The sequence below is a fragment of the Streptomyces sp. NBC_01481 genome (genome assembly GCF_026339995.1).
Classification (GTDB): Bacteria; Actinomycetota; Actinomycetes; order Streptomycetales; family Streptomycetaceae; genus Streptomyces.
The window spans coordinates 1,855,001-1,912,414 of record NZ_JAPEPT010000001.1 but is presented as its reverse complement, the minus strand read 5'-3'; the positions used below and the strand labels follow the sequence as shown (position 1 = coordinate 1,912,414).

Genomic DNA, 57,414 nt, shown 5'->3' with positions numbered 1-57,414 from the left:
GGTGCGCAGCAGACAGGTCTTCTCGTCGACCGCCTCCAGGACGCCGTCGGACGGTCCGACGACCTGGGCGGCCAGTTCGGCGGAGGTGTGCAGCCGGATGACCGCCTGGGCGGCGTAGGCATGCGTGGAGACTCCCTTCGAGACATACGCGGCCAGATCCTCGGCCGGCGGGGTGCGCGGGGCGAAGCGCGGGCCGTGCGGCGGCTTCGGGGTGATCCGGTCCGCCCGGAACGTCCGCCAGTCACCACGGTCCAGGTCCCAGGCGACCAGATACCAGCGGCGCTCGGTGCACACCAGACGGTGCGGCTCGACGCTGCGGCGGGTGGCGGAGCCGCCGTGGTCGCGGTACTCGAAGCGCAGCCGCTCGCTGTCGCGGCAGGCGTTGGCCAGCTCGGTGAGGACGGAGGGGTCGATCTGCGCCTGCGGGGCCCGCATCATCGGCACGGTGAACGCGTTGAGCGCGCCCACGCGGCGGCGCAGCCGGCTCGGCAGCACCTGCTCCAGCTTGGCCAGGGCGCGTACGGAGGTCTCGCCGATGCCCTCGATGCCCTGTCCCGCGGCGGTACGCAGGCCGACGGCGACGGCCACCGCCTCCTCGTCGTCGAGCAGCAACGGCGGCAACTCGGCCCCCGCGCCGAGCTGATAGCCGCCTCCGGTGCCGGGGCTGGCGTTCACCGGATAGCCGAGCTCGCGCAGCCGGTCGACGTCGCGCCGCACGGTGCGCGGGGTGACGCCGAGCCGGTCGGCGAGATCGGCGCCGGACCATTCGCGGTGGGCCTGGAGGAGGGAGAGCAGGCGGAGGAGTCTTGCGGAGGTCTCCAACATGGGGTCGAGTGTGGCAGGGGTTGCGGACGGTTTCTGTCCGCGATGTGGGGCGGGGGCGGGGGGCGCCTGCGGCGGGCCTGTTCCCCGCCCCGCCCTCCCCCTACGGCCTGGCGGCCGTGGGAGGTACCCCCATCCCGAACTGGGGCTCCGCCCCAGACCCCGGTACGCGCTTCGCGCGTGTCCTCAAACGCCGGACGGGCTGAATGTGCGGCCCTGCCGCACATTCCAGCCCCGTGGGGGTCCCCCCGGACGAAGTCTGGGGGAGTTTGAGGCGCGGGGTCCGGGGCGGAGCCCCGGTTAAGGGAACGGGCGGGGTGGGGATCAAGCCCCGCGCAGCGGCCCCCGCTCAGCGCGCCGCAGTGAGACGCACGCACAAGTCGTTGTCGACCGTGTAGCACGGCTCCGCGAACTGCCCCGTCTCCGTCCGCTGCTTCGGGTACACGAAGACATTCCTCCTGTCCCAGACGTCGTCGAGGACGCGGGACACCCGCACCGCCGCGGCCCCTGCCGCCGGGATCAGCCACAGGTCCCACCACTGGTCCTTGCCGCCCGACGCCTCGGCCAGCGGAGCGAACGGCAGTGTGAAGCCGAAGGCCCCGTCCTCACCCGTCGCCGGGACCCGGTGCACCAGGTCGCCGCCGCGCAGGCGAGCCTCTGCGGCGGCTCCCTCGCCCACTTCGGTTCCGTACAGCCGGCCATCGACCGTCATCGCGCAGTGCTCCGGCACCAGGCCGATGTCCCCGGCCTCGGCGTGCGGGGCGCGCACCCAGCAGCGCAGGGCGAGGCTGCCTCTCGCCGTGGGATACGGGACGCGTGCGGCGATCCGGTCGGTGTCCGGCGTGCGGCCGAGGAGTGCCCGGACGTCCCGGATGCCGGACTCGACAGGCCGGTCCCCGGCATACGCGTCCCAGTGGCCTTCGGCCAGTTCGGCCGTCCCGGGCAGTACGGCACGCGAAGTCCCGTCACCCGACGGCGTGAGCGGCAGCCGCGTCTCGTCCTGCTCCCCCTCGCCGCCACGCCGCTTCAGGACGAGTTCACCGTCGGTCGCTCCGACGCCCGCCAGGTCGAAGGTGACGGCGCCCGCCGCGTCGGCGAGACAGTCGGCGCGCGGCGTGCGCCGCTCGGTGTCCGTGGTCATCAGGACTTCTTCCCCTTACGGATCGCGTCGGCTGCCCGGTAGCGCGCGGAGTAGATCCCGTCGTACAGCGCGCTCCTGCTGCGGCGCAGCGTGTCGCGTACCGCGCCGCGCCAGAATCCGCGCTCTCCCTTTCCGACGAGCTCGGTGAACAGGGCTTCGTGGCGCTCGGCGATCCGCGCCGGGTCGAAGCGGGCGGAGGCGGCGAGCGCCGCCTGTCCGGTGCGGCGGCGCAGTTCGTCGTCCTCGATCAGCGCGATGAGGGCGTCGGCGATCGCGTCCACGTCGCCGACCGGCACGAGACGGCCGTCGACGCCGTCCTCGATGATCTCGCCGGGCCCGTGCGGGCAGTCGGTCGAGACGACGGGGACACCGCAGCGCATCGCCTCGACGATGGTCATGCCGAAGGACTCCAGGCTGGAGGTGACCGCGGCGATCGAGCCCTTGACCCACTCCGGCTCCAGCGGGTTGGCGGGCCCCATCAGGTAGACGTGGTTGTGCAGTTGGCGCTCTTCGACGAGGGCGAGCAGCGCGTTTTTCTCGTTGCCCGTCGCGTCTGGGCCCCCGTAGATCCGCAGCCGCCAGTCGGGATGCGCGGCGACCACCTTGGAGACGGCCTTGACCAGCAGGTCGTACCCCTTGACCTTGGTCAGCCGCCCGGCCGCGACGATCCACTTGCTCTTGTGGTCCGCGGGCGCGACGGTCGGCGCGGGCACGCTGTTGGGCACGGACACGATCCGTACGCCGGGCAGCTTCAACTGGGCGCGGTAGGCCCGCGCGTCCGCCTCGGTGACGGTGGTGACCGCGTCCAGGAGCGGGTAGCGGTGCCCGATCTCGCGGCGCAGCCGGTGGCCGTGGCTGTCCAGCGTGAGATGTTCCTGGGCGATGCGGACCGGGCCGCGGCGGGTCTGGCGGGCGATGTGCACATTGAGCCCGGGGCGGGTGCCGACGACGACATCGGCCCGCAGGGAGCCGAGATGGGCGGCGATGCGGGCGTCGGTGAGGCGGCTGTACTGCTTGTAGCGGCCCTCGCCGCGCGGGAAGACCTGGGCGGGTCGTTGGTAGTCCGGGTGGTCGCCGTCGTAGCCGGGACTCTTTGCGCGCAGATCCACGAGGTGCTTCATGGTGACACCGGAGGGCGCGCCCATCATGGGTTCGTCACGGTGACGGAACACGGAGACGATCTCGACGTCATGACGCTCGGCCAGGACCCGGGCAAGGTTGAACGTCGTGCGGATCGTTCCGCCGATTCCGTACGCGTTGTGGAGCAGAAAAGAGATGTGCATGCGCCGTAGCGACCCCCGTTATTCGTCTGTGCAGTTACGGACTGTACTTGTCGGCTAGGGCCGATACGGGAGCTGGGGCACGGTGTAGCAGTTCTTGGTCATGTCGCCCTCGGTGACCCAGCCCTTGCCGTCCCGCCAGCGTGCGACGGACAGACAGGTGTGGCGGGTCTTCGGCGGCTCGGCCAGTTTCTCGAAGACCACGGGCAGCAGCAGGCCGCGAGCGGTGTACGGCTCGGGCCGGTTGACGAAGCGTTCGACGCAGTCGCGGGTGAGATCGGCCCCGCAGGAGCGGGCCGCGTCGGTGAACCACATGGCGGCGGCCCAGCCCTCCAGCTGCCACTGGGAGAGCTGACGGCCCTTCATCGCCTCACGGAATTCACGTACGGCGGGCTGATCGACGTCCTCGTAGTTGCGGCTCGATCCGGTCACCCACAGGGCGTTGCGGCAGCTCGGCGCGTTTTTGAAGTCCTTCGGTACCGAGGAGTCCCAGTTCTGCACGTTCGTGACCTTGGCGGTGACATGCACGCCGACGGCGTCCATCGCCTCGCACAGCTGGGCGTTGCCGTGGGTGTCCATCGCGTCGAAGACCAGGTCGGCGCCCTGCTGTTGGAGGTCTGCGGCGACGGCACGGAAGTTCGGCAGCGCGAAGTCGACCTGTTCGGTGACCACGCGATAGCCCTCGGCCTTCAGGCCCTGGGTGATCAGCCGGGCGTAGGCGGCGGACGAGGCCTGGTTGTAGGAGACGACGGCTGCGGTTCGGGCGCCCTGGGTGCTCTTGAAGTAGCGGTAGACCTCGGTGCCGCCGTACAGCGTGCCGTGCCAGCCGGGGGCGTCGCCGGTGCGCGGGGCGAGGCTGCCGTAGATCCCGTACAGATGCGGATAGGTGTCGTACGCGGGGCCGATCGGCTGACCGCCGATGTCGGGAACCCCCGCCTTGGCGACGAGTGGTGCGCCCGCGTAGTCGAGTGCGGTTGTCGCGACGAGCGCGAAGACCTTCTTCTCGTCGACCAGCTTGTGCACGCATTCGTTGTTGCCGACGCCGCTGCCGCCGTCGTCGCAGGTGATCACCTCGATCCGGCGGCCGCCGATGCCGCCCTTCGCGTTCAGCGCGTCGAAGTATGCCTTGGCCCCCTCCCCCGGGCCGGAGAAGGCGGCGCCGCCGACCGGGCTGGTGGCGCTGCTGATGATCCCGATACGGATCGGCTGGGCAGCGCTACTGCGTACGGGTGGCGCCGAGCTCTCGAAGGCGCTCTCGGGCAAGCGGCTGCCGCAGGCGGCGCTCCCGGTCAGGAGAGCCGCGAGCAGCAGGCTTTCAGCAGCCCGGCGCGGCAGCATTGCCGCTGAGCTTGACCAGGGCGCACAGGGTCTTCACGGAGACCTTCCAGGTCTGGTCCTGGTAGACCGCCGTGCCCTTGGTGCCGGGCAGGGCGGGCGCGCCGGCGACCAGCAGGTCATAGGTGACCGTGGCGTCGGTGGGCGAGGTGAACTGCACGTCCGTGACCTTCACCGAGGTCTGCGCGGCGTTCTTGTCGCCGCTGAACGCGGCGAGCAGCGGACGCAGCAGCGCACCGTTCTCCAGCACCTTGACCTTGGCGTCCGTGGCCGCCTTGGGGTCGAAGAACGTCGTCCAGTTCTTCTCGATCTCCGCCTTCGCGGCCGCGGGGTCGGCCGGGCCGTTGGCGGCCGGTGCGCTGCTGGAGGGCAGGGCCGTCGCGGACGGGGTCGGCGTGGCCTTGGAGCCGCCGCCGTTGTCGTCCGAGCATCCTGCCGCGGCCGGTACGAGTATCAGGACCGCGGCGGCCGCCCATGCCGCGGTTCTCTGGTGCCTGACATGGACCATCTGGCTCACCACCGGTTGTCGGCTTCCAGCGTCTGTCGGTTCAGGGCATAGTGCAAGGAATCGCCGTACATCACCAGACCATCACCAGACCGGGAGGGCAGCGCGATGCCGACGTCCCGACTGCTGTGGTGGGGCGGGCTCGCGGCGGCCGCCGCAGGCGCCGTGCTGTCCGTGATCGGCTGGTACGGAGTGTCCGGCGAGCGCTTCGCCGAGCGGCAGATCCCCTATCTGGCCTCCTGCACGGTGCCGGGTGCGGCCCTGCTGGTGGCCGGGGCGGTGCTGCTCGCGGCGGCGGGGCGCATGGCCGGGGCGGGTGGCCGGGAGGAGGCCGGGGCCCCGGCGGCCGTTCCGTCCGCGGATGTGCCGCCCTTCGAACCTCCCTCGTCGGACGGGCCGGTGGTGTGCGTACCGGGCGGGACGCTGGCACACCGGCCCGACTGCCCGCTTGTCGCGGGCAAGCCGGAGGCGGAGCCGGTCGGCGACAGAGTTCTGGACCCGTGCCCCGTGTGCGAGCCCCAGGTCTGAACACGTGAGCTCGCTGACGTACGACCTCACCCTCGCGGGGCTCGCGGTCGGCAGTGCGGCCGCACTCACGGGGATCGGGCTGATCGTCACCTACCGGGCCACAGGTGTGCTGAATCTGGCGCAGGGCGCGATCGCGATGGTCTGCGCGTATGTGCTGCGGGAGTTCGCGGTGGAGTGGGGCTGGCCGCTGCCGCTCGCCGCCGCGGTGACACTGCTGGTCGTCGCCCCGGCGATCGGACTTGTCCTGGACCGGCTGGTCTTCCGCCCGATCGCGGTTCTGGAGGTGGACCCGGCGCGCGCTCTGGTGGCATCCATCGGTGTGTTCGTCCTGCTCGTCGGGGGCGCGGCACTGCTGTGGGGCAACGGGGCGCGGTCGGATGCGCCGGAGCTGCTGCCGGACGATCCGTGGGTGCAGCTCAGTGCCGTGCTGCTGCTCGCCGTGCTGGTCACGGCGGTCACCCGGTGGACCCGTTTCGGCCGTGAGCTGCGCGCGGTCGTCGACAACCGCGCGCTCGCTGCGCTCGGCGGGATCGACGCCGACCGGGTGTCGGCGGTGGGCTGGGCGTTCGGCTCGTTCACGGCCGGTCTTACGGGTGTGCTGCTCGCGCCGTACGTACGCCTCGATCCCTACGGGCTGCCGCTGCTGGTCGTCGAGGTGATCGCGGTCGCGGTGGTGGCCCGGATGCGGAGTCTCGCGGTGGCCGTGGCGGCCGCCCTCGCTATCGGCGTGGCGCAGGCCCAGCTGACTCGGCTGCATCCCTCGGGGTGGGGCGAGCAGTTGCTCCAGGCGGTGGGGGCGAACCTCTTCGTAGTGGCACTGCTGATTGCGGCGCTGATGCTGCCGGGGGTGGGGGCGCAGAGCACGGTGGCGCGGGCCGCGGCGCCCGCGGTACGCGTCCCCGGCGTCGTCTGGCTGGTGGCCGGGATCCTGTTCCTGCTCCCGCTCGGCTTCGCGGGCACCGACCTGCACACCTCGATCCAGGTCCCGGCGCTGGCGGTCATTCTGCTGTCGCTGGTGGTCGTGACGGGGCGGGGCGGACAGATCTCACTGGGCCAGGCGGCGTACGCGGGCCTCGGCGCGCTCTTCACGGCACTGCTGGCGGCCGGACGCTTCCCGGGCCTGCCCGCGATGCCCGAACTGCTCGCGCTGGTCGTCGCGGTCCTGCTGGTAGCGCCCCTGGGACTGCTGACGGGGTGGCCCGCGATCGGCCGCCACGGTCTGGCGCTGGCGCTCGCGACGCTGGCCGTGGGGGTGGGGGTGAGCCGCTTCGTCTTCGCGCAGCCGTACGCGACGGCCGGGCTCTCCCTGTCCCGCCCGACCGGCCTGACGTCCGACCGCGCGTACTACGTGGTCGAACTGGCCGTCCTCGCCTGCGCGCTGCTCGCCGTCTCGGCACTGCGGCGGGGCCGCACGGGCCGCGCGCTGGCGGCCCTGCGCGACCACGAACCCGGCGCGTCGGCGGCGGGCGTGCGCGTCGCGTCCCTCAAACTCCTGGCCTTCGTCCTCGGCGCGGCTCTCGCGGCCCTGGGCGGCGGCCTGCTGGGCATGGGCGTGCGCGCCTTCGACCCCGAGGCGTACGACCCGGTACGCGGCCTGCTCTGGTTCGCCGCGGTGGTGGTCCTGGGCGCGGACAACCTCGTGGGCCCCCTGGTGGCGGCAGCACTCCTGGTGGGCCTGGACGCGGGCACCCGCGGCGGCGTGGCAGCGGCGGTCATCGGCATCCTGGCCGTCCTGATCGGCCGCTTCCCGGACGCCCCGAACCGGGCCTTCAAGCGCCTGGGTCTGACGGCTTCCCGCCACGGCCAGGCGCGACCGGCGACAGAGGTGGCCCGGGCGGGGGCCGCGTCGACCGGAGGACGGGGACGCGGCGCGGCCGCACGGCCCGCCGGCTCGGGCGAAGCCCGGCCCACCCCGCCCGGCGGCGAAGCCCTGCCCCCGACGGACGGTCCGGCACCAACCCCCGGGCCCTGGCCCGTCCCTGACACCCGCGACGCCGGGAGCCGAGCGCCCAGCAGCGGCGCCGGACAGCCCGGCCGCCCGGCCCGTGGAGCCACGCGTCCGCCTCCCGCGCACACCCTCGTCGCCCGTGGCGTGCGGCTGCGGTACCGCGACTTCACCGCCCTCGACGGCGTCGATCTCGTCCTTCCCTCCGGCCAGGTCACCGCCCTCATCGGGTCCAACGGCGCCGGAAAGACCACCCTGTTCAACTGTCTCTGCGGGACTCTGCGGCCCGATCGCGGGAGGGTCGAGCTCGACGGGGTCGACATCACCCGGCTGGCCGAGCACGCGCGCACGCGGCTCGGGATTGCCCGGACCTTTCAGCAGCTCGCCGTCTTTGCTTCGCTGACCGTCGAGGAGAACGTACGCATCGGCGCCGAGCAGGGGCACCGGCGGGATCCCTCCGCCGTCGGGCCCGTACTGCGGCTGCTCGGGCTCGACGGGCCCGTGCGGGATCTGCCCGCCGCCGGGCTGTCCACCGGGGCCCTGCGGCGCGTCGAGTTGGGGCGCGCGCTCGCCGGAGGGCCGCACACGCTGCTGCTCGACGAGCCCGCCGCCGGGCTCGACGCCGTCGAGGCGGAGGCCCTCGCGCGGATTCTCGGCGCGCTCGCCGCGGACGGGATGGCCGTGCTCGTCGTCGAGCACGATCTCGATCTCGTCGCGCGCATCGCGCAGACGGTGCATGTCATGGAGGCGGGGCGGATCGTGCAATGACCGTCGAGATCGAACTGCGCGCCGCCCGCGTACGCTACGGCCCCCTGGAGGCCCTGCACGGCGTCGATCTCCCCGTGCCCGCGGCCGCTCTCACCGTGCTGATCGGGCGCAACGGCTCGGGCCGTACCACCGCGCTGCGCGCCCTGGCGGGGACGGTGCCGCTGTCCGCCGGGCGGGTGGTGTGGCGCGGCACCGACGTGAGCGGCCTGCACGCCCACGAACGGGCCCGCCGCGGGCTGTGCTTCGTACCGGATCTGCGTGCCGTGTACGACACCCTCACCGTCGCCGAGAACCTCGAACTCGCCGCGCCGGACGGGGACTTCGTCCGTGCCGTTGACGGCTATCCCGCCCTGCGCCCGCTCCTCGCCCGACGCGCGGGCACCCTCTCCGGCGGGGAGCAGCGCATGCTCGCCGTCTCGCGCGCCCTGCTGATGCCCGCCCGCGTCGTCCTCCTCGACGAGCCGACCCAGGGCATGTCACCGCCCGTCGCGGCCCGTACGTACGAACTGCTGCGCGCCCTCGACGCGGCCGTCGTCGTCGCGGAACAGCGTCTTCCGCCCGGAATCGGCGACGGCGGGAGGCCGGTCCTCGTCCATGAACTGCGCCGCGGCACGGTCGCGTTCAGCGGAGAACCCGCCGAACTCACCCCCCGATAGCCAGCATCATGCCCACCTGCAGCCGGTCCGGCGAGCTCCCGACGACGGCCTTGTTGGCCGCGTAGAGAGCCGGCCAGCCGCCCTTGATCCCGAAGCGCACCGCGATCGAGGAGAGCGTGTCGCCCGGCTGGACAGTGTGGAAGCGGCCGTGGAGGCCGTATCTCGCGGAGCAGACGGGCCAGGCTGCCCAGCCCTGTGTACGCAGCACGTCCTCCGCGACCGTGATCTGCTGCCGCCGGGTCGCGAGGTCGGCGCGCGGCGCGTACCGGAGACCGCCGTACTCGATCCAGGTCGGCTGCCAGAACTGCAGCCCGCCGTAGTAGCCGTTGCCCGTGTTGGCGTCCCACCGGCCGCTGCTCTCGCACTCGGCGACACAGCTCCAGGGCCACCCGGACGAGGCACAGTCGGTCGTCGCGGCGTACGCACCGCTGTGTGGTACGAGGGCCAGAAGTACGGCCACCAGCGCCGCGGGCCACCATCTGATCTTCGACATCGGGCCACGCTAGGCAGCGCGGCCGGGCGAGAAGCGGTGCCGCGCCCGGGCTGCGGGCAGCCCCACCCGGTCGGACCCGGGCAGGGCTGCCGGAGCACACCTCAGAGCGCGAGCTTCTGCCCGGGCACGATGAGGTTCGGATCGCCGCCGATGACGGCCCTATTGGCGGCATACAGGGAGCGCCAGTCCGTGCCGTGCGCCGCCGCGATCCCGCTGAGGGTGTCGCCGCGCCGGACGGTGTAGTCGCCGCGGGAGCTGCCGCGGTCGGTGTGGCCCGATGCCCGCTCCGGCGCCTTTGCCGCAACGGACGACTTACCGGCCGAGGACCTGGGGGTGGAGGACTTCGGGGTCGAGGACGTGCGCGAGGCGGACTCGGGCGCGGCCGGCGCCTTTCCGTACGCCCCCGCCTGCGCGGCGCAGGTGGGCCACGCGCCCCACCCCTGCGCCCGCTGGACCTTCGCCGCCACCGCGATCTGCTGGCCCTTGCTCGCCCGGTCCGCGGTGGACGCGAACGCCCCACCGCCGTAGGCACGCCAGGTCCCGGCGGAGAACTGCAGCCCGCCGTAGTAGCCGTTGCCCGTGTTGATGTGCCAGTTTCCGCCGCTCTCGCACGCCGCGATGCGGTCCCATACTCCGGTGTCCGCCGCCCGGGCCTCGCCCGTGGTCGCGGCGAGCAGTACCAGCGGTGCCACCAGTGCGGCGCCGACCAGCGCCGCCGTGTCACGCCCGCGTAGGGAACGGGAACTCGTGAACATCAAATTCCTCTCGAAGGACCCGGGGTCCCTCCGGGCGGTGCGGTCCTCGGCGCATCCGGCGCCTGTGTCCGCTCCGCCCAGCCCGTCTGAGGTGGTGGTGCCTGGTGCTGTCGTGGCCGCACTGGCTGTGCGGCCGGGCGGGCTGTCCCGGGCGGTGCTCTCTGCACACGGCGGAGGAATCTAGGCAGCGCAGCACTCCGGTATCAACCAATCCCCTGTCATTCCAGGCCAGTTGCCCGTTACCTGAAGTAGCGGCGAAATCAGGCCACCCACTTGATTCGCTGATTTCATGATTTGTCGACCTGCGGGCGAGCCGATGTGTGAGCCGCTTCACGGCCCCAACTTCCGTGCACACAGCAGCCGTTGACGGTGAGTAGTCGATTCCGCCCGCTGTCTCACTGCTTGCGTCGGATGGTTCGATTCCATTCCTCTCCGTGCGTGACTCCGGCCACAGATCGCCCGTTGAGCTCTTTATGAGCCGGGACCCGCCCGGCGCACATCGATCAAGTCCGAGGAGTCACCCGTGCCGCGCATGCTCGACGTCAGCCAGGACGTCCGCGCCGAGATCGGCGACGAAGAAGCCGACCGGTTGCTCGTCGGCGAGAACGCCCCGGGCAGCTACGACTGCACCTCCTGCCGCACCCCCGGCGACTCCGAGCAGGAACGCACGAGCACCGTCCTGTTCGTCGGCGAGGAGACCGCCGTTCTCGCCTTCGCCCACGCCACCTGCATCCCCTCACAGGTCGTCCAGGTCGCCGAGGACCAGCTGCAGGGTGCCGTCAGGTCCATCACCGGCGAGGAGCCACCGCACCCCGGCGCCTCCCGGCAGGCCGGCGGTCCGGAGCAGGCCGTGCTCGGGATCACCAGCGGTCTCGTACTGATCGACGGCGAACTGCACCCCGCCCTGGTCGTCGAACCGACCGCGCCGATCGCCCGGCCCGGCACGACCGGCAACGGCGGTGACGACTTCCTCCCGCTGCTCATCGAGCAGGGCTTCGTGCCGATCTCCGAGGTCAGCCACCGGCCCACCACCCAGTTGCACGGCTGGTCCGTCCTGGTCGCCATGGGCCAGCTGCACGCCGTGCTCCAGCCCGGCACCGGCGGCGGCAGCCCGGTCGCCTGGTGGCAGGCCCATCAGCCCCTCCAGGTGACCGACGGCTGGCGTGCGGCCGCCAACAAGTCGCACACGGTGCTGGTGTTCGCCGCCCCGGTCGGCTCGATCGGCCAGCAGCCGCGCGAGGATCTGCTGCGCGACGCGCTGGAGAGGGCCGCGGCGCGCGGCCGTCTGGTGGCGGCGACGATGCCGCTCGCGGGCACCTGACCGACGTTTGACGAGAGCATGAAGACCCGGGGGGTGCGGAAACGCACCCCCGGCGCACGTTGCGCCTCCCCCGGAAGAATGCAGCTCCACGCAGCCCGCATCCGTCCGACGGCCGGGTCGTTGCAGGTACGTGCACTCCTCATACGACGCCTCCCGCCAGCCGTATCAGAGTCAGATCCCCGCCATGCGCCCCTCGTACGACGCGACGTCCGGCCACTCGCCGACGCCGATCTACGACGCGCTGTACTCCGAGTACCGCAGGGCCTTCAAGGCCCTGCCGGGCGACCGGAGCGGGGAGGAGGATCTCGACTTCAAGGCCTTCGGCGCCGGACTGCACAGCAGCCACCCTGTGCACCAGACCCACGTCGGCAGCTGGCAGCCGTACCAGGGAAGCCGTGCGCACCACGGGACGCATGTGCCGGCCGCCCTGCCGCCGGGCCCCCGCCGGGGGACGTGACGTACAAGCCGTACACGAAGGCGCTGCCCCGGACCGTTCACCCGGTCCGGGGCAGCGCCTTCGTTCATGTCACTGCTCGTACGTCACTTCCCGTACGTCACTTCTTGCGGCCGCGCTTCTCGCGCACCCGCACCGAGATGTGGATCGGGGTCCCCTCGAAGCCGAACTCCTCGCGCAGCCGTCGTTCGACGAAGCGCCGGTAGCCGTGCTCCAGGAAGCCGGAAGCGAAGAGCACGAACCTCGGCGGCTTGGTGCCCGCCTGGGTGCCGAAGAGAATGCGGGGCTGCTTGCCGCCACGGATCGGGTGCGGGTGGGAGGCGACGATCTCGCCGAGGAAGGCATTCAGCCTGCCCGTCGGGATACGCGTCTCCCAGCCGTCGATCGCGGTCTCGATCGCCGGGACCAGCTTCTCCATGTGGCGGCCGGTGATGGCCGAGACATTGACCCGGGGCGCCCAGGCGATCTGTGCGAGTTCGGTCTCGATCTCGCGCTCGAGGTAGTAGCGGCGCTCCTCGTCGAGGGTGTCCCACTTGTTGTACGCGATGACCAGGGCGCGGCCCGCCTCGACGGCCATCGTGATGATCCGCTGGTCCTGGACGCTGATGGACTCGCTGGCGTCGATCAGCACGACCGCGACCTCCGCCTTCTCGACGGCGGCCGCGGTGCGCAGCGAGGCGTAGTAGTCCGCGCCCTCCTGGAGGTGGACCCGGCGGCGGATACCGGCCGTGTCGATGAACTTCCAGGTGATGCCGCCGAGTTCGATGAGCTCGTCGACCGGGTCGCGGGTGGTGCCGGCGATTTCGTTGACGACGACGCGGTCCTCGTTGGCGACCTTGTTCAGGAGGGAGGACTTGCCGACGTTCGGGCGGCCGATCAGGGCGATACGGCGCGGGCCGCCGACAGCGTTGCCGAAGGTCTGGGCCGGGGCCTCGGGCAGCGCCTCCAGGACGGCGTCGAGCATGTCGCCCGTACCGCGGCCGTGCAGCGAGGAAACGGGGTGCGGCTGGCCGAGGCCCAGCGACCACAGGGCTGTGGCGTCCGCCTCGCCGCTGGGTCCGTCGACCTTGTTGGCGCAGAGCACGACGGGCTTTCCGGCCCGGCGCAGCAGCTTGACGACGGCCTCGTCGGTGTCGGTCGCGCCGACCGTGGAGTCGACGACGAAGACGACCGCGTCGGCCGCCTCGATGGCGTACTCGGCCTGGGCGGCGACGGAGGCGTCGATGCCCAGCACGTCCTGCTCCCAGCCGCCGGTGTCGACGAGCTTGAAGCGGCGGCCCGCCCACTCGGCCTCGTAGGTGACACGGTCGCGGGTGACGCCGGGCTTGTCCTCGACGACGGCCTCACGGCGGCCGATGATGCGGTTCACCAGGGTCGACTTGCCGACATTGGGGCGGCCGACGACGGCGAGGACGGGCAGCGGGCCGTGACCGGCCTCGCCGATCGCGTTCTCGACGTCCTCGACGTCGAAGCCCTCTTCCGCGGCGAGCTCCATGAACTCCGCGTACTCGGCGTCGCCAAGCGCTCCGTGCTCGTGCTCGTCGCCGGAGTGGATCTGGTCGTTCATGAAGTGCTTACCTCGTTACGTTGCATCATCGATGGACCGCTTGTCGTGCGATCCACTACTCAAGTCTTACCTAGCGCCCGGTGAGACGCTTGGCGTTTTCCAGGTGGGCGGTCAGCTGCTCCTGGATGCGTACGGTCGCCTCGTCCATCGCCTTGCGCGTACGGCGGCCGCTGCCGTCGCCCGCCGCGAAGGCGTCGCCGAAGACGACGTCGACCCGGCTGCGCAGCGGAGGCAGTGCCCGTATCAACCGTCCGCGGCGCTCAGTGCTTCCCAGCACCGCGACCGGAACGATCGGGGCGCCGGAGCGCACGGCGAAGTAGGCGAGCCCCGCGCGCAGCGAGGCGAAGTCTCCCTCGCCCCGGGTGCCCTCGGGAAATATCCCGAGGACGCCGCCACCCGCCAGCACGCCGAGCGCGTTGGTGATGGCGGTCCGGTCGGCGGTCGTACGGTCCACCTTCAGCTGACCGATTCCCAGCAGGAACGGGTCCAGGGGGCCGACGAACGCCTCCTTCTTGATCAGGAAGTGCACGGGCCGGGGCGCGGTGCCCATCAGCATCGGCCCGTCGATCATGTGCGAGTGGTTCACGGCCAGGATCACCGGGCCGCTCGCCGGGACCCGCCAGGCGCCGAGCACGCGCGGCCGCCACAGCCCGTACATGAGCCCGACGCCCATGCCACGCCCGACTGCCGCGCCCCTCTGGGACGGTACGCCCTTCCCGGACGATTCGGTCACTGTGCGGCCCGCTTCTCCTCGACAAGCGTGACGACACACTCGATGACCTGCTGAAGGGTGAGGTCGGTGGTGTCCACCTCGACCGCGTCGTCCGCCTTGGCGAGCGGGGAGGTCTTACGGCTGGAGTCGGCCGCGTCCCGCTTGATCAGGGCCTCCCTGGTGGCCGCGACGTCGGAGCCCTTGAGCTCCCCGCTGCGGCGGGCGGCGCGGGCCTCGGGCGAGGCGGTCAGGAAGATCTTCAGGTCCGCGTCGGGCAGGACGGTGGTGCCGATGTCGCGCCCCTCGACGACGATGCCCTTCTCGGCGGCCGCGGCGATGGAACGCTGCAGCTCGGTGATCCTGGCGCGCACCTCGGGCACGGCGCTGACCGCGCTCACCTTGGAGGTCACGTCCTGGGTACGGATCGGCCCCGAGGCGTCGTCGCCGTCGACCGTGATGGTGGGCACGGCCGGGTCGGTGCCGGAGACGATGACGGGCTTGCCGGCGGCGGTCGCGATCGCCGTGGGGTCCTGGGTGTCGACGCCGTTGCTGATCATCCACCAGGTGATCGCCCGGTACTGGGCGCCGGTGTCCAGGTAGCTGAGCCCCAGGGCGGCGGCGACAGCCTTGGAGGTGCTCGACTTGCCCGTGCCGGAGGGGCCGTCAATGGCGACGATCACGGATTCCACGGTGTCGGACACCTTCCTGGTACGCGGAGAGGGCAGGCGGAATTGCCGGTGGGCCCTGAACAAGGTTACCGAGTACTTGGGGCCCGCCTTTACACACGTACGGCGGCACCGCTTCACCCGGACGCCGGGCTCGCACCACTCGGCTCCATGGGCCTGCCCGGGTGCGGACGGGTGGGGCCGCTGCGCGGGCAGCCCGTCCGCCGGAAACCCAGCCCCTCCGGCTACTGCCGGATCGACCAGCCCCGTTCCCGCAGTGCCGTCTTCAGGACCGTCGCCGCCGCCGGTTCCACCATCAGTTGCACCAGGCCGGCCTGCTGGCCCGTCGCGTGTTCGATGCGGACGTCCTCGATGTTCACGCCCGCGCGGCCTGCGTCCGCGAAGATCCGGGCCAGTTCGCCGGGCTGGTCGCTGATCAGGACCGCCACGATCTCGTACGACGCCGGGGCCTGGCCGTGCTTGCCCGGGACCCGGACGCGGCCCGCGTTGCCGCGGCGCAGGACGTCCTCGATGCCCTCGGCGCCGCCCTGGCGCTTGGACTCGTCCGAGGACTGCAAGGCCCGCAGCGCCTGGACCGTCTCGTCCAGGTCGGCCGCGACACCGGCGAGTACGTCGGCCACCGGGCCCGGGTTCGCGGAGAGGATCTCGACCCACATGCGGGGGTCGGACGCCGCGATCCGGGTGACGTCGCGGATGCCCTGGCCACACAGCCGTACCGCGGTGTCGTCCGCATCCTCCAGCCGCGCCGCGACCATCGAGGAGATCAGCTGCGGGGTGTGCGAGACGAGGGCGACGGCCCGGTCGTGGGCGTCGGCGTCCATGACCACGGGGACCGCGCGGCACAGCGCGACCAGTTCGAGGGCGAGGTTGAGGACCTCGGTGTCCGTGTCGCGGGTGGGCGTGAGCACCCACGGGCGGCCCTCGAAGAGGTCCGCGGTCGCGGCGAGCGGACCGGATCGTTCCTTGCCCGACATCGGATGCGTGCCGATGTAGGCGCTGAGGTCGAGGCCCAGGGCCTCCAGCTCGCGGCGCGGGCCGCCCTTGACGCTCGCCACGTCGAGGTAGCCGCGCGCGACCCCGGCGCGCATCGCTTCGGCGAGCGCGGTGGCGACATGCGCCGGCGGTACGGCGACGATCGCGAGGTCGACCCGCCCCTCCGGCGGCTCGTCGGTCCCCGCGCCGAGCGCGGCCGCGGTACGGGCCCGCTCCGGGTCGTGGTCCACGAGGTGGACGGCGACCCCGCGGCCCGCGAGGGCCTGGGCCGCCGAGGTGCCGATCAGGCCGGTTCCGATGACGACGGCGGTTCTCACTGGGCGATGTCCTTGCGCAGGGCGGCCGCGGCACCGAGGTAGACGTGCGCGATCTCCGATTTGGGCAGGTCGGACTCGACATGCGCGAGTATCCGTACGACACGGGGCATGGCCCCGACGATGTCCAGCTCCTGCGCGCAGATCAGCGGTACGTCGACGATGCCGAGCTTGCGCGCGGCGGCCGCCGGGAAGTCGCTGTGCAGATCGGGCGTGGCCGTGAACCAGACGCTGATCAGGTCGTCCGCGACGAGTCCGTTCCGCTCGAGCACGGCGGTGAGCAGATCGCTGACCTGCTCGTCCATGTGTCCGGCGTCGTCCCGTTCCAGCTGGACGGCTCCACGGACCGCTCGTACCGCCACGTCGTGCTCCTTACTGTGCGAGTGCTTCATTCAGCGTAGTCAGGCGCGACGGAACAGGGCCGCCTCGACCGCCCTCCGAGACGAAGCACCGGGGCGACCCTGCGCGGCCCGGCCGTGCGCTACAACTGGCTGCATGCTCTTTCACGTCGTGCCCGTGGACGAATGGACGGCGGACATGGACCGTCCGTACGCCCCGGCCTCCCTCGCAACCGAAGGCTTCGTGCACTGCTCGCCGGACGGGCCCGCCGCCCTTGCCATCGCCGACGGCCCCTACCGCGACGTGCCGGACCTGCTCGTCCTCCAGATCGACGAGGCCGGGCTGAGCGCCGAGGTCCGCTGGGAGGGTTCCGAGGACATGCTCTTCCCGCATGTGTACGGGCCGATCGAACGGGCGGCCGTCACCGCCGTGTTCACCGTGTGCCGGGACGCGGACGGGCACGCACGGGAGCTCACTCCCTGGGCGTGAGGAGCGTAACGCTGGACGCGCCGCCGCGGGTGCAGTTGCATGGGAGTCTGCGCACGCCCCACCACTTCGGGGAGGCCGTCCGTGAAGCCCTCAGGACCACTGTTCACCTTGCTGGCCGGGCTGTTGCTGGGCATTTTCATGCTGTCGCTCAATGCCACGACCGGGCCGCGCGCCACATCCTCGTCCAATGACGTCACGGCGACGCCGACCCCGACCCCGGCCGCCCCCTCGGCGAGTACGGCACCGCCCACGTCCCCCTCCCCCACGGCGGCCCTGCCCGCCGATTCCGACTACGCGGGCCGTACCGCCGACGACAGCGCGTCCGTCGCCGTATCCGTACGCGACGGAAAGGCGATCGGATACTTCTGCGACGGCCGCAGCCGGGAGTCCTGGCTGAAGGGTGACGTCAAGGACGACGGCAGCATGGCGCTGAGCGGCACGGACGGCGCCCGGCTCGACGGCGTCCTGCGGGCCGGGAGGATCGACGGCACGGTGAAAGTCGGCGACCGGACCCGGCAGTTCACCGCCGCGCCGGCCGTCAAGCCGTCCGGCCTGTACCGCGCCACCGCCGAGGTGCGCGGCGCGAAGATCGTCGGCGGCTGGATCGTCCTCCAGAACGGCCGCCAGGTCGGCATCCTCAACCGCGACGGCAAGCCCGCCGCCGCACCCCGGATCGACCCCGCGTCCGGCGCCGTCACGGTGGACGGCACCCGGCTCACCGCCCGCCCCGTCGTCCCCTGAGCCCGACAACTGAGGTGCGTCATGAGCTTCGGTCCCCCCGTCGATCCCAACGCCCGCACCACCTCGTTCCCCGCGGGCCCGAGCGGCCACGCCCGCTCCGGCGCCACCCGCTTCATCGTCCCGGCGCTCGCGGCCGCCGCGGTCGCGGTCGGGCTCGGGGCGTACGGAAAAGTGCACGACCCGGCGGGCACGGCGTTCAACCTCGCCGGCTTCAGCAGCACCGGAGCCGTGAAGTCCTGGCTCGGCACGGCGGCCTTCGCCTTCGCCCTCGTACAGATCGTCTCGGCGCTCGCGATGTACGGACGGCTGCCGGGCGTCCGGACGGCCCCCTGGACGCCCGCACTGCACCGCTGGTCGGGGCGGATCGCGTTCCTGCTGGCCGTGCCCGTCGCCGTCCACTGCCTGTACGCGTTGGGCTATCAGACGTACAGCACGCGCGCGATGTGGCACTCGCTGCTCGGTTGCTTCTTCTTCGGCGCTTTCACCGCCAAGATGCTCCTGCTGCGAGCGGAACGGCTGCCCGGCTGGCTGCTGCCGATCGTCGGCGGAGCGGTCTTCACGGCCCTCACGGTGATCTGGCTGACCTCGGCGCTGTGGTTCTTCCGCACGGTCGGGGTCACGACATAGGGGGACATGGCCATGGACGCGCGACGACGGACGGTACTGGCAGCGGGGGCGGCAGGCGCGGCCGCGCTGGTGGCGGGCTGCAGTGAGTACGGGGACGACGGCGGTGCCCCTGCGTCCGAAAAGCCGACGCCGACCGCGCCGGGCACAGACACGGGCACGGGCACGAGCGCTCCGTCCGAGAGCTCGGCCGCACCGGCGGGCGAGGAACTCGCCAAGACCTCCGAGATCCCGGTGGGCGGCGGCAAGGTCTTCGCCGGGCAGAAGGTCGTGGTGACCCAGCCGACGGCGGGCGACTTCAAAGCCTTCTCCGCGATCTGCACGCACGCGGGCTGCACGGTCAACAAGGTCGCCGACGGCACCATCGACTGCCCCTGCCACGGCAGCAAATACGCCATCGCGGACGCCGCGGTCGCCGGCGGCCCGGCGCCCAGACCACTGCCGCCGAAGCAGATCACCGTCGCCGGGGACACCATCCGGCTGACCTGAAGGTCCTCGCCCCCACGCCGCTCTTCTGGCGTTTCGACAAGCCGTGGGGGCACCTCCCGGACGGAGTCTGGGGGAGCATCTTGAGGGCCCGGCCGACGAGCAGTTCGGCTGGGAGCTGGAGCGGTTCTGCGAATTGGCTCTGCGCGCCAACCCCAATGTGCTGGAGTACCTGCACTCCCCGCTCGTCGAGCACATAGACGACACCGGGCGCGAACTGCTCGCCCTGCGCGGGGCGTTCCATTCGCGCCGGGCCCACCAGACCTTCCTGCGCTACGCGATCGGCCAGCGGAGGAAGCTGGAGGCGGATGCCCGGCAACACGGCGCGCCGCGCGGGAAGCACGCGATGCATCTGCTGCGGCTGCTGGGCTCCTGCCGCGATCTTCTGCGAACGGGCGAGCTGGTGATCGACGTGGGCGACGAGCGGGACGGCCTGCTCGCGGTCAAGCGGGGCGAGGTGCCGTGGCCGCGGGTCGAGTCCTGGCTGACGCGCCTCGCTGACGAGGCCGCGGCGGCGGCCCCGACGTCCCCACTCCCACCGGAACCGGACCGGGCGAGGGTGGAGGACTTCATCATCCGCGTGCGTCGGGCTTCAGCGCTCAGCGCGGATCGTCCTCGCGCATCCTGAGCAACTCCTCGGTAGCCGAGCCCTCGCGTCGCACAACCTGCAGCATCTCCATCAGAACGTCAGGGTCGTACCGCAGTCGCGTGCTCACCACGAATCGGTCCAGGGCGACGAACGCCGAGGCCTCGCCGGGCAGCTCCGTGCAGGCCTGGCTGTCGTCCAGGGTTGCGTGCAGCTCATCGGCGTCGCCGCGCACGCGCTCCAGGTCGAGACCGGCGGCGCAGCCGTGCTCGGCCTCAGCCTTGGCAGCGATCAGCTCAGGCAAGTACCCGGGTGCCCGCACCTCGTTGAGCAGCGTTGGCAGATGCGCCTGCACCTCGCCGCTGCGCATCAGGTGGATACCGGTGAGCAGCGCACGGAAGGTGTACAGCAGCGGCTTGAGCTCGCCCGTCTTCTCGAAGAGCCGCCACTGCGTGTTCGCGAACCCCCGGTAGTGGTGCGCGTGGTGGCTGGTGAGCACACCAGGGGCGAGCGACACCAGTTCGGCGTGCGCGTCCGATGTGTGCACCACCAGTGGCGACAGCAGTTGCTCCAGCACATAGCCGTTGCGCCGCAGCATCAACTGTACGAACTTCCGCAGGTCATGGGTGACGAGATCCATCTCGACACCGTCCCGGTCCCACATCCGGGACCGGGTCTCCTCGGGCTCGCGCAGCCCTACCAGGTCCGCGATCGGCAGCAGATGGACGCCCCGTAGGTCCACGTCCGAATCCCGGGACGGGAATCCGTACAGGTGCGCCCCTGAGACGGCGGCGAAGAGCACTCGTCCGGGCTGTGCGACGACAACGGAGTCGAGCTCCATGTCCAGCGGATCAATCATGGATCAAGCATCCCAGAGCGCCCCGAGCGACATCAGATCGCTCCGGTACTCGATCCGCTCCGACCACTCCTTGGGCCACGCCCCCGCCCCCAGATGCGCCCCCGCGAACGCCCCCGCCAGGCACGCGATCGAGTCCGAGTCGCCTCTCGTGCACGCCGCCCGGCGCAGCGCCATCACCGGCTGTTCCGGAAAGAGCAGGAAGCACAGCAGGGCCGTGGCCAGTGCCTCCTCCGCGATCCAGCCGTCTCCCGTGGCCAGGCACGGATCCGTCTCCGGATTCGCCGTGCGCACCGCGGTCGCGAGCCGTTCCAGGACCTGCAGGCACTCGTCCCAGCCGCGGGCGATGAACGCCTCGGGCGTGGGGTCGTGGGAGTAGGTCCACAGATTGCCGAGCCACTGGTGGTAGTAGCGGCCGCGCATCTCGTACGCGTACGAGCGCAGCTGGCCCACGAGCCCCATCGGCTCCGCCCCCTGCGCCAGGAGGAACACCGCGCGTGCCGTCAGGTCGCTCGCCGCCAGCGCCGTGGGGTGGCCGTGGGTGAGCGCGGACTGCAACTGCGCCGCTCCCGCCCGCTGTTCCCCGCTCAGGCCGGGTACGAGTCCCACCGGCGCGACCCGCATGTTCGCGCCGCAGCCCTTGGATCCGATCTGGCTGGCCTCCTGCCAGGGCCGGTCGCTGTCGAGCTTCTGGCAGGCGACCATGCAGGTGCGGCCCGGCGCCCGGTTGTTCTCCGGGGAGTGGTACCAGTCGACGAACTCCTCGCGCACCGGCGGGATCAGCCGCGGCGCCACGAGCAGCCCGCGGTCCATCGCCGTGCGGATGCCGCGCGCCAGGGCGAGCGTCATCTGGGTGTCGTCCGAGACGATCGCGGGCCTGACGAGTTCCATCTCCCGCCACGACCCGCACTTGGCGAGGATCTGCGGCACATCGTTGAACTCGGTCGGGAAGCCCAGCGCGTCCCCGAGCGCGAGCCCGATCAGCGTCCCGGTGGCCGCTTGTTTGGTGATGGTCCTCGTGGTCCTGATGGCGGTCATGCCTGCCGTCCTTCCGGTCGCAGGAGTGGTGGGTGCAGTGCCGATGCGGCACCCGCCCGGTACAGCGCGGCCGGTTTTCCGCGGCCGCCGGTGCGGCGCGGCGGGCCCTCGACCTGCTCGACGAAGCCGGGCGTGGTGAGGACTTTCCGCCGGAAGTTGGGGCGGTCGAGTTCGACGCCCCAGACCGTCTCGTACACCTGCTGCAGCTCGCCGAGAGTGAACTCGCGCGGGCAGAAGCTGGTGGCGAGGCAGGTGTATTCGAGCTTGGCGCCGATGCGTTCGTGCGCATCGGCGAGGATGCGGTCGTGGTCGAAGGCGAGGCGGTCGGCGGCCGGCAGGTCCACCCACTGGGCGTGGGCCGCGTCTCCGCCGCCGCGCGGCTCGGGCAGGTCCGGTACGAGCGCGGTGTACGCGACGGACACGACCCGCATCCGGGGATCGCGGTCGGGGTCGCTGTAGGTCCGCAGCTGTTCCAGATGAAGGTCGGCGACTGTCTCGTGCGACAGGCTGGTCTCCTCCGCGAGTTCACGGCGGGCTGCCTGCCCCGCCGACTCCCTGGGGCGTACGAAGCCGCCAGGGAGGGCCCAGGCGCCCTTGTACGGGTCCTCTCCGCGCTGGACGAGCAGGACATGCAGCCGTCCCTCGCGGACCGTGAAGACGGCGAGGTCGACGGTGACCGCGAAGGGCGGGAAGGCGCCCGGGTCGTAGCCCTCCATCAGCTGCTCCTCCCGAGGACCAGCCCATGCCGGTAGCGCTTCATGCCCGTACCACCGCCAGGCCCCGCTGCCCGGTTGTCGGACCGAGGGTCCCCACCACCCCCGCCGCGAGCAGCCAGGTCCACTCGGTGCGGCTGGTGCGCCGTACCGGGAGGCCGTCGGGACCTGGTCCACCCCCGTGGGTCCAGGTCCACCGGCCGTACACGGCGAGGGTGATGACATGTCGGCGGGCGACGAGCCGGACGCAGAGCGCGCCGCTGCCGAGGCCGAGGACCTTGGTCCAGCTCACCGGGGTGTCGAGCGCGGTGAACAGCGGCTGCCGCAGGGGTTCGACGATGCCCGCGAGACTCACGCCCGCCTCCTTTATGGTCATGTTGACTATAAAGGCCAACCGGCCCGTCCCACAAGACGCGAGAAGCCCGCGGCCTGAGATGACCGCGGGCTTCGTGCGAGAACTGGTGCGAGAACTGCTGGGACTACAGGCCGACTTCCTTCATCAGCATGCCGACCTCGGTGTTGGTCAGGCGGCGCAGCCAGCCGGACTTCTGGTCACCCAGGCCGATGGGCCCGAAGGCCGTCCGCACGAGCCGGTCGACCGGGAAACCGGCCTCGGAGAGCATGCGGCGGACGATGTGCTTGCGGCCCTCGTGGAGCGTGACCTCGACCAGGTAGTTCTTGCCGGTGTTCTCGACGACCCGGAAGTGGTCCGCGCGGGCGTAGCCGTCCTCGAGCTGGATGCCGTCCTTGAGCCGCTTGCCCAGCTCGCGCGGGAGCGGACCCTGGATCGCGGCGAGGTAGGTCTTCTTCACGCCGTACTTGGGGTGGGTCAGCCGGTGGGCCAGCTCGCCGTGGTTGGTGAGCAGGATGATGCCCTCGGTCTCGGTGTCGAGCCGGCCGACGTGAAAGAGACGCGTCTCACGGTTGGTGACGTAGTCACCGAGGCACTGGCGGCCGTCCGGGTCCTCCATCGTCGACACGACACCGGCGGGCTTGTTCAGCGCGAAGAAGAGGTGCGACTGGGTGGCGACGGTCAGCCCGTCGACCTTGATCTCGTCCTTGTCGGGGTCCACGCGCATGCCCTGCTCGACGACGATCTTGCCGTTGACCTCGACGCGTGCCTGGTCGATCAGCTCCTCGCAGGCGCGGCGCGAGCCCATTCCGGCGCGGGCGAGAATCTTCTGCAGCCGCTCGCCCTCCTGCTCGGCGCCCGGGAAGGTCTTCGGGGTCTTGACCTGCGGCTTGTCGGCGTACCTGTCCCGGTTGCGCTGCTCGATCTTGGCGTCGAGCTCACGGGGGCGGGACGGGGCGCTGCCGCGCCGGGTGCCCTGGGGCTTCTGCGCGGGCTTCGGGCCGCCCTTGGCGCCGCCGCGCGCGGCCGCGCCACGGCCCTTGCGGGGGCCGGCTTCCTCGGCGGAACCACCCACGTCGTAGCGGCGCTCCTCGGGCCGGGGGCGGCGGGGGCGCTGCCCCTGCTTGTCGTCGCGCCCCTTGGCTCCGGCGCCCCGGGAGTCCCGGTTCCCGCCTGCGCCCCGGGAGTCCCGGTTGCCGCTTCCGCTGTTCCTGCCGCTGCTTCGCATCAAAATTCCGTCTTGTCGTCTGCGTCGGTGTCCGGTGCGTCCGGATCGAACGACGGCACACCCTCTTGTGTCTCGGCCTCGATCGCTTCCGCCTCGGGGAGGAAGGGCGCGAGCTCCGGGAGCTCGTCCAGGCCTCGCAGGCCCATCCGCTCCAGAAAGTAGTTCGTCGTCCTGTACAGGATCGCACCTGTTTCAGGTTCCGCGCCCGCCTCCTCGACCAGACCGCGCTGAAGGAGGGTGCGCATGACGCCGTCGCAGTTGACTCCGCGTACGGCCGAGACGCGAGAACGGCTGACCGGCTGACGGTACGAGACGACCGCGAGGGTCTCGAGAGCAGCCTGCGTGAGCCGGGCCTGCTGCCCGTCGAGGACGAAGCGCTCGACGGCGTCGGCGTGCTCGGCGCGGGAGTAGAACCGCCAGCCGCCCGCGACGAGCCGCAGCTCGAATCCGCGGCCCTGGACGGTGTACTCGTCCGCGAGTTCGCGCAGAGCGTCGGCGACGGCCCGGCGCGGCTGCTCCAGCACCTTGGCGAGGTGCTCCTCGGTGGCCGGCTCGTCGACGACCATGAGGACCGCTTCGAGCGCGGGCTTGAGATCACTCACGCGTTCTCGTCCTCCTCCTGGTTCTCGCGAACCTCTTGATCGAATTCGTCGGTCACGGTGGGCTGATCGGCGCCCTCGCCACCGGTCCAGCGCACCATGAGCTCCCCGAGGGCGTCCTCCTGCTCCAGGACGACGGCCTTCTCGCGGTAGAGCTCCAGCAGGGCGAGGAAGCGGGCTACGACGGTGAGGGTGTCGGGAGCGTCGGCGGCGAGCTCCCGGAAGCTCACCTGCCCGGCCTCCCGCAGCCGCGCGACGACAATCTCGGCCTGCTCGCGCACGGACACGAGGGGAGCGTGGATGTGGTCGACGTACACCTGCGGCTTGGGCCGGGGCTGCATGGCTTTGACGGCGAGTTTGGCGAAGCCCTCGGCGCCGATGCTGATGACCACCTCGGGCAGCAGCTCGGCGTGATGGGGTTCGAGCCCGACGGTACGCGGATACCGCCTGCTCTCGTCCTCCAGCCGCCCGCTGAAGATCTCGGCGATCTGCTTGTACGCGCGGTACTGCAGCAGCCGGGCGAAGAGCAGGTCACGCGCTTCGAGCAGCGCGAGATCGGCCTCGTCCTCCACCTCGGCGGTGGGGAGCAGCCGGGCGGCCTTGAGGTCGAGCAGGGTGGCGGCGACGACGAGGAACTCGGTGGTCTGGTCGAGATCCCAGTCGTTGCCCATGGCGCGGATGTGCACCATGAACTCGTCGGTGACCTTGGAGAGGGCGACCTCGGTCACGTCCATCTTGTGCTTGGAGATGAGCTGCAGCAGCAGATCGAAGGGCCCCTCGAAGTTCGCGAGCCGCACCTTGAACCGCCCGTCGTCGACGACGGGGGCATGGGAGACGCCGGCCTGGGCGGGCTCCGGCTCACCGGCGGGCCGGGCCTGCGCGGCCGCGTCGCCGCCGGACCCGGGAGCTTCCTCCGCAGCCACGGGCCCGGCCTCAGCGCTCAGCTGCGCACGGGGCTCGGCCGGGGCCTCATCGACCGCCTCCGGCGCGTCGGACGGACCGCCATCCGCGGGCTCGCCCGCGTCCAGATCAGCCTCAGCGGGGCCGGCGTCGGCGTGAAGCGGGCGGCGGGGGGCCGGGGGCTCGCCCCCCGTTTCGGGAAGGGTCGGGGTGGGGGAAACCACCACCACCTCCCCAGGCGCACGCCCCCCGCCCCGGTCCGCGCCAGGGCCGCGGCCCAGCGAGCGGCGGGGCGGCGGCGGGGCGGAGTCGTCGGTCGTGGGCATCGTGGTCCAGGGGCAAAAGGAGCAGGCGGGGCAGCGCGCAGGCTACCCTCAGCGCCCGCGCAGGCGTCGTACGAGAATGCTCGCGTCGCCGCGCTGCTCAAGATCCGCCAGCACCACGGCAACCGCCTCGCGGACGATACGCCCCCGGTCGACGGCCAGCCCGTGCTCGCCGCGCAGCACCAGCCGCGCGTGTTCGAGGTCCATCAGTTCCTCGGCCGAGACATAGACCGTGATCTTCTCGTCGTGCCGTTCGCGCCCGCTGGGGCGGCGGTTCGCGCCACGACCGCCGCCGCGGCGCCGCGCCTGCCCGGCCGGAGCGGCGCCGGCGGACGCCTCCTGCGGCCGCCGCGGCGCCCCGCCGGAAGGCTCGGCCTCAGCCGTCCGGCTGCGCCCCTCCGCTCCGGAGTCAGCCTCGGCCGCGGAGTGCTCCTCCGAGGAAGCGGACGCGGACGCCGAGGAGGACGGCTCGGCCGCACCATCCCCGACCGGATCGCTCTCCCCCGCCGGCGCCGGCACCCTCGGCTCGCCGTTGGCCTGCCTGCGCGGGGACGAGGACTGGAGCGCCATGCCCCCGGTCGTACGGAACAGCTCGTCGGCCCCCGGCAGACTCACTCGGCGTGACACCGGGCGAGCACCTCCCTGGCGAGCTGACGGTACGCGGCGGCGCCCACGGAGTTCGATGCGTACGTGGTGATGGGCTCACCGGCGACCGTCGTCTCGGGGAAGCGCACCGTCCGGCCGATCACCGTGTGGTAGACGTGATCGTCGAAGGCCTCGACGACCCGCGCCAGGACCTCACGGCTGTGCACCGTACGGGAGTCGTACATCGTGGCGAGGATGCCGTCGAGCTCCAGGTCGGGGTTGAGCCGCTCCTGGACCTTCTCGATCGTCTCCGTCAGCAGAGCCACACCACGCAGCGCGAAGAACTCGCACTCGAGCGGCACGATCACCTTGTGCGCCGCGGTCAGCGCGTTCACCGTGAGCAGGCCGAGCGAGGGCTGACAGTCGATCACGATGTAGTCGTAGTCGGACATCAGCGGCTTGAGCGCGCGCTGCAGCGTCGACTCGCGCGCGACCTCGCTCACCAACTGCACTTCCGCGGCCGAGAGATCGATATTGCTCGGCAGCAGGTCCATGTTGGGGACCGCGGTCTTCAGCAGTACCTCGTCCGCCGACATGCCCCGCTCCATGAGCAGGTTGTAGACGGTGAGGTCCAGCTCCATCGGATTGACGCCGAGGCCGACCGACAGGGCTCCCTGCGGGTCGAAGTCGACGAGCAGCACTCGCCGTCCGTACTCCGCGAGCGCGGCGCCCAGGTTGATCGTCGACGTCGTCTTGCCGACGCCGCCCTTCTGGTTGCACATCGCGATGATCTTCGCGGGACCGTGGGAGGTCAGCGGGCCCGGGATCGGGAAGTACGGCAGCGGCCGCCCGGTGGGGCCGATCCGCTCGCGGCGCTGACGCGCGGCGTCAGGGGCGAGGGTGGCCGCGTACTCGGGATCGGGCTCGTACTCGGCATCGGGGTCGTAGAAGTGCCCCTCGGGGACTTCCTCGTAGGCGGCGAAGTGGGTGGACTCTCGGCCACTCTCGTTGCCGGCCATGGCGTTCACGTGTTGGCCGTCCATCATCTTCATCGTGTGGGCTGTCGTCATGTGCGTCGGGTGCGTCGTGTGCTGATGCGTCTCGAAGGATCGGACAGCGACGGAGCCGACAGCCTCGGGCCCGGGCTGCTCTGTTGACGGGACCCGGCCCCTCGCAGGCATCCCTGGTTGACCACCCCCGGGAGTAAATGTCGACTCATTCACAAGTCGTCTTACCTCCTTGGACGTGACCAGGACTTTATCGATAGGTCAGCGTGGCACCATGCCGACGGTTTGCGACTCTATGGCGTGTCACCGGTCCGCAGCAACACAATCCACCGGACCCGGCCCGATGTGTCGGCAACCGAACACCCTTCTGTCAAGGGTGCTCAGGACTCACGGCGTGACCTGGGCGTCAGGTTTCGAGGGTGCGCGAAACGGTTAAAGGGTTACGTTCGAGGCGAGTTGAACGAGCGTCGCAAAGTGGTCGTATACACGTCCGGCCGGACCTTGCTCGGCAAGGTCCGGCCGTTGGCATGAGGTTGACGGCGCGAGTTGACTGTCAGCCGAGAAGTGCGCTCAGTTCGACGCTCTGCAGGCCGTGGGCCTCGGCGACCGGGCCGTAAACGACCTGGCCGTCATGGGTGTTGAGGCCCTTGGCGAGCGCCGGGTCGCGGCGCAGCGCCTCGACCCAGCCGCGGTTGGCGAGCTCCACGATGTAGGGAAGCGTCGCGTTGGTGAGCGCGTACGTCGAGGTGTTCGGCACCGCGCCCGGCATGTTGGCGACGCAGTAGAAGACCGAGTTGTGGACCATGAAGGTCGGCTCGGCATGGGTGGTCGGACGCGAGTCCTCGAAGCAGCCACCCTGATCGATTGCAATGTCGACAAGTACACTTCCGGGCTTCATCTTGGCGACGAGCTCGTTGGTGACCAGCTTCGGCGCCTTGGCACCCGGGATGAGAACCGCGCCGATGACGAGGTCGGCCTCCACGACGGCCTTCTCGAGCTCGTAGGCGTTGGAGACGATCGTCTTCACCTTGGTGCCGAAGACCTTGTCGGCCTCACGCAGCTTGTTGATGTCACGGTCGAGCAGGGTCACGTGGAAGCCCATGCCGACGGCGATCTGCGTGGCGTTCCACCCGGAGACACCGCCGCCGATCACGACGGCCTCGCCGGCCGACGTGCCCGGGACGCCGCCCGGCAGCACACCGCGGCCGCCGACCGAACGCATCAGGTGGTACGCGCCGACCTGCGGGGCCAGCCGGCCCGCCACCTCGGACATCGGGGCGAGCAGCGGCAGCGCGCGGTTCGCGGTCTCGACCGTCTCGTACGCGATGGCGGTGGTGCCGGACGCCAGCAGGGCGTCCGTGCACTCACGGGAGGCGGCGAGGTGCAGGTAGGTGAAGAGCGTCTGGTCCTTGCGGAGGCGGTGGTACTCCTCGGCGATGGGCTCCTTGACCTTCAGCAGCAGGTCGGCGGTCGCCCAGACCTCGTCGGCGGTGGGCAGGATCTGCGCCCCCGCGGCGACGAACTCGCCATCCGTGATCGAGGAGCCGACACCGGCGTCCTGCTCGATGAAGACCTGGTGGCCGTGGCGCACCAGCTCGTGCACACCAGCGGGGGTGATGGCCACCCGGAACTCGTTGTTCTTGACCTCGCGGGGGATGCCGACCTTCACGTCGATCACGGTCCTTGGCTCAGGGGATACGGGAGCAATGCCATACATACCCGGATACGCAGGGCGCACCGGAGGACACCACGAGAACATGTGGCGGAGCCAGTCTAATGAAGGATTTCTAGCTGTCTAGCCTTACAAAGCATCAATCTTTGGCTGAAGTGCTGCGGATTTCGTAGGCGGAACCTTCCTCTCCGAGCAGTCTTCCCGCGGTCGCACGGTGCAGCCGGGCCGCCGCCGGGTCGCCCAGCCGGTCGAGGGTGTCGGCCAGCCTGAGCTGCAGCGCTGCCTGCAGCCGGGCGTCCCCGGCCTGCCGCGCCCACTCCACCGCCTCGCGGCAGGTGTTCAGGGATTCCTCCGGCCTGCCGGCGTATTCCTGTACGCGGGCCACCTCGCTCAACGCCCGCGCCTGGGACGGGAGATCGCCGAGCCTGCGGTATCCGGCCGCGGCGGCCCGCCAGCTGCGCAGGGCCTCGCCGTACCGGCCCGCATAGGTGTGCGCGGTGCCGAGCCTCCCGTAGAGCCTTGCCTCGTCCGCTCGTTCGCCGCGTGTCTGGCGCTGGGCAAGCGCCCTTCCGTACCAGTCGGCGGCCCGCTGCCAGTCCCCGAGGTCCTGGTGGGCGGCGCCTACGGATTCCATCGCGCGGCCGGTCGCGTACGGGTCATGTGCCGCCCGTCCGGCGTCCAGAGCAGCCCGGTAGCGGACCAGCGCGTCCTTGGCACGGCCGGTCTGCGCATCCAGATCGGCGAGATTGAGCAGGGCCGCGGCCTCTTCCCGGTGCAGCCCGCGGCGCTGGGCGACCGAGAGCACCAGCTGGTGCAGACCGTAGAGCTCGGGCGCCGCCGCCTCGGTGCCGCGGTGTGCGGCCAGTGCCCGGACCAGGGCGGCGACCAGCCGTCGCGCCAGGGTGTCCAGATCGCCGTCCTCGACCGCCATGCGCGCCGCGGCCAGCAGCGCGGGCTGTCGCAGCTGCAGCCACTGCGCAGCCGCGGCCGCATTGGCGAAGCGCAGCGCGCGCGGCATCCCGGCCAGCTTCTTGACGGCCGGGGAACCATCCGGCTCGGTGACGGCACGGCAGGCCTGCAGCTGTCGTACGGTCCGCTCCAGCATCCGGGCCCTGGCCAGCTGCACCTCGGCCGGCCGGTCGTGCGCCTCCATCAGCACGCGCAGCAGCGGCGCCAGGGCGCCCGGCACCTCGTACTGAACGTCCCCCGCCGCCGACGAGGGCCCCGCGACGGTGTGCAGAAAACCGTGGGCCGCCAGTTCGTGCAGCGTCGCGCCGGCGGACTGGACCGAGCAGCCGACCAGTGCGGACGCGGTGTGGGCGTCGGCCGTCCCGCCCGGCGCGAGGGCAAGCAGTCGCAGCATCCCGGCGGCCGACGGCGGCAGGGATTCGTAGACGAGCCGGAAGGCACGGGCGAGCGGGCGGGCACTCGTGGGCTGCTCCCCCGCGTCCGGCAGGCCGCGCAGCCGCTTGGCCACATCGGCGACCGACGCCCGCGGCCGGGCGGCCAGCCAGCCGCCGATCAGGACCAGTGCGGCGGGCAGTCCGCCGCACTCCTCGGCGATGGACTCGGCGGCCTGCGGATCCACGGTGATCCGCACCGAGCCGGTGAAGGTGCCGAGCAGTTCGATCGCGGACTTGGCGTCCATGCCGCCGAGCGCGCACGGCCGTACGTCGGGAATGCCGGTGAGCGGGCCCTGGGCCACGGCGACGACCAGGCAGTCGGAGTTGTCGGGCAGCAGCGGGTCGACCTGTTCGGCGTCCCCAGCGTCGTCGAGCAGCAGCAACGTGCGGCGTACGGCGAGCGCCTCGCGGACCATCTCGGTCAGCTCGTCCTCGTCCGCGCCGGGCGGCGATGCGATGGAGAGGGAGTCGAGCAGTGCGCGGGCCGCCTGTTCCATCGGGACCCGTCGTCCGCCCGGCTCGGTCAGCCGGGTGCGCAGTACCCCGTCGGGGTAGTCGTCGGCGAGCCTGCGCGCCAGTTCATCGGCGAGTGCGGTCCGGCCCGATCCCGGCCGCCCGGCGATCAGGAGCACCCGGGCGCGCGGAGCCTTGCGGCCGGAGATGGTGTCCAGGCCGGCCCGTTCGATGTCGGCCCGCAGGGCCTTCAACTCCCGCTGGCGGCCGAAGAATTGGTTTCCCGACGCACCGGCCTGGCCGCCCAGGTCCACCGCCTGATCCGTCACGGGCCACGCTCCCGTCCAGTCCGCGCACGAGCCGAGCCCGCAGGGACTCCGCACGGGCGTTCCGAGCGTAGTTCACGCTCTGCTACGAACCGTGCGGAGCATGGCGGACGCGTCGCCCGATCGGATCAGCAGATCGTCGGACCGGAGCGGGTTCCGGATCGGGTACGGAGCCGGTTCAGGCTTCGAAGGGGCGGGCCGGCCAGGGAGCCTCGGCCGGGCGCAGCGAGTCGAAGCCCTCGCCGTTCAGTACGGCGGTCAGCGAGAGGACGCCCACGATCAGGCAGTTGTTGTGCAGATCGCCCGCGAGTGCACCGTGCACGAGCTCCTGGAGCGGTACCCGCGCGAGCTCCATGTCGGCTTCCTCCTCGGAGACCTCGAAGCGCTCCCCCTCCGCCTCCGACAGATCGCGGGCGAGGAAGATCCGTACGGCTTCGTCGCAGCCGCCCGGCGTGGGGTAGACGTCGGCCAGCACCCGCCAGTCCTCGGCCTTGACGTGCGCCTCCTCGTACAGCTCGCGCTGCGCGGCGTGCAGCGGATTCTCCCCGGGCACGTCCAGGAGACCGGCCGGGATCTCCCAGAGCTTGTGGCGCACGGGGTGGCGGTACTGGCGCAGGACGAGAACACGGCCCGCGTCGTCGAGGGCGAGCACCGCCACCGAACCGGGGTGGACCTGGTAGTCGCGCCGGGCCACCGTGCCGTCGGGCATGACCACGTCGTCGGTGCGGACACTGGTCTTGTTGCCCCGGAAAGGCGTCGCGGTCGCGACGACCTGCCACTGCTCGGGCGTGTCCTTGATGGTCATGAAAAACGTCCTCCCGCCACATACATGCAGAACCGGGGCACGCGCCCGCGGGGCCTTGTACGGGGATACCCCCGGACCCCGAGGCCCGGGCCCCGGTCAACCGTAACGCCTGTGCGCTACTTGGCCGTCTTGCGCTCCACCGCCGCCTTCACCAGACCGGCGAAGAGCGGGTGCGGACGCGTCGGGCGCGAGCGCAGCTCCGGGTGCGCCTGGGTGGCGACCAGGTAGGGGTGCACCTCGCGCGGGTACTCGACGTACTCGACGAGCCTGTTGTCGGGGGACGTGCCCGAGAAGAGGATGCCCGCCTTCTTCTCCAGCTCCGCGCGGTAGGCGTTGTTCACCTCGTAGCGGTGGCGGTGGCGCTCCTCCACATAGGGCTGGTCACCGTAGACCTCACGGACGATCGAGCCCTCGGCGAGCTTCGCCGGGTAGAGGCCGAGGCGCATCGTTCCGCCGAGGTCGCCGGCGCCCTCCACATAGGCCAGCTGCTCCTCCATGGTGGAGATCACCGGGTGGGCGGTGGCGGCGTCGAACTCGGTGGAGTTGGCCTCGGGGATCTCGGCCAGGTTGCGCGCGGCCTCGATCACGATGCACTGCAGGCCCAGGCACAGGCCGAGCAGCGGGATCTTGTTCTCGCGGGCGTAGGTGATCGCGCCGACCTTGCCGTTCACACCGCGGTCGCCGAAGCCGCCGGGGATGAGGACCGCGTCGACGTCACCGAGCTGCTTGGCGGCGCCGGCCGCGGTCTTGCAGTCGTCGGAGGTGACCCACTTGACCGTGACACGGGCCTTGTTGGCGAAGCCGCCGGCGCGCAGCGCCTCGATCACCGAGAGATAGGCGTCGGGCAGATCGATGTACTTGCCGACCAGCGCGACCGTGACCTCGTGGTCGGGGTTGTGCACCCGGTCCAGCAGGTCGTCCCACGTGGTCCAGTCGACATCGCGGAACGGCAGGTCGAGTTTGCGTACGACATAGGCGTCCAGGCCCTCGGTGTGGAGCACCTTGGGGATGTCGTAGATCGACTTGGCGTCGATGGCCGCGACCACGGCCGCCTCGTCCACGTCGCACATCAGCGAGATCTTGCGCTTGATCGCGATCGGCACATCGCGGTCCGCTCGCAGCACGATCGCGTCTGGCTGAATACCGATGTTCCGAAGGGCGGCCACGGAGTGCTGGGTCGGCTTGGTCTTGAGTTCGCCGGAGGGGCCGATGTAGGGCAGCAGCGAGATGTGCACGACGAAGACGTTGTCCCGGCCGACCTCGTGGCGGACCTGGCGGACGGTCTCCAGGAACGGCAGTGACTCGATGTCGCCCACAGTGCCGCCGACCTCGGTGATGACGACATCGACGTCGTCGGTCGCCATGCGCCGGATGCGGTGCTTGATCTCGTTGGTGATGTGCGGGATGACCTGGACGGTGTCGCCCAGGTACTCACCGCGCCGCTCCTTGGCGATGACCGTTGAGTAGACCTGCCCCGTGGTGACGTTGGCCGAGCCGTCGAGATCGACGTCGAGGAAGCGCTCGTAGTGGCCGATGTCCAGGTCGGTCTCGGCGCCGTCGTTGGTGACGAACACCTCACCGTGCTGGAAGGGGTTCATCGTGCCCGGGTCGACGTTCAGATACGGGTCGAGCTTCTGCATGGTGACCCGCAGGCCCCGCGCCTTGAGCAGCGCGCCCAGGCTCGAGGCCGTGAGGCCCTTGCCGAGGGAGGAGGCGACACCCCCGGTGACGAAGATGTGCTTGGTCGTCATGGATTTGGGCGGCATCGCCAAGAGGGGGCTCCCGTGGTCGCGAGGTGAGGTGCGTACCGGCGTGCCTTCCGGTCGTCCGGAGGGTGCCGTCGCTGCGGTTTCGGGGCCTCTGATTTGCACAGGACGGCCACCGGTCCACGGGGTACCAGGGTATCAGCGCCGACGGGAGACTGCTTCCGGCCACGCGTCGCCACTTGCGTACGCCGCTCACCAGGACTCACTCTTGGCTCACTCGTTCGGCTGAGTTGTGTTGCCGAGACGGGCGCGCAGATCATTACTGTGCGTCGTATCCTGCTCGGACACTCGCTCGCCGAGCGATGCAGAGGGGCGCGCGAAGCGCATCGAGCAGGGTGGTGGAGGGCGACGGGTGGGACGTCACATGACACCATCCTCCGTCGACCAGAACACCGCGCTCGTCGACGACCCTTGACAGCAGTAAGCGCCCCTCGGGGCGGACGTGGCCGTTCGACTGGAGATGCACGTGGCCGGGCGCATCGAGGATTACGCACTAATCGGAGACATGCAGACCGCAGCACTGGTCTGCAGGGACGGAACAGCGGACTGGCTGTGCCTACCCCGCTTCGACTCGCATGCCATTTTCGCGGGCCTCCTCGGTACCGAGGAGCACGGCTTCTGGCGGCTCGGTCCCGCGCACTCCGCGGAGGCGGGGCCTCCGGCCGCCGACCGGCGTCGCTACCGCGGCGACTCGCTGATCCTCGAATCGGAGTGGGACACGCCGCGCGGCACGGTCCGCGTGACGGACTTCATGCCGCCGCGTGACGGCGCACCCCAGCTCATCCGGATCGTGGAGGGCGTGAGCGGGCGCGTGCCGATGCGCTCCGCACTGCGCATGCGCTTCAGTTACGGGCGTGTGGTGCCCTGGGTCCACAAGGTCGACGGGCGCACGGTCGCCGTCGCCGGACCGGACTCGGTCTGGCTGGACACCTCCACGGAGACGTACGGCAAGAACCTCACCACGTACTCCGACTTCACCGTCGCCCCCGGCGAGCGGATCGCGTTCACGATCAGCTGGCAGCCCTCGCACCACCAGCCGCCTGCGCTGCCGGACCCGGAGGGTTCGCTGGAGGCGACCGAGGACTTCTGGCGGGAGTGGGTCGAGCACTGCACGTACCACGGGCCCTACCGCGAGGCCGTGGTCCGCTCGCTGATCACACTGAAGGCGCTGACCTACGCGCCGACGGGCGGGATCGTGGCCGCGCCGACGACCTCGCTGCCGGAGGAGATCGGCGGCGTACGCAACTGGGACTACCGCTACACCTGGCTGCGCGACGCCGCGATCACCCTCTCCTCGCTGCTGCGCACCGGCTACCGCGAGGAGGCCCGCGCCTGGCGCGAGTGGCTGCTGCGCTCGGTGGCGGGCGACCCGGAGAACCTGCAGATCATGTACGGGATCGCGGGCGAACGGGAGCTGGGCGAGGCCGAGTTGGACTGGCTGCCCGGCTATGAGAACTCCGCTCCGGTACGTGTCGGCAACGGCGCGGCGCACCAGCTCCAGCTGGATGTGTACGGCGAGGTCACCGAGGCGCTGCATCTGGCGCACATGACCGGCCTGGCGCGCAACGACTACGCCTCGCTGCTCCAGCTCAAGCTGATCCGCTACCTGGAGAAGCACTGGGACCAGCCGGACGAGGGCATCTGGGAGGTGCGCGGGCCGCGCAGGCACTTCGTGCACTCGAAGGTCATGGCGTGGGTCGCGGTCGACCGGACGATCAAGCTGATCGAGTCCGGCGACGCCGACGGTCCCATCGAGCGGTGGCGCGAGCTGCGTGACGACATCCACCGCGATGTCTGCGAGAAGGGGTACGACCAGGAGCGCAACACGTTCACGCAGTCGTACGGCTCCAAGGAGCTGGACGCCTCCCTGCTGCTGATTCCGCAGATGGGCTTTCTGCCGCCGGACGACAAGCGCGTCATCGGCACGATCGAGGCGATCCAGCGGGAGCTGGGCACGGAGGACGGTTTCGTCCTGCGCTACCCGACCGCGGGCGAGGACGCCGGTGTGGACGGTCTGGAGGGCGACGAGGGCGCGTTCCTGGCCTGCTCGTTCTGGCTCGCGGACGACCTGGCGATGATCGGCCGGGTGGACGAGGCGCGGCGGCTCTTCGAGAAGCTGCTCTCGCTCCGCAACGACCTGGGGCTGCTTGCCGAGGAGTGGGACGCGAAGCTGCAGCGGCAGGTGGGGAATTTCCCGCAGGCGTTCAGCCATGTCCCCCTGATCGACACGGCGCTGCGGCTGACGGCATCGGGCGCGTACGGAGGATAGAGCGCGAGGAGCGCGGCACGAGCGCGGCCGACGAAGAGCGCGGCAGGACCAGGAGCGCGGCAGGACGGCTCGACCGATCATGTCTTCCTTGTCGGGACTACGATGAAAATGTCCTGTCGCGCCCTCGGAAGGGGGCCACTATGGCGCCCCAAGACATCACGGAGGCCGCGCTGGCCGGCTTCCGCAGGGAACTGACCGGCGATGCGTACGCCCCCGGTGATGCGGAGTACGACGACGCTCGCACCATCTTCAACGGCATGATCGACCGGCGTCCCGCCGTCATCGCCCAGTGCGAGACGGGACCGGATGTCGCCAGGGCGGTCCGCTTCGGCCGCGACAACGATCTGGAGATCGCCGTCCGCGGCGGCGGCCACAGCGTCGCGGGCATGGCGGCGACCGACGGCGGAATCGTCGTCGACCTGCGTCGCATCCACACCGTGGTCGTCGATCCCCAGTCCCGGGCCGCACGGATCGGCGGCGGCGCCACCATGAGCCATCTCGACCGGGCGACCCAGCCCCACGCTCTGGCGACCACCGGCGGGCGGGCGTCCACCACCGGCGTCGGCGGCTTCACGCTGGGCGGCGGATCGGGCTGGCTGGAGCGCAAGTGGGGCCTGGCCTGCGACAATCTCATCGCCGTGGAGCTGGTGACCGCCGACGGCGACACCGTCCACGCCAGTGCGGACGAGAACCAGGAGCTGTTCTGGGCGCTGCACGGCGGTGGCGGCAACTTCGGCGTTGCCACGGCCATCACCCTGCAACTGCATGCGCTCCCTGCGATGTCGATGGTCATGCTGCTGTTCCAGCCCGAGGCCGGACCCGAAGTCGTGCGTGCCTACCGTGACTTCATCGAGTCCGCGCCGGACGAGGTCGGCGGCGCCTGTCTCTATCTCACCGGGCCGCCCGAGCCGTTCGTTCCCGAGCACATGGTCGGCAAGCTCGTGCTCGCCGTGCTGGTGACCTACGCGGGCTGGGAGGACGAGGTCCGTGATGTGAGCGAGCCGATGCTGGGTCTCGGCCACGAGGCGGAAGTCATCGCCGAACTGCCCTACGCGGAGCTGCAGTGCATGCTCGACGACCCGCCGCTCATGCGTAACTACTGGTCCGCGGAGTTCATGGCGGGTTTCCCGGACGAGGCCGTCGACGTCTACTGCTCCCGCGCGGCCGACATGCCCGTACCCACCGGCACACAGCACGTCCTGTTCCCCATGGGCGGCGCGGTGGCCAGGGGCCCGGCCGACTATCCGGTGCCCTGGCGCGAAGCGCCGTGGGCCGTGCATCCCTTCGGGATCTGGGAGAGCCCCGAGGACGACGAGCGCGCCAAGAAGTGGGTGCGGGACGTACGCGCCGATGTGGAGCCCTGGTCGCTGAGCGCGACGTATCTGAACTTCATCGGGCAGGAGGGGCAGGAGCGGGTGGTCGCCGCCTACGGCGAGGACAACTACAAGCGCCTGGCCGCGGTCAAGGCGGAGTACGACCCCGAGAACGTGTTCCGGCTCAACCACAACATCAAACCAGCGTCCCCGAACGGGGCATGACGATTGCCCGCGGGCCCTGGTGATGTGCGCGGACGCACCGGCCCGGTAGCGTCCGCGTCGCCGGTCCGGCCCGATGAAAGCGCGAGGCGACAGTCAGTGGAGACCCAAGGTGGCATCACGGTGCAGCAGGCACTGGAACTGCCCGGACTGCGCGCCGGACTTCCGGAGGTCGTCGCCGGCGCGGACCGGCTGCAGCGGACGGTGCGCTGGGTGCACGCCGGTGAGGCGCCCAACATCGCCTCCCTGCTCAAGGGCGGCGAGCTCCTGCTCACCACGGGCATGGGGCTCGGCACCCGGCCCGCCGAACAGCGGGCCTCCGTACGCCGGCTCGCGGACCGCGGCATCGCCGCGCTCGTGGTGGAGCTGGGGCCGCGCTTCAGCCGGCTGCCCTCGGTGATCGTGGAGACCGCGCGGGCGGTCGGACTGCCGCTCGTGCAGCTGCACCGGGAGGTCCCCTTCGTCTCGGTGACCGAGGAGGTCCACACCGAGATCGTCAACGGGCACTACGCCCTGCTGCGGCAGGCCGAGGAAGTGCACCGGCGTTGTACGGAGGTGCTGCTGGAAGGGGGCGGGGTGCCCCAAGTGCTGCGTATCCTCGCCGACTTCACGGCGAACCCCGTCTTCCTGGAGACGGCGGACGGACAGCTCCTGTTTGCGGCGGGATCCGATTCGGGACGGGCCGGGGCGGATCCGCTCCAGGTCTGGGACAGGCTGCGGAGCCAGCGTGCGGCACGGGAGTCGCCGCCGGCCGGGACGGTCCTGGTCGACGTCCCCGGCGGCGGTCAGGGCGCCGCGTCGGTACGCGCCCGCCTCGTCCTGCTGGCCGTCGGCTCCCCGCTGCTGACGGTGCACCGGATGGCGGCGGAGCGGGCGGCCGGGCTGCTGGCCGTCGTCCTGATGCAGGCCCGCCAGGAGGAGGAGCTGGCGGCCCGCGGCCGCGGCGACTTCCTGACGGATCTGGCGGAGGGCCGCATCACGGCGGAGGACGCGCCGGCCCAGGCGAGGGTCCTTGGCTTCAAGCCGGGCGAGGGACCGCTGCTGCCGGTCGTCATGCGCCTGGCCGCGGAGCTCTCGCCGTCCGGGAACTGGGCGTTGCTCGCCCGTGCCGTGCTGGAGGAGCTGTCGGCGGTCGGCGTACCGGTGCTGCTGGGCGTACGCCCCGTGGAGGGCCGGGTTCCGCTCCTGCTCGGCCTGCGCTCCGAGTCCGAACGCACGGCCGTCGCCGACCGGGTCGCCGCGGCGCTGCGGGCGGGAGTCGAACGGGCCGGCCTGGAGCGCGCGGGCGCGCACCCGCCGGTCGTGGTCGTCGGCATGGCGGGCGGCTGGGCGGCGGCATCGGCGGGCCTGCGCCACGCCTCGGAAACGGCGACGGCGGCGCAGGGCCTCTCGGACCGCCCGTGGTACGACGCGCGCCGCCTGGACATCGACCTCCTGCTGTGGCGCCTGCGGGACCACCCGGACCTGTCGGCCTTCGTGGAGCGCGCGATCGGCCCCCTGCGCGACCACGACGCGTCCTCGCGCCCGCCGCTGCTCCCGACGCTGCAGACGTACTTGGCCCACGCGGGCCGCAAGGCGGAAACGGCCCGCGAACTCCACCTGAACCGCCAGACGCTGTACAACCGCCTGGCTCGCATCTCGGAACTCCTGGGCACGGACCTGGACGACCCGCAGACGGTACTGGCCTTGAGCCTGGCACTGAGAGCGAGGCGGCACGCGGGGTGAGGCGCGGGGTGCGGGGTTTGGGGTGCCCGGTGCCGCGGGGTGGCCGTTTGGGGTCCGCTCCGGGGTGAAGCCGGGACTGCATGATTTACGGCGCGTCTCTGGTCTGCCGTGGGGCGCGGGCGTCCCCGCGCCACAAATCACGCTCTACGTCCCGACTCCACCCGCTCCGCGGCCCCCTTGCCGGGTGGCTGCAATTGGTCGCCCAGCGCCGCGGTGTGGATGGGCCGCGAGCCGTCAGCTCGCGCCGCGAAGCCCGCGCGCCGGGAGTCGGCCAGTCCGCGCCACGAAGCGGGCGCACTTGGGACGTGGGGCCGTAGCCCCCACGTCCCACTTCCCCTCTGCGGGCGGAGGCGGTCAGCCCGCGCCGCGAAGCGGGCGCACTCGGGGTGTGGGGGCGGAGCCCACAAATTGCCCTTCCCCCATTGGGGGCTGGGGCCTGCGCCGCGAAGCGAGCGCTTCGGGGGTGTGGGGGCGCCAGCCCCACGTTCCCCCTCCCCCTGGGGACCGGGGGTCTGCGCCGCGAAGCCGGCGCATCGGGGTGTGGGGGCGCCAGCCCCCACGTAACCCCAGGGGTCCGGGGCGGAGCCCCGGTTCGGGATGGGGGTACCTCCCACGGCCGCCAGGCCGTAGGGGGAGGGCGGGGTGGGGGAAATTCAGCGCCCCGCCACCACCTCGTCGTACACGCTCAGAACCTGCGCGATCGTCTCGTCCTCCGTCGGCCACGTCCCCGCCTGCACCCGCCCCGCCGCCGCCAGTTCCCCCCGCCGCCCCTCGTCCGCCAGCAGTCGTGTCACCGCGTCGGCCAGCGCGGCCGCGTCCCCGTACGGGACCAGTTCCGCCGCGTCGCCCACGAGTTCCGGGATGCCGCCGACCGCCGTCGCGACCAGGGGGACGCCCAGGCGCAGGGCCTCCTGGGCGAGCAGCGAGCGGGCCTCCCAGCGGCTCGGGAGGAGGGCGACGTCCGCCGCAGGGAGGAGATCGCCGATGTCGTCCCGGCGGCCCACCAGCCGTACCGGCAGACCCTCCGTCTCGATGCGGCGCTGGAGCGCACCCCGCTCCCGTCCCTCCCCCGCGATCACCACCAGCGGCATCGGATCGAGGCCGCGCCACAGCCGTGCCGCGTCCAGCAGTGTCCCGTACCCCCGGTGCGGCACGAGGCTGCCCACGGCCATCAGCAACGGCCGGTCCACCGCGCCCAGTTCGGCCCGCGACTTGTCCTCGGCGCGGCCCGGACGCCCCTGCGGTGCGGGCACCGCGACCGGCGCGAGGCGGGCGTCGCGCGCGCCGCGCCGACGGGCCCGGTCGACCAGTTCGGAGCAGGTGCCGAACACAACCGCCGCCGCCCGCGCAGCCCTTCGCTCCAGCAGCCGCAGCACCTGACCGCGCGCGCCCTCGGCGTGCGAGCGGGTGTGCCAGGTGACGACGAGCGGCACGCGCTGCCCGCTGAGCGCCAGCGTGGCGCGTACGGCGGCGTGCAGCCCGTGCGCGTGCACGACGTCCGCCTTCGCGCAGGCCGCGCGCAACGCCCCGATCGCCGCCGGATCGCTCCGCCGCGGTACGGCGGCGAAGTGCGCCCCGGCGCCGGGGAAGTCGTAGAGGCGCTTCAGTTCGGCGGGGGCGCACACCGTCACCCGCACGCCCCGCGCCACCAGCCCCGCGGCCAGCGACCTGACATGCGCGCTGCTGCCCGCACTGCCGCCGCCCAGCACCTGGACCGTACGCAGCTGTGTCACGCGCCAAGGATGCCAGCCCGCACGCACGTTCCGGCACTGTCGTGGTGTCGTTGACGTGTCCCGGCCGGGCGGCGCGGGGCGCGGTGTCACTCACATGGGTGATCCCGCGAGCCTGCTGACCTCGTCCCCGTACACGGCGGCAGCGATCAGGCCCGCCGCGTGAACGGCAAGCCCGGCACGGCCGTTGCCCGCGACGATCGCGGTGCCGAGTGCCGCGCCCAGGGCGTGCGCCCCGCTGTCGCCGAGCATGGTCCGCTCGCCCAGGTCCTCGGTGACGATCGCTGCGGCGGCTCCCATGGGCGCCGCGGCGAGCGCACCGGCGGTGCCCCGGCGCAGCAGGCCGGGCGCGCCGATCCCGAGCACGGAGACGGCGGCCCGTCCCGGCGCGACGTCCACGAGGTTGACCAGGTGCGCGGTGCCTGCGATCACGATCCCGGCGAGGAGCTTGTCGACGGGCCGCTCCTTGAGCAGAGCCCCCGCGGCGAGCCCCGCGGCCCCGATCCCGAAGAGCTTCACGGCCCCGCTGGTCACCTCGCCCTGCCCGAGCGCGCTCAGGTGCGCCCTGAAGCCGCGCCGGTGGTCCCCCTTCAGGTCGTCGTACGCCCCGCACGCCCCCGCCGCGACCACCGCGACAGCGGCCCGGCCCGAAGTCGCCAGCGCGGCCCCGACCGCGGCGGCGGGCCCGGCGTAGAGGTCGACCGTGCGGCCCGCGTAGTTCTTGCGCTGCCACTGCGCGGGGTCACCGGGCGCCCGCCTGCGCAGCACCTCGTACACGGACCGGGTCGCCCCGAAGGCGGTGGCGAACGCGGTCGAGCGCCTCATCGACCGTCCGCCCGCGCCGTAGCGAGCAGTTCCTCAGCATGCGCCCGCGCCGTCTGGGAGTCCTCCTGGCCCGCCAGCATCCGCGACAGCTCGCGCACCCTGTCCTCCCCTTCGAGAACCGTGACGCCGGACCGGGTCACCGACCCGTCGTTGGTCTTCTCGACCAGCAGCTGCCGGTCGGCGAACGCCGCCACCTGCGGCAGATGTGTCACGACCACCACCTGCGCCGTCTTCGCGAGCTTCGCCAGACGCCGCCCGATCTCGACCGCGGCCTTTCCGCCCACGCCCGCGTCGACCTCGTCGAAGAGATACGTCGGCACTGGGTCGGTCCCGGCAAAGACGACCTCGACGGCGAGCATCACGCGCGAGAGCTCGCCGCCCGAAGCCCCCTTGGCGATCGGCCGCGGCGGCGCGCCCGGGTGCGGGGCCAGCAGCAGTTCGACCTCGTCGACACCGGAGGGGCCGTACGCCACGGTGCGGCCGCCGACCTCGACACCCTCCGGGTCCTCACTCTGGCGGATCTCGAACGACACGCGCGCGTGCGGCATCGCGAGCGAGGCCAGCTCCTCGGTGACCGCTTCGGCGAACCGCGCCGCCGCCTCCGTACGTGCATCCGTCAACGCCTGTGCCAGGCCCGACAGTTCGCTGCGCAGCGCGTCCCGCTCGGCCGCCAGCTCCCCGATCCGGTCGTCGTCGCCGTCCAGCTCGGTGAGGCGCTCGGCGCTCTGCTCGGACCATGCGAGTACGGCGGCAATGCCTTCACCGTGCCCGCCGTACTTGCGCGTCAGCGCCGTCAGCGCGGCCCGCCGTTCCTCCACCGCGGCGAGGCGCAGCGGATCGGCGTCCAGATTGTCCGCGTACCCGGCCAGCTCTCCGGCCACATCACCGAGCAGGATCGAGATCTCGCCCATCCGGTCGGCGAGCGCGGCGAGCGCCGGGTCGTGGGAGCGCACGGCGTCCAGCGCCCGTCCCGCGCCCGCGACGAGCGTCGCGGCGTCCACGCCCTCCGGATCCTCGGGATTGCCCGCCAGCGCGGCGTGGGCGACGGACGCGGCGGAGGCGAGAGCCTCGGCGTGCCCGAGCCGTTCGGCCTCGGCGGCGAGTTCGACGTCCTCGCCCGCGCGCGGTTCGACGCCCTCGATCTCGCCGAGACCGAAGCGCAGCAGATCAGCTTCCTGTGCCCGCTCACGCGCGCGCGTGGTCAGCTCGTCCAGCTCCACGGAGACGGCCCGCAGCCGCCGGTACGCGGCCGCGTACTTGGCATGCGGCCCGGTGACCGCGTCGCCCGCGTACCGGTCGAGTGCCTCCCGCTGCCGCGCGGGCCGCAGCAGCCCCTGCTGGTCGGTCTGGCCGTGTACGGCCACGAGCTCGTCGGCCAGCTCGGACAGCATGCCCACCGGCACGGACCGCCCGCCGATGTGGGCGCGCGAGCGCCCCTCCGCCGAGACGGTTCTGCTGATCAGCAGAGTGCCGTCGTCGAGTTCCGCCCCGGCCTCCTCGGCCCGCAGCGCGGCCGGGGCACCGGGGGACACGCTGATCCGCCCCTCCACCACCGCCGACTTTGCGCCGATCCGCACCAGCGCGGGATCGGCGCGCCCGCCGAGCAGCAGCCCCAGGCTGGTGACGACCATGGTCTTGCCCGCGCCCGTCTCGCCGGTCACCGCGGTGAAACCGGGCGACAGCTCGACGACAGCGTCGTCGATGACCCCGAGCGACCGTATCCGCATCTCCTCCAACACGGACACGACCTTACGAGGTCCGGGGCCCGCCGTGCGACGGACCCCGGGTCCTGATTCACTCTCCCGGGCCGAGACCACGTAAAACGCCGGGAGTCCGGGGGTTGCCCCCCCCGAAAGACACAGCACTCGACCGGGAAGAACCGCGTGACCCGCCCATGCGTGATGTCTAGTGCGGCTTGCCGCGCCACCCCGACACCGGGAGCGCGAACTTCGCCACGAGCCGGTCCGTGAACGACGCGTGATGCAGTCGCGCCAGCCGCACAGGAACGGCACCCCGGCGCACCTCCACCCGTGCCGCGGGCGGCAGTTCGATGGTTCTGCGCCCGTCGCACCACAGCACCCCGTGCGGAGTGTTCCGCTGCACCTCGACCGCGAGCACCGACGTCGGAGACGTCACCAGCGGCTTGGCGAACAGCGCGTGCGCGCTGATCGGCACCATCAACAGCGCCTCCACCTCCGGCCAGACCACCGGCCCGCCCGCCGAGAAGGCGTACGCCGTCGAGCCGGTCGGTGTCGCGCAGACGATGCCGTCGCAGCCGAAGCCGGTCACCGGCCGCCCGTCGATCTCCAGGACGACCTCCAGCATCCGGTCGGGCGAGACCTTCTGCACGGCCGCCTCGTTCAGCGCCCAGTCCCGGTGCACGACATCGCCGTTGGTGTGCACGACGACATCGATGGTCATGCGCTCCTCGACCTCGTAGGCGCGCGTGACGACCCGGTCGACGACCTTGTCGAGGTCGTCGCGCTCGGCCTCCGCGAGAAAGCCGACCCGCCCCAGGTTGACGCCGAGCATCGGCACCCCGGACGCACGGGCGAACTCGGCGCCGCGCAGCAGCGTTCCGTCCCCGCCGAGGACGATCAGCAGCTCACAGCCGTCGAGCACTTCCGGGGTCGCCTCGTTCACCGTCTCGACGGACGGCGGCAGTGGCAGATCGGCTGCCTCCGCCGCCAGTACGCGTACGCCGAGACCGCTGCGCAGCAGCCCCTGTACGACGAGTTCCGCGCTGCGGATCGCCGCCGGGCGCCCGGTGTGCGCGAGCAGGAAAACGGTGCGCGCTGGTGTCGCTGCTGATGTGGTTGTCAACGAGGTCCCTCCGCCACTGCACGGTCGACATCCGCCGGATCGAGCTGGGGCGCTCCGGCCCGGAGCCACAGAAAGTACTCGACGTTTCCGGAGGGTCCCGGCAGCGGACTGGCCGTGACGCCCTGCACGCCGAGCCCGAGCTCGGCGGCCTTGCGCGCCACGGCCTTGACCGTGTCCGCGCGCAGCTCGGGGCTGCGGACGACCCCACCGCTGCCGAGGCGGTCCTTACCCACCTCGAACTGCGGCTTGACCATCAGCACCAGATCCGCGTCGGGTGCGGCACAGCGCGCGAGCGCGGGCAGCACAAGACCGAGCGGAATGAACGACAGATCGCCCACCACAAGGTCCACCGGCACTCCGTCGATCGACTCCAATGTCAATTCACGCACGTTGGTACGGTCTTTGACACTCACGCGTTCATCACTCTGAAGAGACCACGCGAGTTGCCCGTAGCCGACGTCGACCGCCACGACGTGTCCGGCGCCCGATCGCAGCAGTACGTCCGTGAAGCCGCCCGTCGACGCACCCGCGTCCAGAGCCCGCCGTCCCTCGATCTTGAGCCCGAGCGGCATGAACGCGGCGAGCGCGCCCGCGAGCTTGTGGCCGCCGCGCGAGACGTAGTCGGGGTCGCTGTCGTCGGAGGAGACGACGATGGCCGCGCTGGTCTCGACCTGGGTGGCGGACTTCGTCGCGGTGTTGCCGCCGACGGTCACCCGCCCCGCGGCGATCAGCTGGCTCGCGTGCTCGCGCGAGCGCGCGAGGTTGCGGCGTACCAGCTCGGCGTCGAGACGGCGGCGGGCCACTCCTGCCACGTTCGGTTCAGCTCCTGTGGTTGTACGAAGGCGAGGGCAAGGGCCCCGCGGGTGCGGGCGCCGGGCGTGCGTCGAGCGCGGTCAGCGCGTCCCGCAGCCCCCGGTGTACATCCTCGTACACCTCGAGATGTCCGTCCGCAGGGAGGTGGTCGGCGTCGGCCAGCCGCTCCAGCTGGGCGTCCACGCCCGCGTTGCCTGTGGGCACGCGGTGGACGCCCAGGGGCGCCGGCGCGGCGGGCTCGTACGGCTGGGGCGCAGCAGGTTCGTACGCCTGGGGCACGGCGGGTTCGTACGCCTGGGGCACGGCGGGTTCGTACGCCTGGGGCACGGCGGGTTCGTACGCCTGGGGCACGGCGGGCTCGTACGCCTGAGGGGCAGTGGATTCCGCGTGGATCCCCTGCTCGTCGATCTGCGGTCCCGGCAGCGAGTCGCTCATGCCCAGACGCTACCGCGAAGCCCTGCGGTACGGTCGATCACGATGGCGACGACGGAAGAGTGCCGCAGCGCACTCGACAAACTCTCGGACAACCTGGCGCAGGCGGACGGCGATGTGCGGGGCGCGGCCGCGCTCGACCGTTCCCTCAGCTGCCACATCAAGGACCTGGACATCACCTTCACCGGCCGCCTCGACGACGGCCGGATCGAGGTGACGGACACCATTCAGGGGCCGCCGGTCGAGAAGGCGCAGATCCGCCTCGCGATGAGCGGCGACGACCTGGTGGCGATGGTGAACGGCGAGCTGAACTTCGCGAAAGCCTGGGCCTCGGGCCGGGTCAGGCTCGAGGCGGGCTTCCGCGATCTGCTGCGTCTGAGGACGCTGCTGTAGCCAGTACGAGGGCAGCCGCTACGACGCGGCGGTGGCGCGCCTGCGTGCCGCCGGCACCACCAGCGGCGTTCCGGACTCCGGATCGTCGATGACCTGGCTCTTCACCCCGAAGACGCGTTCCACCAGCTCGGCGGTGACCACGTCGGCGGGCGCGCCCTCGGCGACGACCGTCCCCTCGCGCAGGGCGATGAGGTGCGTCGCGTAGCGGGCGGCCTGGTTGAGGTCGTGGAGTACGGCGACGAGTGTGCGCCCCTGCGTCTCGTGCAGCTCGGCGCACAGGTCGAGCACCTCCAGCTGATGCTGGATGTCGAGGAAGGTCGTGGGCTCGTCGAGCAGGAGCAGCGGCGTCTGCTGGGCGAGCGCCATCGCGATCCATACGCGCTGGCGCTGGCCGCCGGACAATTCGTCGACATAGCGCTCTGCCAGTTCGCCGACTCCGGTCGCGGCCATCGACTCCTCGACAATCCGCTCGTCCTGCGCCGACCACTGGCGCAGCAGCCCCTGGTGCGGATAGCGGCCGCGCGCGACCAGGTCGGCGACGGTGATCCCGTCCGGCGCGATCGACGACTGCGGCAGCAGGCCGAGCGTCCTGGCGACCTTCTTGGCGGGCAGGGAGTGGATGGAGTGCCCGTCGAGCAGGACGCGGCCGTGGGACGGCTTGAGCATCCGGGACAGGGCGCGCAGCAGTGTCGACTTTCCGCAGGCGTTCGGGCCGACGATCACCGTGAAGGAGTTGTCGGGGATCTCCACCGAGAGGTTCTCGGCGATGACGCGCTGGTCGTAGCCGAGGGTGACCGATTCCGCGGTGAGGCGCTGCATGGGGTGCGTACTCCTGGATTCGTGGTTCACGGGGTTCATATGCGGCCCGCCTTGCGTACGGTGACCAGCAGCCAGAGCAGATAGCAGCCGCCCAGCACCCCGGTGACCACGCCGACCGGCAGCTGGCGGTCGCCGAAGCCGGTGGTGGCGGCCCAGTCGGCGATCAGCAGCAGCGCGGCGCCCATCACGGAGGCGGCGGCCAGGTTCGGCCCCGGCGACCGGGTCAGCCGTCGGGCGAGCTGCGGGGCGCTCAGCGCCACGAAGGCGATCGGCCCGGCGGCCGCCGTCGCGACCGCGATGAGCAGGACGCCCGAGCCCATGAGCACCAGGCGGGTGCGCTCGACGGGCACTCCCAGGGCGTACGCGGCGTCGTCGCCCATCTCCAGCATCCGCAGCTGCCGCCCGTGCGCGAGGATCAAGGGGACGAGTGCGGCGAACACGCCGAGCAGCGGCCAGACCTGCGCCCAGTCGCGGCCGTCGAGCGAGCCGGTCATCCACAGCGTGGCCTGGGTGGCCTCGACCAGGCTGGCCTTGGTGACCAGATAGTGGTTGGCCGCGGTGAGCATGGCGGCGATGCCGATGCCGACGAGGACGAGGCGGTAGCCGTGCACACCGCGCTTCCACGCCAGAACGTAGACCCCGACACCGGTCACCAGTCCGCCGACGACCGCGCCGCCCGCCACCGCGAGCGCTCCGCCGTCGAAAAGGACGATCACGCCGAGCGCGCCGACGGTGGCGCCCTGCCCGAAGCCGATCACATCCGGACTGCCCAGCGGATTGCGGGAGATGGACTGGAAGATCGCGCCGCTGAGGGCGAGCGAGGCGCCGACGAGCAGCCCGACCAGCACACGCGGCAGCCGCAGGTCCTGGACGATGAACTCCTGGGCCTGGGTGCCGTTCCCGAGCAGCGTGGCGACGACCTCGCCGGGCGAGATGGGGAAGTCGCCGCTGCCGATGAGTACGACTCCGGCAGCCACGGTGACCGCGGCAAGCAACAGAGATACGACAAGCGATCGCGGATCGATCCGCAGGGAGAGCCCGCCGGGGGTGCGTATGGCTTTCACGGCTTTCACAGCTGGGCCATCCTCTTGCGGCGGACAAGGTGAATGAAGACGGGCCCGCCGATCAGCGCGGTGACGACGCCGACCTGCAGCTCGGAGGGGCGGGTGACGACCCGGCCGATGACATCGGCGCCCAGGAGCAGGACCGGCGACAGGATCGTGGCGTACGGCAGGATCCACCGCATGTCGGGCCCCGTGAGGGAGCGCACGAGATGCGGGATCATCAGCCCGATGAAGACGATCGGCCCGCAGGCGGCGGTCGCGGCCCCGCACAGCAGGGTGACGGTGAGCATCGCCAGTGCGCGCGTACGGTTCAGATGGGCGCCGAGCGCGCGGGCGGTGTCGTCGCCCATCTCCATCGCGTTGAGCGGCCGTGCGAGCAGCAGCGCGAGGACCACGCCGATGCCGATGAAGGGCGCGATCTTGCGGATGGTCTCCATGTCGGCCGATGCGAGCGAGCCGACCGTCCAGAACCGGAGTCGTTCGAGTGCGGCCGAGTCCAGCAGCTGTACGGCGTTGATGTAGCCGTAGAGCGCGGCGGTGGCGGCGGTCCCGGCGAGGGCGAGTCGTACCGGGGTCGCGCCGCGGCTGCCGCCGAGGACGTAGACGAGTACGGAGACGACGGCAGCGCCGATGAACGCGAACCAGACATATCCGGTCAGCGATGTGACGCCGAGGAAGCTGACGGCAGAGACGACCGCGGCCGACGCCCCCGCGTTCACGCCCAGCAGGCCGGGTTCCGCCAGCGGGTTGCGCGTCAGGGCCTGCATCACCGCGCCCGAGAGCCCGAGGGCGGCGCCGACGATCAGTCCGAGCAGGGTCCGCGGCACCCGGACATCGTGGATGATCACGTCGTTGCCGACGCCCGCGTTGTGGAACAGTCCGTGCCACACCTCGGAGAGCGGAATCGACTTGGCGCCGACGGCGATGCTCGCGACGCAGACCAGCAGCAGGACGCCGAGAGACACGAGCAACCCGGCAGCGCGCAGGGCATGGCGCTTGCGGGGCTCGGTCGCGGATATCGGCTCCGCGCTCTGTTTGGGGGGACTGTCGACCAACACGAGGTTAGGTTAGCCTACCCTCCCATCGCGACAGGCGCGGAGCTGCAGACTCAACCCCCGGGCGGGCACCCCCGATTCGCGCGCCGGCGGTTCTACAGGCCCAGCCGGGACAGCGCCTTGTCCGCGTCCAGCCTGGACACCCCGTCCCCCGCCTGCGTCCAGGCCGCCGCACACAGCGCCCTCAGCCCGTCCAACGGCTCACCCTCACCGTCGAGCGCGAGCGCATCGTCCCGTACGGACGCGGTCCACCCTCCGCACACGAATCCACCGTCCGTCTCGGCCACTTCGGGCTGCCCGGTCAGCATCCCCCGCAGATCGGCGTCGACATAGGTCGGCCGGTGCTCGGGCGGCGCCGCCAGCAGCTGCGCACCGTCAGTCACCCCGGTCAGTACGAGCAAGGAGTCGACGCCTCCGTTGAACGCGCCCTCGATGTCCGTGTCCAGCCGGTCCCCCACGACCAGCGGCCTGCGCGCGCCCGTCCGCAGGATCGTCTCCTTGTGCATCGGCGGCAACGGCTTCCCCGCCACCTGCGGCTCCGCGCCCGTCGCTATCCGTACGACCTCCACGGCCGCGCCGTTTCCGGGCGCGATGCCCCTCGCGCTGGGAATCGTCAGATCCGTGTTGGACGCGAACCACGGCACACCCCGCGCGATCGCGTAGCACGCCTCCGCGAAGCGCCCCCACGTCAGATCCGGCCCGCCGTACCCCTGCACCACAGCCGCCGGATCGTCGTCGGCGAACTCCACCGGCTCAAGACCCCGCTCGCGCAGCGCGACCCGCAGCCCTTCCCCGCCGATCACCAGCACCCGGGACCCGGCCGGCACCTGCTCGGAGATCAACCGGGCGACCGCCTGCGCGGAGTTGATGACATCCGCCGCATCGGTCGGGACACCGAGCTCGGTGATGTGCTCGGCCACGGCCTCGGGCGGCCGCAGCGCGTTGTTCGTCACATACGCGAGGTGCATCCCGCCCTCGCGCGCCGTCAGCAGCGAGTCCACTGCGTGGGCGATCGCCTCACCGCCCGCGTAGACCACCCCGTCCAGGTCCAGCAGCGCCGTGTCGTACGCCTCGCTCAGCGCCGTCCCGCTCCCGCTCGGCCGGGTCCTGTGCTGCTGACTCATTCGCATACGCTCCTCGTTCCGGGCCACTCCCCCGATCATCGCTCATCCCCGGAGCCCACATACGATGCACAAATGAACACCGAAGGTCCCGCGGCCAACGACGGTCTGCACCTGATCCCGTTCCGTGGGCTGCGCTATGTCCCCGAGCGGGTCGGCAGCCTCGCCGCCGTGACCTCGCCGCCGTACGACGTCGTCGTCAGGCCCGACGGCCTGCACCACCTGGAGTCGGCGGACCCCCACAACATCGTCCGGCTGATCCTCCCGCAGGCGAACTCCACCGGCGACCGCAATCAGAAGGCCGCCGACACCCTCGCCCGCTGGCTGACCGAGGGCATCCTGGCCGCGGACCCGGAACCCGCGCTGTATGTGTACGAGCAGCGCCAGGGCGATCTCCTGCAGCGAGGCGTCATCGGCGCGCTCGCCCTGTCCGAACCGTCCGAAGGCGTCGTTCTCCCCCACGAGGACGTGATGCCGGACATCGTCGCGGACCGCGCGGCCCTGATGCGTACGACCGCTGCCAATCTGGAACCGCTGCTGCTGACGTATCGCAGCATGGGCAGCCCGACCGGCGCGACCGCCGTCATCGAACGCACCGTCCTGCGCGCCCCGCTCCTGGAGACCACCACCGAGGACGGCTTCAGCCACCGCCTGTGGTCGGTGACGGACCCCGCCGATCTCGCAGAGATCCGCTCCGACCTGTCCGAACGCCAGGCCCTGATCGCCGACGGCCACCACCGCTGGGCGACCTATCTGCGGCTGCGCGCCGAGCACCCCACGCCCGGCCCCTGGAACTACGGCCTCGTCCTGCTGATCGACACGGCCCGCTACCCGCTGCGGGTACGCGCCATCCACCGGGTACTGCACCGCCTCCCGGTCTCCGAAGCCCTGGCGGCCGTGGGCGGCTCCTTCCGTGCCCGGCGCCTGGACGTACCGCTCCCGCAGGCTCTGGAGGCCCTCGGGGAGGCTGCCGCGGAGGGGAACGCCTTCCTGCTCGCGGGCGACGGCGTCTTCCACCTCCTCGACCGCCCGGACCCGGAGCTGCTGTCCCACACGGTGCGCGCCGACCGCCCCGAAGCCTGGCGCACGCTCGATGCGACCGTCCTGCACTCCACGCTCCTGGACCACATCTGGCGGATCCCGGACACCCCGGAGTACATCGCGTACATCCACGACACCGAGGCGGCCGTCACCCAGGCCGAACGCCGGGGCGGGACCGCGGTGTTGATGCATCCGGTACCGGAGGACGTCGTACGCGACCTCGCCCGCGAGGGCGTCACGATGCCCCGAAAGTCGACGTCCTTCGGCCCGAAGCCGGCGACGGGGCTGGTCCTGCGGAGCCTGACGCTGGACTGAAACGAGAAAGGGCGGCACCCGCTGGGGGTGCCGCCCTTTCTCGTCACATCCTGCTACTCACGTCCTGTTACTCGGACTTGTCGCCCTCGACGTCGCCCGACTCGACATCGGAGTCGTCATCGGACTCCTCATCGGCGTCGCCATCGGCGTCGGCTTCCGGCTCGGCGTCCGCGGCACCCTCGTCGATGGCGTCGACGAACTCGACACCGTCCAGCTCGGCCAGCCGGTCCGACGCGTCGGTCGCCCCGTCCTTGTCGGCCTCGAGCGCCTTCGCGAACCACTCACGCGCCTCGCCCTCACGCCCGGCCGACAGCAGAGCGTCGGCATAGGCATAGCGCAGCCGCGCGGTCCAGGGCTGTACGGAGCTGGACGCCAGCTCCGGGCTCTGCAGGGTCACGATGGCGGCCTCGATCTGCCCCATGTCCCTGCGCGCACCGGCCGCGACCAGCCGCATCTCGACCTGACCCGCCTTGTCGAGCTTCTGCACCTCGGGCTCACCGGCCATCGCCATCGCCCGCTCGGGGCGCCCGAGTCCGCGCTCGCAGTCCGCCATGACGGGCCACAGCTCGACGCTGCCGGTCATCCGCTTGGCCGCCCGGAACTCGGCCAGCGCCTCCGCGTACTTCTGGTTCGCGTACGCGGCGAAGCCCGCGGCCTCGCGCACAGCGGCCACACGCGAGGCGAGCCGCAGAGCCACCTTGGAGTAGGCGTACGCCTGCTCGGGGTCCTCGTCGATCAGATTGGCGACCATGACGAGGTTCCTCGCGACGTCCTCGGCAAGACCCTTCGGCAGGCTCTGGAGCTCCTGCCGTACGTCCTTGTCGATCTCGTCGCCCGTGACGTCGTCGGGAATCGGCAGCCGCTTGATCGGCTCGCGCTCGGGGCGGTCGCGGTCGCGGTCGTCACGGCGTCCGTAGCCACCACGGTCGTCGCGCTGTCCGCCGCGGTATCCACCGCGGTCGTCGCGCCGGTCATCGCGACGGTCGTCACGACGCGGCCCGCTCGGGCGCTCGTCGCGGCGTCCGTAGCCGCCGCCACCACTGCTGGGGCGCCCGCTGGGACGTCCACCGCGGTCGTCATCGCGACGCGGTCCGCTCGGCCGCTCATCACGACGCCCATAACCACCACCGCTGCTGCTGCTCGGCCGGGAGCCACCACGGTCGTCGCGCTGCCCACCGCGGTAGCCACCACGGTCACGGTCGTCATCACGACGGAACGACGGACGCCCACCACGGTCGTCATCACGACGCGGCCCACTCGGGCGCTCGTCACGACGGTCATCGCGCGGGCGCTCGTCACGGCGTCCGTAGGCGCCGCCACCGCTGGGGCGCCCGCTGGGACGTCCACCGCGGTCGTCATCGCGACGCGGTCCGCTCGGGCGCTCGTCACGGCGGAACCCGCCCGGACGCTCGTCGCGACGGTCGTCGCGCGGTCCTTTGTATCCACCACCGGAACGGTCGTCACGCCGGAAGCCGCCGCCACCACCGCTGCTGCTGCTCGGCCGGGAGCCACCACGGTCATCGCGCTGCCCACCGCGGTAGCCACCACGGTCACGGTCATCATCACGACGGAACGACGGACGCCCACCACGATCGTCATCACGACGCGGCCCACTCGGACGCTCGTCACGACGTCCGTAACCGCCACCACCACTGGGGCGCCCACCACGGTCGTCATCGCGACGCGGCCCGCTCGGACGGTCATCACGACGCCCAGCGCCACCACCGCCACCACCGGAACGGTCGTCACGCCGGAAGCCGCCACCACCGCCGCTGCTGCTCGGCCGCGAGCCACCACGGTCATCGCGCTGCCCACCGCGGTAGCCACCACGGTCACGGTCATCATCACGACGGAACGACGGACGCCCACCACGATCATCATCACGACGCGGACCACTCGGACGCTCGTCACGACGGTCATCGCGCGGGCGGTCATCACGACGGTCGTCGCGCGGACCGCGGTAGCCACCACGGTCGTTGTCACGCCGCGGCCCACGATCCCGGTCGTCACGGCCACCGCGGAAGCCGCCCCGGTCACCACCGTCCCTACGACGCGGCTCGCGCTCCGGACGGTCGTCGGGAGAGTTGGTGGACATCGGCGTAACTCCTGTCTTCGGGTACTGCAGTCATTCTCGCGCAGCCGGCCATCGGACGCGCTTCGGAAAAGCATGCAAAACAAAAAAGACCCGTGGTCCAGCGTGAACGCTGGACCACGGGTCCTTGAAAGATTGTTCGGCGGCGTCCTACTCTCCCACAGGGTCCCCCCTGCAGTACCATCGGCGCTGAAAGGCTTAGCTTCCGGGTTCGGAATGTAACCGGGCGTTTCCCTAACGCAATGACCACCGAAACCCTATCGGGCTCTAGCGAACAAGCACACTTTTCAATTAAGTAAATTAATTAGTGAAACTGGTTCAACCGGTGCGACTGTTCGCAACCCGGGAACCACACAGTGGACGCGAGCAACTGAGGACAAGCCCTCGGCCTATTAGTACCAGTCAGCTCCACCCCTTGCGGGGCTTCCACATCTGGCCTATCAACCCAGTCGTCTACTGGGAGCCTTAACCCCTCGAAGGGGGTGGGAGTCCTCATCTCGAAGCAGGCTTCCCGCTTAGATGCTTTCAGCGGTTATCCTTTCCGAACGTAGCCAACCAGCCATGCCCTTGGCAGGACAACTGGCACACCAGAGGTTCGTCCGTCCCGGTCCTCTCGTACTAGGGACAGCCCTTCTCAAGACTCCTACGCGCACAGCGGATAGGGACCGAACTGTCTCACGACGTTCTAAACCCAGCTCGCGTACCGCTTTAATGGGCGAACAGCCCAACCCTTGGGACCGACTCCAGCCCCAGGATGCGACGAGCCGACATCGAGGTGCCAAACCATCCCGTCGATATGGACTCTTGGGGAAGATCAGCCTGTTATCCCCGGGGTACCTTTTATCCGTTGAGCGACGGCGCTTCCACAAGCCACCGCCGGATCACTAGTCCCGACTTTCGTCCCTGCTCGACCCGTCGGTCTCACAGTCAAGCTCCCTTGTGCACTTACACTCAACACCTGATTGCCAACCAGGCTGAGGGAACCTTTGGGCGCCTCCGTTACTCTTTGGGAGGCAACCGCCCCAGTTAAACTACCCATCAGACACTGTCCCTGATCCGGATCACGGACCCAGGTTAGACATCCAGCACGACCAGAGTGGTATTTCAACGACGACTCCACCTGAACTGGCGTCCAAGCTTCACAGTCTCCCACCTATCCTACACAAGCCGAACCGAACACCAATATCAAACTGTAGTAAAGGTCCCGGGGTCTTTCCGTCCTGCTGCGCGAAACGAGCATCTTTACTCGTAGTGCAATTTCACCGGGCCTATGGTTGAGACAGTCGAGAAGTCGTTACGCCATTCGTGCAGGTCGGAACTTACCCGACAAGGAATTTCGCTACCTTAGGATGGTTATAGTTACCACCGCCGTTTACTGGCGCTTAAGTTCTCAGCTTCGCCACACCGAAATGTGACTAACCGGTCCCCTTAACGTTCCAGCACCGGGCAGGCGTCAGTCCGTATACATCGCCTTACGGCTTCGCACGGACCTGTGTTTTTAGTAAACAGTCGCTTCTCGCTGGTCTCTGCGGCCACCCCCAGCTCAAGGAGCAAGTCCTCTCACCAGTGATGGCCCCCCTTCTCCCGAAGTTACGGGGGCATTTTGCCGAGTTCCTTAACCATAGTTCACCCGAACGCCTCGGTATTCTCTACCTGACCACCTGAGTCGGTTTAGGGTACGGGCCGCCATGAAACTCGCTAGAGGCTTTTCTCGACAGCATAGGATCATCCACTTCACCACAATCGGCTCGGCATCAGGTCTCAGCCTCAATGTGTGACGGATTTGCCTGCCACACGGCCTACACCCTTACCCCGGGACAACCACCGCCCGGGCTGGACTACCTTCCTGCGTCACCCCATCGCTTACCTACTACCACCTTGGGCCGGCGGCTCCACCACTCCCCTTTGCCCGAAGGCTCCAGGACGGCTTCACGGCCTTAGCATTAATGGGTTCAGTACTGGGCGTTTCAAAGCGGGTACCGGAATATCAACCGGTTGTCCATCGACTACGCCTGTCGGCCTCGCCTTAGGTCCCGACTTACCCTGGGCAGATCAGCTTGACCCAGGAACCCTTAGTCAATCGGCGCACACGTTTCTCACGTGTGTATCGCTACTCATGCCTGCATTCTCACTCGTGTACCGTCCACCACTCGCTTACGCGGCGGCTTCACCCGGCACACGACGCTCCCCTACCCATCCCAGCGGGCGTTGGCCCTCATGCTGGAATGACACGACTTCGGCGGTACGCTTGAGCCCCGCTACATTGTCGGCGCGGAATCACTTGACCAGTGAGCTATTACGCACTCTTTCAAGGGTGGCTGCTTCTAAGCCAACCTCCTGGTTGTCTCTGCGACTCCACATCCTTTCCCACTTAGCGTACGCTTAGGGGCCTTAGTCGATGCTCTGGGCTGTTTCCCTCTCGACCATGGAGCTTATCCCCCACAGTCTCACTGCCGCGCTCTCACTTACCGGCATTCGGAGTTTGGCTAAGGTCAGTAACCCGGTAGGGCCCATCGCCTATCCAGTGCTCTACCTCCGGCAAGAAACACACGACGCTGCACCTAAATGCATTTCGGGGAGAACCAGCTATCACGGAGTTTGATTGGCCTTTCACCCCTAACCACAGGTCATCCCCCAGGTTTTCAACCCTGGTGGGTTCGGTCCTCCACGAAGTCTTACCTCCGCTTCAACCTGCCCATGGCTAGATCACTCCGCTTCGGGTCTTGAGCGCGCTACTATATCGCCCTGTTCGGACTCGCTTTCGCTACGGCTTCCCCACACGGGTTAACCTCGCAACACACCGCAAACTCGCAGGCTCATTCTTCAAAAGGCACGCAGTCACGACGCACAGAGTAAACTCTGCACGCGACGCTCCCACGGCTTGTAGGCACACGGTTTCAGGTACTATTTCACTCCGCTCCCGCGGTACTTTTCACCATTCCCTCACGGTACTATCCGCTATCGGTCACCAGGGAATATTTAGGCTTAACGGGTGGTCCCGCCAGATTCACACGGGATTTCTCGGGCCCCGTGCTACTTGGGTGTCTCTTAAACGAGCCGCTGATGTTTCAGCTACGGGGGTCTTACCCTCTACGCCGGACCTTTCGCATGTCCTTCGCCTACATCAACGGTTTCTGACTCGTCTCATCGCCGGCAGACGATGACAAAGAGATCCCACAACCCCGTATGCGCAACCCCTGCCGGGTATCACACGCATACGGTTTGGCCTCATCCGGTTTCGCTCGCCACTACTCCCGGAATCACGGTTGTTTTCTCTTCCTGAGGGTACTGAGATGTTTCACTTCCCCTCGTTCCCTCCACACTGCCTATGTGTTCAGCAGCGGGTGACAGCCCATGACGACTGCCGGGTTTCCCCATTCGGAAACCCCCGGATCAAAGCCTGGTTGACGGCTCCCCGGGGACTATCGTGGCCTCCCACGTCCTTCATCGGTTCCTGGTGCCAAGGCATCCACCGTGCGCCCTTAAAAACTTGGCCACAGATGCTCGCGTCCACTGTGCAGTTCTCAAGCAACGACCAGCCACCCACCACCCCGTCGACAAGCAACGAGTTCACTGGGGCCGGCATCGCGAAGGTCCAGACGTTTCAGTCCGTACCCTCAGATACCCAACAGCGCGCCCGGCACGACCAGTCAGGAGGTCACGTTCCACGCCGAAGCAGTACTAGTGATCCCAACTCATCGTGCCGAATAGTCAACGTTCCACCCATGAGCAACCAGCACCGGACGTACGCCGGTGTACTGGCCTCTGACCAGACCGAGGTCTGGTGAGAAGTGCT

General features: G+C 70.6%; 50 protein-coding genes, 2 rRNA genes and 2 pseudogenes (1 of these 54 running past the window's edge). 15 read left to right on the top strand and 39 right to left on the bottom strand.

Annotation, left to right across the window (positions count from 1 at the left end; translation table 11 throughout):
- From OOK40_RS08815 to OOK40_RS08795, 5 genes are all read right to left on the bottom strand, one after another.
- Positions 1-825 carry the 5' portion of a YafY family protein gene (locus tag OOK40_RS08815; protein ID WP_266478009.1) on the bottom strand. It extends 132 nt beyond the left edge of the window, so the window shows 825 of its 957 coding nt (coding positions 1-825); it begins with the start codon at positions 823-825; its stop codon lies off the left edge, out of view.
- A gap of 346 nt (positions 826-1,171) precedes the next feature.
- The gene (locus OOK40_RS08810; protein WP_266478007.1) at positions 1,172-1,963 is read right to left on the bottom strand and encodes a hypothetical protein; all 792 of its coding nucleotides are present in this window, start codon (positions 1,961-1,963) and stop codon (positions 1,172-1,174) included.
- The gene (locus tag OOK40_RS08805; RefSeq protein ID WP_266478005.1) at positions 1,963-3,246 is read right to left on the bottom strand and encodes a glycosyltransferase family 4 protein; all 1,284 of its coding nucleotides are present in this window, start codon (positions 3,244-3,246) and stop codon (positions 1,963-1,965) included. The genes OOK40_RS08810 and OOK40_RS08805 overlap by 1 nt, the downstream gene beginning before the upstream one ends.
- Before the next feature lie 54 nt (positions 3,247-3,300).
- The gene (locus tag OOK40_RS08800) at positions 3,301-4,581 is read right to left on the bottom strand and encodes an ABC transporter substrate-binding protein (protein ID WP_266478003.1); all 1,281 of its coding nucleotides are present in this window, start codon (positions 4,579-4,581) and stop codon (positions 3,301-3,303) included.
- Positions 4,559-5,086: a hypothetical protein gene (locus OOK40_RS08795; protein WP_266478001.1), complete on the bottom strand. Its 528-nt coding sequence runs from the start codon at positions 5,084-5,086 to the stop codon at positions 4,559-4,561. Before OOK40_RS08795 ends, OOK40_RS08800 begins: the two co-directional genes overlap by 23 nt.
- Positions 5,087-5,191: 105 nt before the next feature.
- Here OOK40_RS08795 and OOK40_RS08790 point away from each other — a divergent pair, with 105 nt between their 5' ends.
- Genes OOK40_RS08790 through OOK40_RS08780 form a run of 3 tightly spaced genes read left to right on the top strand, consistent with a single transcriptional unit; the run spans position 5,192 to position 8,980 of the window.
- Positions 5,192-5,611: a hypothetical protein gene (locus OOK40_RS08790; protein WP_266477999.1), complete on the top strand. Its 420-nt coding sequence runs from the start codon at positions 5,192-5,194 to the stop codon at positions 5,609-5,611.
- 4 nt (positions 5,612-5,615) lie between these two features.
- On the top strand, positions 5,616-8,324 hold the full coding sequence (locus OOK40_RS08785; protein ID WP_266477997.1) for an ATP-binding cassette domain-containing protein: 2,709 nt from the start codon (positions 5,616-5,618) through the stop codon (positions 8,322-8,324).
- Positions 8,321-8,980 carry an ATP-binding cassette domain-containing protein gene (locus OOK40_RS08780; RefSeq protein ID WP_266477995.1) on the top strand — a complete coding sequence of 220 codons (660 nt, stop codon included), beginning with the start codon at positions 8,321-8,323 and terminating at the stop codon, positions 8,978-8,980. The genes OOK40_RS08785 and OOK40_RS08780 overlap by 4 nt, the downstream gene beginning before the upstream one ends.
- Here OOK40_RS08780 and OOK40_RS08775 read toward each other — a convergent pair.
- Both OOK40_RS08775 and OOK40_RS08770 read right to left on the bottom strand, forming a co-directional pair.
- On the bottom strand, positions 8,967-9,473 hold the full coding sequence (locus OOK40_RS08775; RefSeq protein WP_266477993.1) for a transglycosylase family protein: 507 nt from the start codon (positions 9,471-9,473) through the stop codon (positions 8,967-8,969). The genes OOK40_RS08780 and OOK40_RS08775 overlap by 14 nt on opposite strands.
- Before the next feature lie 101 nt (positions 9,474-9,574).
- Complete coding sequence (locus tag OOK40_RS08770; RefSeq protein ID WP_266477991.1) at positions 9,575-10,228, bottom strand: transglycosylase family protein; 654 nt, start codon at positions 10,226-10,228, stop codon at positions 9,575-9,577.
- Between the two features lie 523 nt (positions 10,229-10,751).
- Here OOK40_RS08770 and OOK40_RS08765 point away from each other — a divergent pair.
- Together OOK40_RS08765 and OOK40_RS08760 are read left to right on the top strand one after the other, a co-directional pair.
- Positions 10,752-11,549 carry a hypothetical protein gene (locus OOK40_RS08765; RefSeq protein WP_266477989.1) on the top strand — a complete coding sequence of 266 codons (798 nt, stop codon included), beginning with the start codon at positions 10,752-10,754 and terminating at the stop codon, positions 11,547-11,549.
- A gap of 130 nt (positions 11,550-11,679) precedes the next feature.
- Entirely contained in the window at positions 11,680-12,006 is a 327-nt protein-coding gene (locus OOK40_RS08760) for a hypothetical protein (RefSeq protein ID WP_266477987.1), read from the top strand.
- Positions 12,007-12,103: 97 nt separating this feature from the next.
- On the opposite strand, the gene der is transcribed toward OOK40_RS08760, so the two are convergent.
- From der to aroH, 5 genes are all read right to left on the bottom strand, one after another.
- Positions 12,104-13,570, bottom strand: a complete 1,467-nt coding sequence (der, locus tag OOK40_RS08755; RefSeq protein WP_266477985.1) for a ribosome biogenesis GTPase Der — start codon at positions 13,568-13,570, stop codon at positions 12,104-12,106.
- A 70-nt stretch (positions 13,571-13,640) separates the two neighbouring features.
- Positions 13,641-14,243 carry a 1-acyl-sn-glycerol-3-phosphate acyltransferase gene (locus OOK40_RS08750; RefSeq protein WP_266477983.1) on the bottom strand — a complete coding sequence of 201 codons (603 nt, stop codon included), beginning with the start codon at positions 14,241-14,243 and terminating at the stop codon, positions 13,641-13,643.
- Between the two features lie 56 nt (positions 14,244-14,299).
- On the bottom strand, positions 14,300-14,983 hold the full coding sequence (gene cmk / locus OOK40_RS08745; RefSeq protein WP_266477980.1) for a (d)CMP kinase: 684 nt from the start codon (positions 14,981-14,983) through the stop codon (positions 14,300-14,302).
- A gap of 209 nt (positions 14,984-15,192) precedes the next feature.
- Positions 15,193-16,278, bottom strand: a complete 1,086-nt coding sequence (locus OOK40_RS08740; protein ID WP_266477978.1) for a prephenate dehydrogenase — start codon at positions 16,276-16,278, stop codon at positions 15,193-15,195.
- Entirely contained in the window at positions 16,275-16,637 is a 363-nt protein-coding gene (aroH, locus tag OOK40_RS08735) for a chorismate mutase (protein WP_142216291.1), read from the bottom strand. The genes OOK40_RS08740 and aroH overlap by 4 nt, the downstream gene beginning before the upstream one ends.
- Positions 16,638-16,770: 133 nt before the next feature.
- Here aroH and OOK40_RS08730 point away from each other — a divergent pair, with 133 nt between their 5' ends.
- From OOK40_RS08730 to OOK40_RS08710, 5 genes and pseudogenes are all read left to right on the top strand, one after another.
- Complete coding sequence (locus OOK40_RS08730) at positions 16,771-17,103, top strand: DUF952 domain-containing protein (protein WP_266477973.1); 333 nt, start codon at positions 16,771-16,773, stop codon at positions 17,101-17,103.
- Between the two features lie 81 nt (positions 17,104-17,184).
- Positions 17,185-17,844, top strand: coding sequence for a hypothetical protein (locus OOK40_RS08725; protein ID WP_266477971.1), 660 nt, complete (start codon positions 17,185-17,187; stop codon positions 17,842-17,844).
- A 21-nt stretch (positions 17,845-17,865) separates the two neighbouring features.
- Complete coding sequence (locus OOK40_RS08720) at positions 17,866-18,471, top strand: DUF6529 family protein (RefSeq protein WP_266477969.1); 606 nt, start codon at positions 17,866-17,868, stop codon at positions 18,469-18,471.
- A 6-nt stretch (positions 18,472-18,477) separates the two neighbouring features.
- Complete coding sequence (locus tag OOK40_RS08715; RefSeq protein ID WP_266477968.1) at positions 18,478-18,957, top strand: Rieske (2Fe-2S) protein; 480 nt, start codon at positions 18,478-18,480, stop codon at positions 18,955-18,957.
- 5 nt (positions 18,958-18,962) lie between these two features.
- Positions 18,963-19,582 (top strand): annotated as a pseudogene (locus OOK40_RS08710) (nucleotidyltransferase domain-containing protein); the annotation flags it as partial.
- On the opposite strand, the gene OOK40_RS08705 reads toward OOK40_RS08710, so the two are convergent.
- The 13 genes and pseudogenes from OOK40_RS08705 to OOK40_RS08645 form a co-directional block, all read right to left on the bottom strand.
- The gene (locus tag OOK40_RS08705; RefSeq protein ID WP_266477967.1) at positions 19,554-20,399 is read right to left on the bottom strand and encodes a nucleotidyltransferase domain-containing protein; all 846 of its coding nucleotides are present in this window, start codon (positions 20,397-20,399) and stop codon (positions 19,554-19,556) included. The pseudogene OOK40_RS08710 and the gene OOK40_RS08705 sit on opposite strands and share 29 nt — an antisense overlap.
- Before the next feature lie 3 nt (positions 20,400-20,402).
- Positions 20,403-21,434 carry an ADP-ribosylglycohydrolase family protein gene (locus tag OOK40_RS08700; protein WP_266477966.1) on the bottom strand — a complete coding sequence of 344 codons (1,032 nt, stop codon included), beginning with the start codon at positions 21,432-21,434 and terminating at the stop codon, positions 20,403-20,405.
- Positions 21,431-22,150 carry an NUDIX domain-containing protein gene (locus OOK40_RS08695; RefSeq protein ID WP_266477964.1) on the bottom strand — a complete coding sequence of 240 codons (720 nt, stop codon included), beginning with the start codon at positions 22,148-22,150 and terminating at the stop codon, positions 21,431-21,433. Before OOK40_RS08695 ends, OOK40_RS08700 begins: the two co-directional genes overlap by 4 nt.
- Before the next feature lie 76 nt (positions 22,151-22,226).
- A pseudogene (locus tag OOK40_RS08690) lies at positions 22,227-22,502 on the bottom strand (nicotinamide riboside transporter PnuC); the annotation flags it as partial.
- A gap of 124 nt (positions 22,503-22,626) precedes the next feature.
- Entirely contained in the window at positions 22,627-23,727 is a 1,101-nt protein-coding gene (locus OOK40_RS08685; protein WP_266477962.1) for a pseudouridine synthase, read from the bottom strand.
- Entirely contained in the window at positions 23,727-24,329 is a 603-nt protein-coding gene (gene scpB / locus OOK40_RS08680) for an SMC-Scp complex subunit ScpB (protein ID WP_266477959.1), read from the bottom strand. Before scpB ends, OOK40_RS08685 begins: the two co-directional genes overlap by 1 nt.
- Positions 24,326-25,552 carry a ScpA family protein gene (locus OOK40_RS08675; protein WP_266477952.1) on the bottom strand — a complete coding sequence of 409 codons (1,227 nt, stop codon included), beginning with the start codon at positions 25,550-25,552 and terminating at the stop codon, positions 24,326-24,328. The genes scpB and OOK40_RS08675 overlap by 4 nt, the downstream gene beginning before the upstream one ends.
- 48 nt (positions 25,553-25,600) lie before the next feature.
- Positions 25,601-26,164, bottom strand: a complete 564-nt coding sequence (locus OOK40_RS08670; protein ID WP_266479035.1) for a hypothetical protein — start codon at positions 26,162-26,164, stop codon at positions 25,601-25,603.
- Positions 26,161-27,315 carry a ParA family protein gene (locus tag OOK40_RS08665; protein WP_266477949.1) on the bottom strand — a complete coding sequence of 385 codons (1,155 nt, stop codon included), beginning with the start codon at positions 27,313-27,315 and terminating at the stop codon, positions 26,161-26,163. Before OOK40_RS08665 ends, OOK40_RS08670 begins: the two co-directional genes overlap by 4 nt.
- Before the next feature lie 379 nt (positions 27,316-27,694).
- Positions 27,695-28,810, bottom strand: coding sequence for an alanine dehydrogenase (gene ald, locus OOK40_RS08660; RefSeq protein WP_266479032.1), 1,116 nt, complete (start codon positions 28,808-28,810; stop codon positions 27,695-27,697).
- A gap of 142 nt (positions 28,811-28,952) precedes the next feature.
- The gene (locus OOK40_RS08655) at positions 28,953-30,998 is read right to left on the bottom strand and encodes a tetratricopeptide repeat protein (RefSeq protein WP_266477947.1); all 2,046 of its coding nucleotides are present in this window, start codon (positions 30,996-30,998) and stop codon (positions 28,953-28,955) included.
- Between the two features lie 175 nt (positions 30,999-31,173).
- Positions 31,174-31,800: an NUDIX hydrolase gene (locus OOK40_RS08650; RefSeq protein WP_266477945.1), complete on the bottom strand. Its 627-nt coding sequence runs from the start codon at positions 31,798-31,800 to the stop codon at positions 31,174-31,176.
- 116 nt (positions 31,801-31,916) lie between these two features.
- Positions 31,917-33,566 (bottom strand): CTP synthase, encoded by a 1,650-nt coding sequence (locus OOK40_RS08645; RefSeq protein WP_266477942.1) that lies wholly within the window; start codon positions 33,564-33,566, stop codon positions 31,917-31,919.
- Between the two features lie 466 nt (positions 33,567-34,032).
- On the opposite strand from OOK40_RS08645, the gene OOK40_RS08640 reads away from it, so the two are divergent.
- The 3 genes from OOK40_RS08640 (at position 34,033) to OOK40_RS08630 (ending at position 39,095) form a co-directional block, all read left to right on the top strand.
- Positions 34,033-35,835: a glycoside hydrolase family 15 protein gene (locus tag OOK40_RS08640; RefSeq protein ID WP_266479028.1), complete on the top strand. Its 1,803-nt coding sequence runs from the start codon at positions 34,033-34,035 to the stop codon at positions 35,833-35,835.
- A gap of 140 nt (positions 35,836-35,975) precedes the next feature.
- Complete coding sequence (locus OOK40_RS08635) at positions 35,976-37,373, top strand: FAD-binding oxidoreductase (RefSeq protein ID WP_266477939.1); 1,398 nt, start codon at positions 35,976-35,978, stop codon at positions 37,371-37,373.
- A gap of 96 nt (positions 37,374-37,469) precedes the next feature.
- Complete coding sequence (locus OOK40_RS08630) at positions 37,470-39,095, top strand: PucR family transcriptional regulator (protein WP_266477937.1); 1,626 nt, start codon at positions 37,470-37,472, stop codon at positions 39,093-39,095.
- Between the two features lie 653 nt (positions 39,096-39,748).
- Here OOK40_RS08630 and OOK40_RS08625 read toward each other — a convergent pair.
- The 6 genes from OOK40_RS08625 to OOK40_RS08600 form a co-directional block, all read right to left on the bottom strand.
- Positions 39,749-40,828 (bottom strand): glycosyltransferase family 4 protein, encoded by a 1,080-nt coding sequence (locus OOK40_RS08625; protein ID WP_266477935.1) that lies wholly within the window; start codon positions 40,826-40,828, stop codon positions 39,749-39,751.
- Between the two features lie 90 nt (positions 40,829-40,918).
- Entirely contained in the window at positions 40,919-41,650 is a 732-nt protein-coding gene (locus OOK40_RS08620) for a hypothetical protein (RefSeq protein ID WP_266477932.1), read from the bottom strand.
- Positions 41,647-43,377: a DNA repair protein RecN gene (recN, locus tag OOK40_RS08615; RefSeq protein WP_266479024.1), complete on the bottom strand. Its 1,731-nt coding sequence runs from the start codon at positions 43,375-43,377 to the stop codon at positions 41,647-41,649. The genes OOK40_RS08620 and recN overlap by 4 nt, the downstream gene beginning before the upstream one ends.
- 178 nt (positions 43,378-43,555) lie before the next feature.
- A complete protein-coding gene (locus tag OOK40_RS08610) occupies positions 43,556-44,473 on the bottom strand; it encodes an NAD kinase (protein WP_266477930.1) in 918 nt (305 codons plus the stop codon).
- Positions 44,470-45,285 carry a TlyA family RNA methyltransferase gene (locus OOK40_RS08605; protein WP_266477928.1) on the bottom strand — a complete coding sequence of 272 codons (816 nt, stop codon included), beginning with the start codon at positions 45,283-45,285 and terminating at the stop codon, positions 44,470-44,472. Before OOK40_RS08605 ends, OOK40_RS08610 begins: the two co-directional genes overlap by 4 nt.
- Positions 45,286-45,292: 7 nt before the next feature.
- The gene (locus OOK40_RS08600) at positions 45,293-45,565 is read right to left on the bottom strand and encodes a hypothetical protein (protein WP_266479020.1); all 273 of its coding nucleotides are present in this window, start codon (positions 45,563-45,565) and stop codon (positions 45,293-45,295) included.
- Between the two features lie 198 nt (positions 45,566-45,763).
- On the opposite strand from OOK40_RS08600, the gene OOK40_RS08595 reads away from it, so the two are divergent.
- Positions 45,764-46,111, top strand: a complete 348-nt coding sequence (locus OOK40_RS08595; RefSeq protein WP_266477926.1) for an SCP2 sterol-binding domain-containing protein — start codon at positions 45,764-45,766, stop codon at positions 46,109-46,111.
- An 18-nt stretch (positions 46,112-46,129) separates the two neighbouring features.
- Here OOK40_RS08595 and OOK40_RS08590 read toward each other — a convergent pair whose 3' ends face one another.
- The 4 genes from OOK40_RS08590 to OOK40_RS08575 form a co-directional block, all read right to left on the bottom strand.
- On the bottom strand, positions 46,130-46,930 hold the full coding sequence (locus OOK40_RS08590) for an ABC transporter ATP-binding protein (protein ID WP_266477924.1): 801 nt from the start codon (positions 46,928-46,930) through the stop codon (positions 46,130-46,132).
- Between the two features lie 35 nt (positions 46,931-46,965).
- Positions 46,966-48,003, bottom strand: a complete 1,038-nt coding sequence (locus tag OOK40_RS08585) for an iron chelate uptake ABC transporter family permease subunit (RefSeq protein WP_266477921.1) — start codon at positions 48,001-48,003, stop codon at positions 46,966-46,968.
- Positions 48,000-48,959: an iron ABC transporter permease gene (locus tag OOK40_RS08580; protein ID WP_266479017.1), complete on the bottom strand. Its 960-nt coding sequence runs from the start codon at positions 48,957-48,959 to the stop codon at positions 48,000-48,002. The genes OOK40_RS08585 and OOK40_RS08580 overlap by 4 nt, the downstream gene beginning before the upstream one ends.
- A gap of 185 nt (positions 48,960-49,144) precedes the next feature.
- Complete coding sequence (locus OOK40_RS08575) at positions 49,145-50,173, bottom strand: HAD-IIA family hydrolase (RefSeq protein ID WP_266477918.1); 1,029 nt, start codon at positions 50,171-50,173, stop codon at positions 49,145-49,147.
- A 72-nt stretch (positions 50,174-50,245) separates the two neighbouring features.
- On the opposite strand from OOK40_RS08575, the gene OOK40_RS08570 reads away from it, so the two are divergent.
- A complete protein-coding gene (locus OOK40_RS08570; protein ID WP_266477916.1) occupies positions 50,246-51,526 on the top strand; it encodes a DUF1015 domain-containing protein in 1,281 nt (426 codons plus the stop codon).
- A 67-nt stretch (positions 51,527-51,593) separates the two neighbouring features.
- Here OOK40_RS08570 and OOK40_RS08565 read toward each other — a convergent pair whose 3' ends face one another.
- The 4 genes from OOK40_RS08565 to OOK40_RS08550 form a co-directional block, all read right to left on the bottom strand.
- Positions 51,594-52,277, bottom strand: coding sequence for a tetratricopeptide repeat protein (locus tag OOK40_RS08565; RefSeq protein ID WP_266477915.1), 684 nt, complete (start codon positions 52,275-52,277; stop codon positions 51,594-51,596).
- Positions 52,262-53,536 (bottom strand): hypothetical protein, encoded by a 1,275-nt coding sequence (locus OOK40_RS08560; protein WP_266477913.1) that lies wholly within the window; start codon positions 53,534-53,536, stop codon positions 52,262-52,264. Before OOK40_RS08560 ends, OOK40_RS08565 begins: the two co-directional genes overlap by 16 nt.
- A 219-nt stretch (positions 53,537-53,755) precedes the next feature.
- Positions 53,756-53,872: ribosomal RNA gene (gene rrf / locus OOK40_RS08555) — 5S ribosomal RNA — on the bottom strand.
- 118 nt (positions 53,873-53,990) lie between these two features.
- Positions 53,991-57,114 (bottom strand): 23S ribosomal RNA (locus OOK40_RS08550).
- Positions 57,115-57,414: the final 300 nt, after the last annotated feature.

Excerpts from the sequence above, each read along its gene's own strand:
- OOK40_RS08810 (WP_266478007.1), bottom strand. The coding sequence starts at position 1,963 with ATGACCACGGACACCGAGCGGCGCACGCCGCGCGCCGACTGTCTCGCC.
- OOK40_RS08805 (WP_266478005.1), bottom strand. The coding sequence starts at position 3,246 with ATGCACATCTCTTTTCTGCTCCACAACGCGTACGGAATCGGCGGAACG.
- OOK40_RS08800 (WP_266478003.1), bottom strand. The coding sequence starts at position 4,581 with ATGCTGCCGCGCCGGGCTGCTGAAAGCCTGCTGCTCGCGGCTCTCCTG.
- OOK40_RS08795 (WP_266478001.1), bottom strand. The coding sequence starts at position 5,086 with ATGGTCCATGTCAGGCACCAGAGAACCGCGGCATGGGCGGCCGCCGCG.
- OOK40_RS08790 (WP_266477999.1), top strand. The coding sequence starts at position 5,192 with ATGCCGACGTCCCGACTGCTGTGGTGGGGCGGGCTCGCGGCGGCCGCC.
- OOK40_RS08780 (WP_266477995.1), top strand. The coding sequence starts at position 8,321 with ATGACCGTCGAGATCGAACTGCGCGCCGCCCGCGTACGCTACGGCCCC.
- OOK40_RS08775 (WP_266477993.1), bottom strand. The coding sequence starts at position 9,473 with ATGTCGAAGATCAGATGGTGGCCCGCGGCGCTGGTGGCCGTACTTCTG.
- OOK40_RS08770 (WP_266477991.1), bottom strand. The coding sequence starts at position 10,228 with ATGTTCACGAGTTCCCGTTCCCTACGCGGGCGTGACACGGCGGCGCTG.
- der (WP_266477985.1), bottom strand. The coding sequence starts at position 13,570 with ATGAACGACCAGATCCACTCCGGCGACGAGCACGAGCACGGAGCGCTT.
- OOK40_RS08750 (WP_266477983.1), bottom strand. The coding sequence starts at position 14,243 with ATGGGCGTCGGGCTCATGTACGGGCTGTGGCGGCCGCGCGTGCTCGGC.
- OOK40_RS08730 (WP_266477973.1), top strand. The coding sequence starts at position 16,771 with ATGCTCTTTCACGTCGTGCCCGTGGACGAATGGACGGCGGACATGGAC.
- OOK40_RS08720 (WP_266477969.1), top strand. The coding sequence starts at position 17,866 with ATGAGCTTCGGTCCCCCCGTCGATCCCAACGCCCGCACCACCTCGTTC.
- OOK40_RS08715 (WP_266477968.1), top strand. The coding sequence starts at position 18,478 with ATGGCCATGGACGCGCGACGACGGACGGTACTGGCAGCGGGGGCGGCA.
- OOK40_RS08705 (WP_266477967.1), bottom strand. The coding sequence starts at position 20,399 with ATGATTGATCCGCTGGACATGGAGCTCGACTCCGTTGTCGTCGCACAG.
- OOK40_RS08700 (WP_266477966.1), bottom strand. The coding sequence starts at position 21,434 with ATGACCGCCATCAGGACCACGAGGACCATCACCAAACAAGCGGCCACC.
- OOK40_RS08695 (WP_266477964.1), bottom strand. The coding sequence starts at position 22,150 with ATGGAGGGCTACGACCCGGGCGCCTTCCCGCCCTTCGCGGTCACCGTC.
- OOK40_RS08685 (WP_266477962.1), bottom strand. The coding sequence starts at position 23,727 with ATGCGAAGCAGCGGCAGGAACAGCGGAAGCGGCAACCGGGACTCCCGG.
- OOK40_RS08675 (WP_266477952.1), bottom strand. The coding sequence starts at position 25,552 with ATGCCCACGACCGACGACTCCGCCCCGCCGCCGCCCCGCCGCTCGCTG.
- OOK40_RS08665 (WP_266477949.1), bottom strand. The coding sequence starts at position 27,315 with ATGCCTGCGAGGGGCCGGGTCCCGTCAACAGAGCAGCCCGGGCCCGAG.
- OOK40_RS08650 (WP_266477945.1), bottom strand. The coding sequence starts at position 31,800 with ATGACCATCAAGGACACGCCCGAGCAGTGGCAGGTCGTCGCGACCGCG.
- OOK40_RS08645 (WP_266477942.1), bottom strand. The coding sequence starts at position 33,566 with ATGCCGCCCAAATCCATGACGACCAAGCACATCTTCGTCACCGGGGGT.
- OOK40_RS08635 (WP_266477939.1), top strand. The coding sequence starts at position 35,976 with ATGGCGCCCCAAGACATCACGGAGGCCGCGCTGGCCGGCTTCCGCAGG.
- OOK40_RS08620 (WP_266477932.1), bottom strand. The coding sequence starts at position 41,650 with ATGAGGCGCTCGACCGCGTTCGCCACCGCCTTCGGGGCGACCCGGTCC.
- recN (WP_266479024.1), bottom strand. The coding sequence starts at position 43,377 with ATGCGGATACGGTCGCTCGGGGTCATCGACGACGCTGTCGTCGAGCTG.
- OOK40_RS08595 (WP_266477926.1), top strand. The coding sequence starts at position 45,764 with ATGGCGACGACGGAAGAGTGCCGCAGCGCACTCGACAAACTCTCGGAC.
- OOK40_RS08590 (WP_266477924.1), bottom strand. The coding sequence starts at position 46,930 with ATGCAGCGCCTCACCGCGGAATCGGTCACCCTCGGCTACGACCAGCGC.
- OOK40_RS08575 (WP_266477918.1), bottom strand. The coding sequence starts at position 50,173 with ATGAGTCAGCAGCACAGGACCCGGCCGAGCGGGAGCGGGACGGCGCTG.
- OOK40_RS08570 (WP_266477916.1), top strand. The coding sequence starts at position 50,246 with ATGAACACCGAAGGTCCCGCGGCCAACGACGGTCTGCACCTGATCCCG.
- OOK40_RS08565 (WP_266477915.1), bottom strand. The coding sequence starts at position 52,277 with ATGGTCGCCAATCTGATCGACGAGGACCCCGAGCAGGCGTACGCCTAC.